This is a genomic window from Haloarcula sp. DT43 (genome assembly GCF_037078405.1).
Lineage (GTDB): Archaea > Halobacteriota > Halobacteria > Halobacteriales > Haloarculaceae > Haloarcula > Haloarcula brevis.
In genome coordinates, this window is sequence record NZ_JAYMGZ010000008.1 from 1 (window position 1) to 50,689 (window position 50,689).

Sequence of the window (50,689 nt, forward strand, 5' to 3'; positions counted from 1 at the left end):
CGGTAGCCGCCGCATTCAAGAAGTCGTCTACCGAAGCTACGTCTTGCAGGGCGTTGGTACTGCTGGACACAGTTTCCAAACCCTGCGGCCTCCCTTGGGAGGCTTTCTATGACACGCTCAACGGAAAAAAAGTAATCGTAATGCGAATTGAATCGACCGCTGGAAACGAACACAAAGTCTGGCTCACGGACAGTGAGATCGAGGACCTCCGCCGAGCCACCAACAGCCAACGCGACGACATCATCATTCAACTCGGGGCGTTCGTCGGCCTGCGGGCATTCGAGATCCCACAGGTCCGCCCTGCCGATGTGAAAGAAACCGAGAGCGGCCAGTACCGGCTGCGTGTGCAGGCCGGGAAGGACACCAGCGGGAACGGTGGGAAGCCTCGCGACGCCTACCTCCCAGACAACGTCGAGCGCGATCTCCAGCGCTTCCAGAACGAACACAACATCGCACCCAAGGACCCCTACATCGACCTGTCGCAACCGGGCGTCCGGGCCGTGGTTCGGCGGACAGCTACGCGGGCAGCTGAGGCGACTGGCGACGAAGACTTCGAGAAGGTGAGTACGCACGACCTTCGCCGCCGCTTCGCCCAGCGGCTGCTGGTCGACGAACAGATGAACCCACGCGTAGTCATGGCCGTTGGCGGGTGGGATAGCTTCGCCGCGATAGAACCCTACCTGAACGCGCCCAGCGAAGACGTGATTGACGAGGCGTTTGCGGGAGCTGACCTCTGACTCAAGGAAGATTACGGTGCAACAGCGCCGGTATTCTCGTTCGATCCAGGAAATGGAATATCGATTTCGAGACCATCATACGCTAGCAGTGGCTTCTTCGCCTGGCCCGACCCGCCGGGTTCAAACTCAATAACGCCGATATCTTCCAGTTCGGAGAGGTTCCGGTGGACCTGCTTGTAATCACGGTCGACCAGGTCAGCAGCCTCGCGGATGCTCGCTGGTTCATGCTCGGATATCGCCTCCAACAACTCCAGATTCTTCGGACTGAGCAGTCGGCTAAGTTCTGTGTACGAGTCGAAGTTCAGCACCGGCTGTGCCTCATCAAGATCTGCACCGTCCTGGGCGGCCTTGATTCGGTTACGAGTGCGCTGCTTGAGATGCTCGCTATTTCCGACGGTGACTTTGAGTGTGGCCATGGTGTATCCCTCCTGGTTGCGTCCTACGATGACCAGTTCCACGAGACAGGCGATAGCTCGTTGGCCTCCGCCTTGAAGCGGTCGTAGAGCGTGAGCATCCCTGGAAACTCGATGTATTCAACATCGTCATTGATGTGGCGCTCGTGCCCTTGTGTCCGTTCGTGAGCGTTGTCGTATCGGAGGATCGTGTCTCCGCCGACCTCTCCAAGATGGAGACTGTAATCCCATCCACACGGGTATTGCTCATCGTCCGTCTGTCGGATGGTCACAGCAACGACGTAACCGTCTTTGACATCCCTCCAGTCTTCGATGGTAGTGTAGGACGCCATCCGCTACCCTATGTTATTGCCTCCATAGCCATAAGCCTATGGACCATACCACACAGTACTCATGTCTTGTCTGGAATTCCGCGCGCGCGAAAAATTATGGCCAGACGCCGCGAAATCGGCGCGAGGACCTGTTTCCGTCGGTCCGACCCCCTGGGTTCGTCTTCAAGGTTTGATAGGTTTCAGCGAAGCACTGACTCGGGTTGGACTAGTCCCACAGCGCTGGAGTCGGCAGGGTCGGACGTTGGTATGAAGCCGACGGAGGTGCCGGCCGTCAGATCATCTCCGATTACCACCGGTCCACTACTGGCTTCCAGAATGGGGCACGAAATCCCAGTTCCTGTGGGTCGTGTACCTCTGGTATGATCACATCATTCGCGGGGGGTTGACTCGAGACGCCTCGACAGCACCCATCAACTCATCTGCTGACTCTTTCACTGGCATGATCCCTATTGGATATCGTGTCTGCAGTCTCTAGGTTCGTCCGTCAATCGTAGTATTGAGACATGAGTTAGTCACCGCTATCACAAGCACGCCCCGACCAGACTGGAGCCACTCAATTGGGGTAACAGGGGGTCCCCCCTTCCGTTCCTGTTCCAGATACGCGCGCGCACCGAACGGACATTTTTGTCCGTGCCAGAGTGAAAGTGGTCCAGCAGCGGCACTCACCCCCAATTGCCGTCCATAATCTCGCCGGGACTATCGGGTGTCAATCACGGGACTGCCAACGGTCAGGCGAAAAATCAGCTGGTGCCATTACTCGGCGACCAGGGCGGCAAACGCATCGTCGCAATGATCGGTCGTCGAGTCCTGTATGGTCGGCAGCTGCTCACGCATCTCCTCGAGTGTGAGGCGATCTTCGTCGGCCTTAGTGTCGGACTCTGTCTCGTGGAAGACAGCCTTGACTGGTTCGTCGACGTCAGGGCGGTGAACCAGCGGCGTCCCGTCTCGATCTGCGTCGACGGCGGCGCCGTTCGCAATAGCGCCCTGCGTCGAACAGTTCCGACAGGCATGGACTTCGGTTTCTTCGTTTCCGAACACACGGGCGTACTGTGCGTCGACGTGGGCTCCGCAGTTCTGGCAGGTCACGGCCGATACCATGGGTCAGCGTGAGATGGGATCGCTAGTAAAACACGAGCCCATTGTGACACCTGTCAGTGTAGTGGTGTCAAAATGGGCTATGTTTTTACGCTGGATTCCACCGAACGGCAAGAGTGTAGCCATCAACTGACGATGGCGGTGACAGACACATGCCAAATATCAACAAGCTCTCCGTCCGCGGCGGTTCTGGTATGGTGACGATTCCGAAAGACGAACTCGAGATGTGTGGCCTGCTGGCTGAGGATGGGACCCCAGATACCGACGTTCAGTTGCTCGTGAAGATGGAACGCCCTGGTGAGTGGCGGATTTCTGTCCTCGACGAGTCCTGTGTCGACGATTCGTGGTACACTGGCGACACCCCCGAGACCGGTGTCCAGGTCGGCGCTGGTGGCGGGAAACAGTAGTAGTGAAGGACAGTCAAGAACGCACCACCCATCGGGAATCACCACCGAAGGAGCATCAAGCGTCTATACAGCAGAACACCTATCCACGGCCCTGGTGTGATATCTTCGAGTTTGCGATGAGATCTCAAAGTGTCCATACGCCAACAACCCTATAGTACAATCTCGGCTTGGTCGTACAGGTGGTTTTCTACCCGTTCAAGCACTATCGGTAATCACTCTCCAGTTGTGGTTACACGGGACGACAGAGGCAGTTCTACAGTCAGACAGTATGTAGCGATGACCAGTCCCGTCAGTGATTGCCTGCTCACTTCATAGATTCCTGCCCATGGATCAAGAACGAATCCGTTGGCTCGCAACACGAGGCCGAACCAAGCCAGCAGCGGCGTTGCAATTACGAGGAAAGAGAAAACAGCGGTACGAGTCGAGCGTTTCAACACATTTCCGGGGAAGATACCTATTTTGTCATTCCACAGTCTTACGATTGACATCGATATTTTCTCTCCGACCGCATCGACTTTCTTAGAGTACGGTACCCACGTTGATTTGACGATAATGGGCCATTCGTAGGAATCTCAGGTCGAAACCACCCTTCCAGTTCCGCGCTGTATCAGCTATGAGCCTGAATTTTGATCCGTGGAAATTTCGAAACCTGACACACTGCTCCCGTCTCCTACAATGACATGGTTACCGGTCGCAGCGATATTCTCTATGCTATTCTCTGCGAGTAGCTGTTCAGACAGGATGCTACCGTCCTCGATATCTACCGCAATTAGTGTTCCATCATCTAGTGGTATCCAAGCACTCCCACGGTGAACGGCAAACCTGCCTGCTGGCTCTGTTGAGAGACTAAGGCTCCACTCTGACTCTTCAGTATCCGTATTAATCCGAACAAAGTCGAGGTCGGTAAGCACATACACTGAGTTGTCTCCATCGTAGATGCTGCTCTCCACTGTGGATAGTCGGTCAAGCGACCAGTCGCTCCCACCTGACGAAAGCGACATCGCCTCAAACCCGGCGAAGATAGTATAATACAACCAATCACCATCGGCGGATATGTGGATATCCGTAGGTGGATAATTCGAGATCTGTTCAAACCCTTCACCAGTGTCTGTATCAACAGTATACAGGTTGCTCGTTGTTCCGATATAGGCGACTTCCTCAACAGATTCAACGTCAATAATCGGATCTGTAATCGACTCAGAGATGGTCCACTCAACAGACCCATCCTCTGCATTCACACCTCGAAGAACAGTGGCATGATAATCAGATGTGCATACCACAATCCCGCCCGATGTGACTGTCTGGGGGATGAGTAAGGCATCATCAACAGTCTGTGAAAATTCCACGTCTCCGGTTGCCCGACTGAGTTTGTGCAGGGCTTGGCCCGTATTGGCAAACACATACTCTGAATCAAACGCTATCCCCGGTATGTAATCTTCATTCGCCTCTTCGTCGCTCGTGTAGCTCCACTCCGAATCTCCTGTTGCAGGGTTTATCTGGTCAATCGATGTGGGATTACTAACGTACACTTCTCCTTCAGCAGTGGTTATTCGACTCTCAATAGCAGCAATTTCGTCTCGAGACCATTGCAAGGATAGGTCGGTCGCCCCCGAGGTATCTCCTTCCTCTTCTGTCTCGGTTTCACTCTCTGGCGTGGAAGTGTCCGTCTCTGTTTCTACAGATTGGCCAGTTCCGGTCGGTCTGTTTTCATTCGATGCCGCAAGTCGAAGACACCCGCTACTCAGAAGAACAGTACCTATAGTTACAAGGGCAGACCGTCTAGTAGCCATATTGTAGCTTTCAAATTCCCATTATTATATACTTTTGACTATACCGGCCTTGTTGAAACCTTCAAACGGTGATCGGTTTCAGGCAGCATGCTGCATACACAGCGCGAATCTTGCAAGGTCGCTGATCGCGGATGGAGCGGTAGATAGACCCGCATCTTTACCTCTCGTGGTGGCAAAACCGAGATCATCGTCCCACACCGACGGTGGATGCGTCTTTTTGGAAATTCGTGCAGTATCGTGTCGAGTTCGCTTTCGAGCTAGACGTCCCCTGAATTACGGGGACTCGGGCACGATTCCACAACTCCTCGACCCACTACGATCACTACGGAACGACGAACGCTTCCTCGAGCTCCATGTACGGGTGCCCGTACCCGCAGTATTCGAGGCAACTGACCGTGTAGTCACCCCGCTGGGACGCCCGTATGCCGGTGACTGTTGGTTGGGTGGCGAATCGTGGGAGTGGGATTGGGTGAAGCATCATCCCGCCGCCCATAGGCCCTCGCATGTGATTCCATCCCGAGGGCATCACCGCGAGGCTGTGATTCGGATATTGCTCGTTGGCTTCCTCGAGTGCGTCGTGCATCGAACCCGAGGGTGGCGATGGGATGCGGGCTTCGTTCCGCTCTTCGAGTTCCTCGTGGTCTGGCACCGCGTCCTCTACCGCTTGAGGCAGCTGTGAGATCGCGTCTCCGGCGCTGGTATTGAAGCCGACCAGTCGAACGCTCGTGTCCGGATCGAGGACCAGTTGTTCGTGTTCGGTTCCGTCCTCGTCAAGGAGGACGAACCCCCAATGGTAAGCGCCGAGGTAGACCGACCGGTCCGGGGCGCCACCTCCCCCCGGGAAGCCCGTCCCGACACAGCCAGCTGTGCCGATTAGGCCGGCGCTTGCTGCGAGAATCGACAGGAACTGTCGGCGTGGCACCTGAGTCATCACGTCCGCCTGTCACTCCCCGTCGAGTTTCGATCGGCGCTGTTCGTACTCCTCTTCGGATATGTCGCCCCGAGCGTACGCGATTCGGAGTTCCTCGAGGGCGGGGTCAGCGGTTAGTCCACCGCCTCCCGACAACCACCGGTAGACGAGGTAGCCGCCGCCGATGAGGATGACCAGCCAGAATAGCATCATGCCGAAGCCCCAGGTCCAGGAGCCACCGTACATACCATATCCCCCCATCATCCCGCCGCCCCACATCCCCATGAGCGGGAACGCCAACACCATCATCAGCATCGGCCCGAGGACGAGGATGGCGAGGACGACGAGTATGAGCTTGACCGTGCCGTCAGTCGTGCGTAGATTAGACATTATTATTATTGAATCGTTTGTATTTCTGCGTCTATAAGCCTATGCAATGGGGAAGCGACCTCAATCACGGGTCGATCGGTTCTGGCGTCGTCAAACTTCGCTGTGGGTCTCTTCTTCGTGGTGGCCCTCTTCAGTGCTGGTACTCTACTCGTGGTGGCCGTCTTCTTCGGTGTGGGTCTCTTCTTCGTGGTGGCCTTCCTCAGTGGTGGTCCCTTCTTCGTGATGGCCCTCTTCTTCCTCGTGATGCCCCGCTTCAGTAGTGGTGCCTTCCTCGTGATGACTCTCTTCCTCTGCGTGGTGGCCCTCTTCCGTACTGCCGCCGTCTTCGTGGTTGCCCCCGCTCAGTATCTCTCGGCACATCCCGTTGAGTTCTTCGAGCTTCGCGTGGACTTCTTCGGGCTTGTCTTCCGGCATCGTCTGGAGCGCCGGCTGGTCCTCGAGGTGTGGCTCCCCGACGATGACGGTAGCGATCATCCCGAACGACTCGTGGGGCGTACAGAGGTAGTGGTAGACGCCCTCGGTCTCGAACGTGTGCTCGAACGTCTCGCCTTCTTCGGACAGCGTCCCGCTGTCCCAGGCTTCGGTCCCCTCTGGCACGAGTCGCGGCTGGTCGTTGCCCGGGTGATACGCGGTCGCGGTGTGCGTCCCGCTCTCGAGCACCCACGTGACCGTTCCGCCGGGCTCGACCCACGTGACGTGCGGGTTGAAGTGGTACTCGGTCGAGTCTCCGGTTCGGGCCGTGTTGACCGCCACTTCGCGGGCGGCCTTGGGTTCGCTCACCGTGTCGTGGCCGTGGGCCTCGTCCCCGTGGCCGGCGTGGCTGTCCCCGCCAGACTCACCGCTCTCTGCGGAAGAGGAGCCGCCGATTTGCTGTTGGTTCGAGCTGCCAGGAGCGGCGGTACACCCGGCCAGTCCAGCAGCGGCCAGACCGGCGGTTCCTGCGATCAGTTTCCGTCGAGTGAGTCGTGGTTCGGTCATAGTTCAGGTCACCGTACAGTTCGAGATACGAGAGGCAGGGAAATAGGGGGGAAGCCTGTTTTGCACGCCACGCAAAACGGTCCTTGTTTTAAGTAGGTTCGAAGAAGTACACGTAGTGCGGGGAACAGCCGTGTCAACCGACGACCACGCCGACGACCTCCTGGAACTGCTGGGCCAAGAGCGCGTCCGGCAGATCCTGGCCGCGACGAGCCGCGACCCCAAGTCGGCCAAGGAACTCGCCGAGGCGTGTGACGTCGCCCTCTCGACGATCTATCGCCGGGTCGAGACCATGATCGAGAGCGACCTGCTGGTCGAACGGACACGGATCGAGTCGGACGGCAGTCATCACAGCGTCTACGAGGCGAACGTCGACCACCTCGACGTCGACATCGACGACGGAACCATCGACGTCAGCGTCCACGTCCGCGAGGACGCAGCCCAGCGCTTCTCGCGCATCTGGAGCGACATCCGGGAGAGTTGAATCAACCATGCACATCGAACTCGTCATCGCGAAGCTCGTTACGGTCGGACTGGGACTGTTGATAACCTACCAGGCGTACAAGGGGTATCGAACGTACGGTAGCGAGCCGATGCTCTACGTCGCCATCGGCTTCTTTTTCATCAGCGTCGGCTCGGTCATCGAAGGGGTCCTCTTCGACGTCGTCGGCCTCTCGATCTTCCTGGCCGGGACCATCCAGACGGCTATCGTCGCCATCGGGATGCTCGTCATCCTCTACTCGCTGTACGGGCAGATGCCACAGCGATCGACGGGTGAGGAGGATCCATGACCGGCCACTGGGACCTCGCGCTGGTCGGCGTTCGCGTCCTCCTGCTCCTCATGGGGCTGGCGACGACCGCGATTAGTTTCCGCGCCTATCGGCGGCAGGGAACCCGGTATCTCCGTGATGCGACGGTCGGCTTCGGTTGTATCACGCTCGGCGTCCTTCTCGAAGGGTTCCTCTTCCAGTTCACCGGACTGACGCTCACGCAGGTCCACATCGCCGAATCTGTCGCACTCGTCGTCGGACTAGGTGTTCTGCTTCGCTCCTTCCTCCAGTAGCCCGGCAGTCGGCGTGTTAGTGCGCGTGGTTCTCCTGCAGGTCGTCGCTCGGATAGATCCGGTAGGTTCGCCCCTGGAGCTCGCTGTACAGCAGGCCGTGCTTCTGGAGGTCGCTCGCGGTCTGGCTCACCTGGCTCTTCGAGAACTCCGAGCGCTCCCGGAGTTCGATTTGCGTTACTAACGTATCTTGCACCCTCGGCTTCGTTTCCAAGGTTTTGGATGGCAATCACCCACATATTCGAAGGGGAAATCCGAATAAGACGAGGGAGCGTAGGTATGCGTATATGTCAACGACTATCACCGTCGAGGGTATGAGCTGCGACCACTGTGAACAGACAGTCGAGGAAGCACTTCGAGAGGTAAGCGGCGTGACGGGCGTGACCGCCGATCGAGATACGAAACAGGTGACCGTCGATGGCGACCCTGACGTACCGGCGCTCGTTCGAGCTGTCGAGAACGCCGGATACAACGCTCACGCCTGATACCTCCCACGGAACGTACACCGACGAACGTACTGCCGTTCTCGTTCGATTCCGACCCCCCGACTTTATCGCTCAGAGTCGGGGCCTGGACACGATACTGGGGGACGGCACCAATACCCACACAATGAGAAACCATCCAGACCACGGGCAAGCCGAAACCGAACGCACTCACCACGAAGAAGCCGAGCACGACAACGGTGCAGACGTTCACGAAGGGGCACCACACGAGAACCACCGCACACATACAGACCACACGGGCCACGAAAGGATGTTCCGCCGGCGGTTTTTAGTGTCGCTGGTCCTCTCGGTACCGGTCGTCTTCTTCAGCGAGTTTGTCCAGGACGTCTTCGGCTATACTGCGCCGACGTTTCCTGGGAGCCTCTGGATCACGCCCGGCCTCTCGGTGATCGTCTTCGCGTACGGTGGGGTACCGTTCCTTTCGATGGCACGGACGGAACTCGAGAACCGCGAACCGGGGATGATGATGCTCATCTCGCTTGCGATCTCCGTCGCGTTCGTCTATTCCATCGCGAGTCTGTTCATAGAGGGCACGACCCCGTTCTTCTGGGAACTGGTCACGCTGATCGACATCATGCTGCTTGGCCACTGGATGGAGATGCGCTCGGTCCGGCAGGCCTCAGGCGCACTCGACGAACTGGCGAAGCTCATGCCCGATACCGCCGAACGGCTCACCGAGGGTGGGGAGACGGAAGAGATTCCCGTCTCCGAACTCGGCGAGGGTGATGTCGTCCTCGTTCGCCCGGGGGCGAGCGTCCCTGCGGATGGAGAAGTCGTAGCGGGCGAGTCGTCGGTCGACGAATCGATGATCACTGGCGAGTCCCGACCTGTGGACAAGGAACCCGAGTCCGACGTCGTCGCTGGCACGGTCAACCAGGACGGCAGCCTCCGCGTCCGCGTGACGAAGACCGGCGACGAGACGACGCTAGCGGGCATCATGCGACTCGTCGACGAGGCCCAGCAGTCCAAATCTCGAACGCAACTCCTGGCCGACCGGGCAGCCGGCTGGCTGTTCTACGTGGCACTCGGCGTCGCGGCGATTACGGCCATCGCGTGGGTCGTCGCGGTCGGGTTCAACGTCGGCGTGCTCGAACGCGTCGTCACCGTCCTCGTCATCGCCTGCCCGCACGCACTCGGCCTGGCCGTCCCACTCGTGGTCGCGATCAACACCTCCACGGCTGCCCGGAATGGGATGCTCATTCGCGACCGCATCGCCATGGAAGAGGCCCGGAACCTCGATACGGTGATGTTCGACAAGACTGGGACACTCACGAAGGGTGAACAGGGCGTCGTGGGCGTCGAGACAGCAGACGACTGGGACGAAAAGCAGGCGTTCGAGGTCGCCGCGGGCGTCGAGGGCGACTCCGAGCACATGATCGCTCGTGCCATCCGGAACGCCGCCCAGGAGCGGGACATCCAGCGAGCGAGTGTCTCGAATTTCGAGAATCTCCGCGGGCTCGGCGTTAGAGCCACCATCGACGGTGAATCAATGCACCTGGGTGGTCCAAACCTGATCGAGAAACTCGGCATCGACCGACCTGACGACATCGCCGACTTCGCTGAGGAAGCCGGCGTGAACGCACAGACGGTTATTTACCTGATTCACGACGAATCCGACGTCGTCGCGGCGTTCGCACTTGCCGACGTCATTCGAGACGAAAGCAGGCAGGCCATCGAGGCACTGCACCAGATGGGCATCGAGGTGGCGATGCTGACCGGTGACTCCGAGGACGTCGCGAAGGCCGTCGCCGCGGAACTCGGTATCGACCAGTACTTCGCGGAAGTTCTGCCTGAAGAGAAAGATACGAAGGTCGCACAACTCCAGTCCGAGGGAAACCTCGTCGCGATGGTTGGCGACGGCGTCAACGACGCGCCAGCGCTAACGAGAGCAGACGTCGGCATCGCTATCGGGTCCGGGACAGACGTCGCCATCGAGTCGGGCGACATCATCCTCGTCGACAACAACCCGCTGGACGTCGTCCGCCTCGTAAAGCTCTCGAAGGCGAGCTACCGGAAAATGCAGGAGAACCTCGTCTGGGCGACTGGCTACAACGTGTTCGCGTTGCCACTCGCAGCGGGTATCCTCGCTCCAATCGGTATCCTGTTGTCGCCGGCAATCGGTGCCGTGTTCATGTCCCTGTCGACGATCATCGTCGCCATCAACGCCCGCCGACTCCGGGGGGTCGACCTCTCGGCGTGACTGGTACATCCCAGATCACCGTGACCAATTGGTCACTCCACCTGTACTAAATTTCTGCGTAAACCTCACCGGTCTTCTCGTCGCCAAGTGTGTACACGATGTACGTGGTGACGAGTGCTGCTAAGTGTCTGTTTCGCTAACAGAGACTACTGAATTACCCTCTGTATCTTGCACGGCAGTCCTGACAGAGCCCGGTGAGGTTTTCGTGGCCGTGCTGCATGCAGAACGTTTATTCAGATTGGTAATCCCGAACCTCCCTGATCAGGAGGAGGGCGGACAGGATACTACCAGCGAGAAGCGCGACCCATAGCCCAGAAAGCGGTTTCTGCGCGTCAGCCGCTCTGAATAGTCCTCCCGTCAGAAGTGCGGCAGCGATGAGGCGCACCCGCGGAGAGACCATACCAACCCCTCTCGCTGAATCCACAAGAGGATGCTCCCTCTGAACTAACCGAAGCACGCTGCTGCATACACCCTCTGTATTCAGCACGCTTCTCTTATCAGGTTGTGTGGATTTCAACAGAGCTCAGGATGTCTATTCAAGAGTGGAGCGAGATCACTGCCAGCGCTTGTCGTTTCCTATTAAGACTCAATCAGCCAAGCTAACCAACACCACAGCGTATTCACCGTCCCGTTGGTTAGCATCGCTGTCAATCAAACGTACGACATCAGCCGGGCCTGCTGGGCCTCGTCGGGATCAGGGACGAGGTCGTAGCGCTCCAGCGTCGATTCAGACCCGTCCTGATCCTGTTTGAGCCCCTCAAAAACGAGTTCCGGTGAGACTTCCAGCGTGTGGATGTACGAGCGGCCGCCGGCACGACCAAGGTTACGCTCATCGCGTTCCAGCAAGCCATAGAGGCGAATCGAGTCAAGAAAGTCGTTGACACGCCGCTTCGAGCGCGGTTCGTAGCCACAGACATCACAGATGTTCTCGTAGACCTGGTAGATGTTTTTCGCCCGGGGGGAGGCCTCGTCGTCGATATTGAGGAACGCGGTGGCGAGCAGTGCGAGTTTCATCTGGGAGGTGAGCTGTTCGCGAACGATTGTGAGGACACGCTGTTCCTCAACGCGGCTGCCAGCCTCTTCGACGTGGGCTTTGGTGACCTGGTCAGCGTCATGTTTGCGCGCGATATTTCCGGCCGTTTCGAGCAGATCGAGTGCCTCACGAGCGTCGCCCTGTTCCTGGGCGGCCCGGGCAGCACACAGTTGGATGACGCCCTCGTCAATCGTCCCGTCCCGGAATACAAGGTCAGCGTAGTGCTGGAGGATATCGGTGAGTTCGGTGGCATCGTATGGTGAAAAGAAAATTTCGTACTCACAGAGGGTGCTTTTGACCCGTGGGTCGAGCGAGTCTTTGAACATGTGGTTGTTCGAAATTCCGATGACGCCAACACGGGTGTCCTCCAGTGTGTTGAGCTGACTAGACGGTGCTGTCGTTTTGTACGCTGTATTTATTTCTTTCTACTAGATAACGTTAGTAGTAGTAGTAGTAGGACGCTCACTCCTCAGATAAACACTCGAAACGGGGGGTGTGTGTGGTCCCGGATTCCCCTCAGGCTGGATCAACCGGTCCGATATACTGGCTTTTGATGCTGTCGCCGTCTCGCCACTGCAGGTAGTAGTAGTCACGGCCATCGATGGTTTTCGTCGTGAGAGTTCCTTTCGTTTGTGGAATCTCTGCCTTCTCACGAGCCTCGGCAAGCTGGTCCTCCCAGTCTTCTTCGTCCCAGTCCTCCGGTGTGTCGGGTTGCTCTGTGGCCTGATCGTCAGGTTCCGTCGCCGCTTCCAGATCGACACAGAGTGTATAGACATCCTCGAGTGCTCGGTCGTATGTCTCGGTCAGCGCTGCTGGGATCGAGTCACACTCGATGGCTCGGAGTTCTTCAAGCGCTGTCTTGGCATGTGAGCGGTCGGACATACGCTAACCAACACACTCGTGATAGTTGTCGGTTGTGTTGGTTAGCTTCGTGGAGCTATGATCACGGTTGGTTCCAAACCAGCGTCAGCTCTGTTCTGGCAGCTGGTCAAGTTCTCGAAGATACTACGGCCTCACGTGGGTCAGCTCACACTGCCGATTCGGCTTCGGAGAACTGCCGTTGAAGTCAATCAGTGAAAATCATTAAGAACTGGAGAAGTGTCGACTAACAGACAACCAATGGAACACCAGAATCAAAATAAATCGGGCGAAAAAATTCAGCGATACGGCTAAATAACGAAATCGTATTACTGACAACTGTTATACCGAATCAGTCATTACTATTTTCATTCTTTTTGAATTGCTCATGATACGTCTGTTCAAGTTCCAGTCGCGTCTCGCGACTGAGTTCGTCACCCTCTAGTCCGTACTTCTCATTTGCAATTTCCTCACGAGTCTGGATATTACTGGGTGAGATCCCATCTGCGAACGGCTGCCTGTTGTACAACTCCTCAACCTGGCCGGCAGTCTCGGTACTCAGTTCACTGAAGTTGTATCCATAGTACTTGGCTCGCGATATTTCGTCACGCGTGTATGTGGTGTTTGCGCCCGTATCACCGAACTGCGCGTCGAAATCCGACTGGATCTCGATGGTCGTTTCGCGGCTCAGGTTCCCGAAGTCCTTGCCATAGCGGTCCTCTGCAATTTCCTCACGGGTCTTCACATCTTCAGGTTGGGCACCTTTAGCGAATGGCTGCCGGAGGTACAGTTCTTCAACTTGGCGTGCCGTCTCGTTGCTCAGTTCGCTGAAATTGTACCCATACTTCGCTTTGGCGATTTCGTCCCGCGTGTACTTTTCCTCTGGAGACGCTTTCGAAATGACTGTAACCGACGTAGTTTGGTTACTGTCGGACGTGAATAGACCGCCAGTATACTGTCCGGTTGACAGGTTAGCTGGGATGGTTCGCGTGGTAGTAACGGTTGTGTTCTCACCACTAGCAAGCGTGACAGACTCCGTCTGAATCACCTCTTGTGTCTCATCATTGTTGGCGTCCACACGAGCTTCAACGAGTTGCGTTCCTTCAGCATCACCCGTGTTAATAATGTTCGCTGAGATGGTCAGTGAGTCTCCTTGAGTGACTTTATCCGGGACGCTCAGATTCGTCACAGCAAAGAACGCTTCACCTTCGGTGACAGGCTCTACAGTTACTGTAACGTTCTCGGTATCGGTCTCTCCTTGACCATCGCTAACCACCACTTCGAAGGTTAGATCGGTTGCCTGGTCGACCGCTGGTGAGGTGAATGAGGGAGTCGCGGTGCTTCCATCAGAGAGCGGGACATCTGGACCGCTAGTTTGCGTCCACGTGTACGCAAGTGAATCACCGTCTGGATCAGACGAACCAGTGGCGTCCAGCGTAGCAGTACTTTCTCCAGGGACGGTTTGATCCGGTCCAGCATCAGCCACCGGTGGCTGATTCTCTGCAGGCTGTTCAACTGGTTCGATTCTGACATCGACGGTATCAATGTCAGTGGCACCGTTCCCATCCGAGACCGTGACTTCGAATGAGAGGATCGTCTCTACATCAACATCTGAGGCATTGAACGAGGGCGTTGCCGTGTTTGCCTCTGAGAGTGTCACATTCGCTCTCGACACTGGCTCCCACTCGTATGAGAGCGTATCTCCCTCGGGATCAGTCGATGCACTAGCATTCAGCGTGACCGCTGTACCGCTGTCAACCGTCTGGTCTGGGCCTGCATCAGCACTCGGTGGGTCATTCACCGGGCGCACAGTGATGTTGACCGTATCCGTATCGGTTCCACCGTTCCCATCACGTGCTCTCGTCTGGAACGTGAGCGTCGTCTCTTCGGTCACTGTCGGTGCAGTAAACGTTGGTGCAGAGAAGAGCGACTCAGAGAGCGTTACCGATGGGCCCGCAGTCTGTGTCCAATTGTAAGTGAGTATGTCTCCATCTGGGTCCGTCGATCCATCTGCATATAGCTGAACCGTGGAATGCTCGTCGACGGTTTGATCTGCCCCAGCATCCGCATCCGGCGACCGATTATCCGGTTCGGGTGCGATATCGTTCTGGACAGTGATGGTCACTGCATCGGTGGCAGTCCCGCCGTTGCCGTCAGAGACGGTGACTTCGAAGACGAGGTCCGAGTCTGCGTCTACCTCCGGAGCTATGAACGATGGCGTCTCTGTACTGGGACTTGAGAGGTTAGCGGGTGGCCCAGTAGTTTGTGTCCACGTGTACGAGAGAGTATCTCCATCAGGGTCGGATGAACCGCTCGCATTGAGGGTCACAGATGCCCCTTCTTCGACAGTCTGACTCTCCATAGCATCAGCTGTCGGTGATTGATTGGCGGCTTCGATGAGGATTGTAGCGATTTCGCTGTCATCGTCGGTGACGATACCGTGGGTGTAGTTCCCTGGCGCAAGAGGGTCAGTGTCGAGACTTTCGAAGGTGACCTCAGTCGTTTCCTCAGCATTTAGTGAGACGTTTTCTGAGGCCAGAACTTCGTCAAACTCGAGCGCCCCGTTCCCATCGGTGTCAACTCGGAACTGGACAGTCTGTATGCCGGTTCGGTCGCCTTCGTTGGAGATTTCAGCGGAGACAGTAAGCGAATCGCCTTGCGTGGTTGCGGTTGGAGCATTTAGACCACTGACACTGAAGTTTGCTGGTTCTGGCGGCGATGAGATTGTGATTGTGGCAGTTTCACTGTCATTGGAGGTGATGACACCGTGAGTATAGTCTCCTGGCTCAACCGAACTGGTATCGAGATTCTCAAATGCGACTTCAGTCGTTTCCCCAGCGTCTAGCGAGACGTTTTGTGAGGCGAGAATCTCATCAGCTTCAAGCGCTTCGCTTCCATCGGTGTCTATCCGGAACTCAATGGTCTGTGTGTCGGCTTGGTCACCCTCGTTGGAAATTTCGATGGAGACCGTGAGTGAATCGCCTTGTGTTACTGCGGCTGGTGCCGTCAAGTTCTCGACGCTGAAGTTTGCTGGCTCCGGTGGCGATGAGATAGTAATCCTGGCTGTCTCACTGTGGTTTGCGGTAAACACACCGTGAGTATAGTCCCCTATTGTGAGGGGATCAGTTTCGAGGCCATCGAACGTGATCTCAGTTGTTTCTCCAGCATTCAATGAGACATTTTGTGAGGCGAGGGTCTCCTCGGTTTCGATGGTTCCGTTTCCATCGGCATCTAGCCGGAACTCGATGGTCTGCGTGTCTGCTTGCTCCCCCTCGTTGGCGATCTCAGCAGAGACTGTAATCGTCTCACCTTGGGTTACCGAACTCGGTGCGTCCAGATTCTCGACGCTGAAGTTTGCCGGCTCCGGTGGCGATGAGATGGTGATTGTAGCGGTTTCGCTGTCGTTACCGGTGACAATCTCGTGAGTATAGTCTCCTGGCTCAACCGAGTTGGTATCGATATTTTCGAACGTGACTTCAGTCGTTTCCCCACCGTCTAGCGAGATGTTTTGTGAGGCGAGAGTCTCATCAGCTTCGATGGTTCCGTTTCTATCGGTGTCTAGTCCGAAGTTGACGGTCTGCGTGCCAGCTTGTTCACCTTCATTGGAAATATCAGCCGAGACAGTAAGGGAATCGCCTTGGGTAGCTGTAGTCGGAGCGTTCAGATTGTCGACACTGAAGTTTGCTGGGTTCGGTGGCGACGAGATGGTGATTGTAGCAGTTTCGCGGTCATCAGCGGTAAACACCCCGTGTGTGTAGTCCCCAGGAGCGAGGGAGTCAGTTGTAAGATTCTCAAAAGTGACTTCGGCCGTTTCACCACCGTCTATCGACACTTCTTGTGAAGATAGAACCTCACCGTCTCCAAGCGTTCCATCTCCATTGGTATCGACTCGGAACTGGACGATTTGAGTGCCGGCTTGGTCACCGTTATTCGAGATTGCAGTTGAGACAGTAAGCGCATTGCCCTGAGTGACTGTGGTCGGGGCGGTCAGATTGTCGACGTTGAAGTTTGCTGGGTCTGGTGGCGATGAGATGGCGATTGTAGCGGTTTCGCTGTCGTTGGCGCTAAAGATGCCGTGGGTATAGTCTCCGGGCTCAAGTGAGCTGGTCTCAAGATCTTCGAAGGTGACTTCTGTTGTTTCCTCAGCACCTAACGAAACCTCTTGAGAGGCTAAAATTTCATCGGTTCCGAGTGTACCGTCGCTGTTGGTGTCAACCCGGAACTGAACAGTCTGTGTGCCGACCTCATCGCCATTATTGGAAATCGTAGCGGAGACAGTAAGGGAATCATCTCGAGTGGCCGTGTTTGGAGCATTTAGACTGTTGACACTGAAGTTTGGTTGACTAAGTGGCTGAACAGTTATATTTACAGTATCAGCGTCGATGCCTCCGTTCCCGTCCGTGGCCGCTACTCGGAATGTTAGCGTAGTTTCACTACCAGTTGCTGGTGCGGTAAATGAGGGAGTTACCGATGTAGCACCATTCAAATCCACTGATGGGCCCGCAGTTTGCGACCAATTGTATGAGAGAGGATCCCCGTCAGGGTCACTGGAACCACTTGCATTGAGTGTGACATTAGTCTCTTCATCAACAAGTTGACTATTGCCTGCGTCAGCAGTCGGTTGCTGATTAACAGAAACGGTTGTGTTCTGTGTTCGGGCCACTTCGTTCGCGCCAAATCCGTTGGCCGCCTCAACCGTCAGTGTTCGATTGCCAGAGATTGTAGCATTGGCTTGAACGGTAAACGTGACTGTCGCATTCTCTCCGGGCGATATTGTCGGAAATCCAACAGCATTTTGTTGGTCAGAAATGAAGGTTGCATCAGCACTTGAGATACTTGTTATTGTGAAGCCGTTCGGGACTTCGGTTGCCTGAAGACCGAGAGAGTTCAGAGCCGTGGACCCAGTGTTTTCTATAGTATACGTGACTGTGAACGAATTTCCTGGTGCAACCGTGGCTGGGCTCTCAGAACTGAGCGAAAACGTTTCTGAGGTAGTTTGGGCTGAAGTATTTTGAACTGGTGAACTGTTCGGAACACCAACTCCGATTCCGCTCACCACAACCAACGCGACGAGCCCGATCGCGAGTACTTTTCTGCGCGGACGTGCTGCGGTTTGGATTGTCTGTATCATTGGTTTTGATTAGTTTTAGATTCTTTAGACGGCGGCTCCTGTGTTGAACGCCTGAAGAACGCGCCGGAATTGGTCGAATGTGATGGCACCGTTGTTGAACTCACGCAAGGCGAACCGAAGCTCGTCGAAGCCAATTTGACCATCGTCATTACGGTCATATTGGGCGACGTTGAATCCGTCAGCGACGGTGATAGTTACCGATTGAGTTGATGTTACACTGGCATTGTTCGCTACCTGTATCTCGATCGTGCGGTTCTCACTTTGCTCCAAGCCGGTGAGTTGGTAACTAGCATTGTTGGCATTGATTTGAGCCTCTCCGGTGACGTCAGTTCCATCCTCAGTGATTACGACCGAATCAGGATCGATGCCCGACTCTGTATCATTGTAGCTGAATGTGACTTCCGTGCTGTTCACATCCGAATCTACAGTGGTATTCGCCGTTTCCACGCTCACGGATGGAGCCGAGTTATCGATGAGCAGCCCTTGGGTCGTGACGTTTCTGACGCCGCTTTCAGAAGTCGTCACAACACCGAGTGTGTAGACCCCGTCATCCACGGACTGTCCATCGAGAGTCGTGTTCCACGTGACTTCCTGCTCACTCGTGAACGCCTCCGGCACGTCCTCTTCGAACACGATGCTACTCCCGTTAGATACCAAGACCGTGGCTTCGCCGGGGTTGGGATGATCGGCTGCGACAGATACCGAGAGTGACTGGTTCCGACTGATGACGCGGTTCTCTGTTGTCACCGTCAGACTCGGTTCTGTCAGGGCCGTCTCGGGTGGCGTCGCGTCGGTCGTCACGTTCGATTCGCTTGTTGCCAACGTCGCAGAGGCGACATACGACCGATCACCGGTGAGCGCGTAATCGAGCACGGCATCGTGGAACTCCGTAGTCCCTGGTTCGAGCCCTGCGTTCGTGGCGATTTGGATGGCCTCCTCGCGCTCGCCTGCTGGCAGGTCGTCGATAGTCACTTGCTCAGAGGGATAATCAGGGTCGTAGAACCCAGCCGTGCTCTCGCCGTCGTCATAGTCGAACAGCGAAGTGTCGGCCGTCACGCGCCAGTCGTCGCGGTACTGTCCGTACAGTGCGTCAAATGACGGAGAGGTTGACAGTGTCGTGCCATCTGCGCGAGCAAGGTCGTTTTCGGCGCTACCGTCGGGGCTCCCTAGCAGACCGCTCATGGAGTCGACCGCGTTCCGATTCGGTTTGACCACCACATCCATCCGGTCATCAAATATGGTCGCCTCAAGCCGTGAGTCACCGTCATTAACCTCGTCATCTTCACCGGGATAGACCACGATGTACTTCTGCGGTGTCCGGAATATTTCACCGTCACCCACAGTCAGCGACTCACCGATCTCGAGCGTCTGCGTCGTACCGTTGACCGTCAGCATCTGCTCATCACGGGCGTCAATGGTAATCTGCTGGCCATCTAGTTCCGTTGCAACGGCCGTGGTTTGGCTCACGTCACGGTCGCTGACTGGTTGGAATCTGGCTTGGATCCGCGGACTGCCGTCGGTGTCACGTGCGAGAACGAACTCGCCAGCGGCCTGGAAGTCGTAGCCCACACCGTCGAACGTTGAGAGGTGCGGGTCGCCAGTGGACATTCCGGGTGTACTGGCACTCGGTGATAAGGGGATTTCTTGTCTAGGCTCATCAGTCATCCCCAGACGTTCCGATTCCCCCTCTAAGAATTCTTCCAGTGCTTCCAACTGACTGAGAGCTATTCGTTTACTTCCTTCTTTGTCTTCGGCCACCTCCATATCTTCGAGTTCGGCTCTCCATCTGCGGACATCGTCAAGCGCGTATCGTATTTTCCCCCGAGCTTGCTGTTCGTTCCCATCCTCAAGATCATCTGGAATCGACTTAACCGACTGGCTGAGTTGGGTTGGATTGACGTTGGCTCTGTTTGCTGACTCAGACAGTAACGCTCCAGTCTGTGCCCGATCGACTGAATTTAGTAGTGGGAGTACTCGGTTGATTCCGATTTCGATCAGCGGCTTGAGTCCAGCAGTAATTTCTCCATTGAGGGCATCCTCAATCATTCCTTTCGATGTTTCAAGACTATATCGTACTGGATCCTCAATGCCAGTTTGAGCAATTACTGGGATCATAGACTGGTCTAACCACCATCCTGGTCTGATTTTAGTACTGAGTGATTGATACGCGATCGTCCGCGCACCGTCCTTGGAATTTGAAACAACTTCCACACTATCTCCACTTTCTCGGACAATATCCCCGGACTTAGTGTGGCCTCTAATCTTAAATGTATGATTCCCGGTATTCAGCTGCTCCGTTTCGATAGTCAATGTAGATATATATGCGTTCCCCCGGACTGTACCGAGAGTCAGCGGAACAGTATAGAGCAGATTCTGTGATGACTGCGAAAGACTATACTGGTCCTCTTCCAGTCCCTTTACTTCGAGAGATACCTCTGGCATATCTTTAGGAGGGTCTGACTCGAACCCGTTTGGCACGTACACGACGATGTGATATCTGGCAGGCGTCCCCTGAGTTACTGTATCGGTCGATGGGACTACTCTCACTTTGTAATCAAACGGACGAAGATTTGGATTCACCTGAATAAGATACGGATTCTCCTCCAAGGTTGTGTGGGGCTCATACATCTCGCTGCCCGCGTATTCTGCGAATACTTCCACATCGTCCGAACCACCAAACTGGCGTGGGGACCACTCTACCTCGAAGCGACCGTTTTTGTCGGTGGTCGCTTCAGTGACCTTATTAGGGTCTCCATCTAAGTCGTCTAAAGGCCCATCCTTGTCATAAATTGTCACGGTCTCGTCTGCTATCCCTTCCCCTTCATTGGAGACGAGATAGCCAGCAAAGACCACATTGCCGTTTCTCGTTTTCGTAGGCAACTCAAGATGGATTCCGGGTTCACTTGGATTAGACGGGGCAGTTGCTTCTGTTGCGTCTATGATATTATCACGATCAACCTGACATGCAGAGGCAATATAAGATGAGTCGTCAGTCAGAGCGACATCGAGCAACGCGTCTCGATATTGCGGTGTCCCAGGTGTGAGACAGCTGTCCGCAAGCGCTTCCTCCGCACGAGTTCGTTCCTCTTCAGAGAGGTCGTCAACGGTGACGGTTTCCTCGGGGAACGTATCGACGTAGTAGTCCTCTGCGAACAGGTTTTCGTCACCGGTAGCCCGCCAATCTGAACGGAACGCACCGTACAGCTTGCCAGAGTCAAGGGGTCGGTCAAGAGCAGTGCCGTTGTTGAACGCGATGTCGTCACCCGCGTCACTGTCGGTATCCCCGAGCAGTCCCTCAACCGCGTTCGCGCGGTCAGGATGTAATGAGAGTTCAAGATCTAGGCGGTCGCCAACAATGTTGGCGGTGAGATGCTCATCGCTCGTGGTGGCTTGACCGTCATCGCCGGCGTAGTAGACGGTATAGGTGTTCCCCTGTCGGGTGATTTTCCCCGCTCCGTCGGCCACGGCCACGCTTTCACCACTGTCGACTGAAACTGGTTGGCCATCAACCGAAACCGGCGTGCTGGACTCTGCACGGATAATTACTGTGGAGTCACCGACAATGGTGGCGGTTGCATTGTTGTTTGAAACCGAGTCTCCAACCGGCACTTGTCGAGCCACGACCAACAGGTCACCCTGTGGTTCACGCGCCAAGACGAAGTCACCAGCAGCCATGAACTCGTAGGAGGCACCGCCGAAGGTGGTGATGTGCGGGTCACCAGTGCTTTGACCGCTGATGAATTCTTGACCGACGACCTCAACAGTCGCCTGTTCAACATCGTCATCGGTCGACACCGCAGCACTACGTGGACCCGGCGTATCTGCCGCCGTTGTGAATGCAAGCGTTCTAGTTTCGCCAGCATCCAATGTGATCGCCCGTGATCCAACTTCTTCACCAGCGAAGTTGGCAGTAACGTTCTGTGTACCCTGTTGGTCACCGGTATTGGTGACTTCAGCAGTATACGTGATTGGGCTCCCAACGCTAGCGCTGCTGGGTGCTGTCACACCAGTCACTTGGAAGTCTGGCTCGTCGGCTGTATCCGTCCGACTCGTGGTGACGGTGAGGTTGTACTCAGTTACGCCGTTGAATGACTCTGATCTAACGTTTTCAAGCCCCTTTGCGCGAATGTAATATGTTCCCGCTTGGCTCACCCGGGCCTGTTGTTCGGGAGAAAGATATGGCGTGAGCTCAAATGTCGACTCGTTGTAATTGTAATCTGGTGCTGTAGTCGGGAGCTCTCTGCCGATCTCCCCGACTGGATTGCCAGCAGCATCATAGATTTGGAGGCCCAAATGACCAGCTGATGCCTGATTAGTGTCAGGCAACATCACTCGACTAGAAGCGTTGATGACTGCCGGGCCATCAACAGTGACAGCGTACCAATCAACTGGGTCGTTGTCTGTGAGTGTTAAGCCTGTGACTGTATCACCCGACTCTAATCGAGTCGCTGTCGATTGATTTTGATTCGGCTCAAACGACTCTGAGTCATAAATATAAGGTGTCACACGGGTAGTACCGACCCCTGTTCGAGGGCTGTTTCTTAAATTATTCACAGCAACGTAGTAGGTCCCATTTTGCTGGACAGTTGTGCCAAAGAGGTTCCCCCTTCCGGCCACAACTTCGGATTGGATTAAACTTCCATTTGAATCATAGAGGAGAACTTCACCACTTACGTCAACATTCCCAGTCCCAGCCAACCCGATAGACTGGCCCTCAGAAAGAGCAATTCTGCGGACATCGCTGTTCTGAGTGCTAAATCCATTACCGAGTGGCGGGACATCAGCAAATGTCGGTTCCACAGTCACGTTGGTTGTCCCGTTGTACTGGGATTTATATCGAGACCCGTCGTCACTCAACATAGTGACAGAGACGGTGTAGGTTCCAGATTGGACAAAAGTGTACCTAGCATTCGTGTCATTCTCCTCAGAATAGTTACCGAAATCCCAGACATATCTGTTGACTGTAACGTCATCAGGCACTCCAGCAGGTTCCGCTTCGAATTGCACCTCCTCCCCGATCTCGATTTTGCCATCTGGGCCTGCGTCAACTGATACGGTAATGTCCTGCGCTGGTTCCGAAATGGTGATTGTTTTTGTAACTGAATCAGTCACTCCATTGTTGTCGGTCACGGTCAAATTCACATCGTACTGACCGGGACTGTCGAATGACCGCGTCGTCCGTTCGCCTGTACTTTCGGGTTCTCCGTCTCTATTGAAATCCCAGTCATACGAGCGGACTGATCCATCCGATGAACCCGATGCATCAAATGTAATCTGGGTGCCTGTCGTTAGATCCTGAGTTGTGACTGAGAACGCGGCAGTTGGTGAGGACTGATCTGTGAGTGGTGCGTTTCGTTGCATCCTAATTTGCCACTCATAGGGAACGGTGGCATCCCGCCGGTCGTTAACGGTTATTATGAACGCTCCGTCCGTTTCGGCTTGGATCTCCCAGTTGGCCGGAATTCCCCCTTCGATTTGATCGATGCTCTGGAAAGTATCAGCAGTTGTTGCTCCATCAGCATTAGAGACGTTTTTTATAGAGAACTGTCCGTCGTTGACCGACTCGACAGAAATCTCGAAATCATCTTCTGCTACAGGTGCTACCGCGTCCATATTGACTCTGTCACCTTTAGAGAGTAGAATCTTGAAGCGATCCAAATCGTCAGGTGTTCCAATAACACCGTTCTGTGTACTGTTTGGAGAGACAACAGGGGCACTATCTTCAGAGTCAGGATAATCGTCAGACGGAGACGGTGTATCTTTATTCATTGATACACTCCACTCATAAGGAACGGTGGCATCCCGCCGGTCGTTAACGGTTATTATGAATGCTCCGTCTGTTTCGGCCCAAACCTCCCAGTCGGCCGGAATACCTCCTTCGATTTGATCGATGCTCTGGAAAGTATCAGCAGTTGTTGCTCCATCAGCATTAGAGACGTTTTTTATAGAGAACTGTCCGTCGTTGACCGACTCGACAGTAATCTCGAAATCGTCTTCTGCTTCAGGTGCTATCGCGTCAATCTTGACTCTGTCACCTTTAGAGAGTAGAATCTTGAAGCGATCCAAATCGTCAGGTGTTCCAATAACACCGTTCTGTGTACTGTTTGGAGAGACAACAGGGACATTATCTTCAGAGTCAGGATAATCGTCAGATGGAGGCGGTGTGTCTTTATTCATTGACACACTCCACTCATAGGGAACGGTGGCATCGCGGCGGTCGTCAACGGTAATTATGAACGTTCCGTCTGTTTCGGCCCAAACCTCCCAGTCGGCCGGAATACCTCCTTCGATTTGATCGATACTCTGGAAGGATTCAGCAGTTGCTGCTCCATCAGCATTAGAGACGTTTTTTATAGAGAACTGCCCGTCGTTAACCGACTCGACAGTAATCTCGAAATCGTCTTCCGCAACAGATGCCAACGCGTTCATATTGACTCTGTCGCCTTCTGAGAGTTGAACTTTGAAACGATCCACGTCACCAGGTGTTCCAAGAGTACCAGTTTGTGTACTGTTTGGAGAAACGACAGATGCCTCAGAATCAGAGTCGGGGTAGTTATCAGGGGTCTGACCCGGTTTAGCATCAGTAGTTATATTCCAGTTGTACGGCGTGTCTGCATCATCGTTATCTGAGATTCGAAAACAGAGTGTGGTATCCGTTTCGGCCCAAACCTCCAAGCTAGCTGTAATACCACCGTTAATTTCGTCGATTCTTTCAACAGTAGTTTCGGTTGCTCCCCCCGCAGCATTGGAGACGTTCTTTACTGAAAACCGCCCATCATTAACCACACTAATACGCATCTCGAAATCTTCCTCTTGAATGGCAGCGTTCGCGTCCAGGTCTATGTGATCGCCTTCCTCCAACGAAATTTTGAATGCATCTGTATCTTCTCCTGAATCCATAGTACCATTCTGCGCCCCCGTTGCATCCACAAGTGCGGCACTTGAACAGTCATCTGATATATCAGCCACCGATGAGGTAGTTGTGAGATCGTTGACGACTGCACGGTCATCCGTAGAGATTGTAGGTGCAGCCGAAGCGATGACCGCCGTCTGGGATACAACTAGTATAGCTATAAGTAAGGTAGCTAACCCACCTTTGATTCTATACCTATATGTCATGAGATTAATCTGATGTGTTTAATATATTGTTATTAATCCGTTATTGTATTTTGCCTAGAGTTACTCAGGTGGTGGAAATCGGTAATTTCAGCGTTCCTTATTTGGCCAAGACTTCAATGGATGATTGTGTATTAATATATCTTACTTTACTTACAGCAAATTCACGTCATAAACTCATAGTCACATAATTGTTAGCGAGACATCATTATAGCGGGACTGGCGCAGTAGATTATAATCAGTATATGGCCCTGAACAAGAGCTAATTTATTATTGACAAGTATTCGTTACTTATACGGAATATGAAAATAAAATCATTCTGACCATATATATCTGTATTGCTCATGTCGAACTTCTAAGGCTCATACTGTTGGCTGTAACTATTGTAAGATATACGCCACCCGGGGCGGCGAAATTCGTTACAGACTTACAGCCGACAGTATCATTCCTCCTATTCATTATACGCGATGTTCCTCGCGAGACTCCTGACGTCACCACTAATTTGGTGCAGTAACACAACTCTTACCTTCACGATAAGCGAACGAGATCGGGAGCGCCCCCCTCCCATGGGGGTCCGACTGAGTTAATGATTATATGCCACTTCTGCAGCTAACCCTGATTAACACTGACCTGCTCGCTAACGTCGAACTCTAACCCACGGACGGAGAACTCTTGTGCAATCTCTTGTTTCTGTGCCGGTGTCAGATCGTCACGGGCAAGGACTGTCTCGACGGCGCTTGCCAGTGTGGGTACATTGTCGCAAGCATAGGCCACGGCGTCACTCCGGTTACAATCGTAGAACTCTGCGGCCTCTTCCACGGCGTGATACCGATACTCGTTGCCTTCGCCTGTCCGAATCCGAACACTCTGGGGTATGTCGTCGTCCATGTTCGTGAACACGGCCCCCAGAAACCTAGTTATTTCGCCCAGGTCAAACCGCTATTTCGCTGGTAAAGTAGGGTGAAGTGTTTGGTAGATTATAGTACAGGCGGCTTGAGTGACGGCCCAGGTGTGAATATGAACACGAGATTTCAGCGGTCGTGTTCATATTGGTCGAAGCGATTTCGTAGACGTGCAACCCCGTGTAGTCGCGCCGAACCCCGTCGAATAACTTTCTGGCAACTACGAGACTCTCATCGAACACACTGGAACAGCGGTATCTGCCTGTTCATTGGTAGGTGAGCCAGTGCAAAATATAGAGTGGCATCCGTCAAATGGGGAACAGATATAGTCTCGAGCGCTGAATTCAACTGTGTCAAGTGGTAACAATGACTGCACAGAAGGCAATTCTTCGAAGGTGGATGGGTACCTCAGCCCGTGACGGGCAGGTCCTTCCGATCACCCGATGGGTCGCACGCTTCATTATCCCGTTTCTAGCTGCGGCGTTTCTGGTCCTCTACGGACTGCCCGATCAGACCACTACGTACTTCGCGTGGACTATCCGACCCGAGATGACGCCAATCATAATGGGCGCAGGCTACGGGGCTGGCGTGTATTTCTTTTATCGGGTTTCCGCCGTTGACGAGTGGCACACGGTCGCCCCGGTCTTCCTCGGGATCGCCACATTCACGTGGTTGATGGCTATCGCCACTGTGCTCCACTGGGAAAACTTCAACCAGAGTCACTTCACGTTCGATCTCTGGGTTTTCCTCTACGCAGTCACTCCCGTCCTCATTCCAGCTATTTGGGCACTCAATCGACGAACCGAACCTGAGGAACTAGACAGAGGCGAGCTCCTTCTTCCACAAGCGGTGCGGATGCTCGGTGGTGCTTTAGGAGTTATCGTCACTGTCAGTTCCGTCGCCCTGTTTGTTGACCCGGAACTCATGGTAGGTGTGTGGCCATGGACCGTCTCCCCCTTCACGGCGCGAATTTTAGCTGGATGGTTTGCGCTCTTTGGCGTCGTTAACGGCGTCGTCGTGCTCGACCCGCGCTGGAGCGCCGCCAGAATACTGGTCCAAAGTCAAATACTTGGCTTCACGATGGTCCTGATCGGTGTCGTCCGTGTTTGGACCAACTTCGACCCATCGAACGTACTAACGTGGGGCGTCGTCGGAGGGATGGCGCTGTATCTGATCGCTATACTTCTCCTGTATATCCGGATGGAAACTCGCTAATTTCCCCTCGGATCGAATCAATTCGTGTTGATGGACACGCGGGTTGTCTCTTGCACGTTAACGGCTGACACTATCACCTGTCCAATAGCTGTTTGACCAGATTGTGCCAGAGTTGGGTCTGGGAACGTTGCCAGACCATTCTGTTACGATTAGTCAAGTAACCGTTACCCAGACTACCGATACCGCCAGCCACACACCAGGTTTCGAGTGTAAATTGGGAGGTTTGTTACGACTTGTGCAACAAGTCGGTACACAACCAGATCTTGGTCTAACTGATGTCGCATGGGTCTCGTGCTCGCAATGATAGGCTCACTGGCACTCCGCCGCAATTCATATAATGTATGCAGAGTTAGAAGCTAGTAAGCCATGTCTCGAACCACTGCCACCATTCCGGATGATCTAACGGACCTCATGGAGGGGGCGGTCAAAGCGGGCATCTTCGAAAATAAGAGCGACGCAATCCGCCATGTACTCCGGGAATACTTCGAGGAACACGAGAATGCACGGGTTGCGGCTGCTGTCTCATTGTATGAAGAGGAGCGAATTACGCTCGGGACTGCTGCTCGGCTTGCTGGGTTTAACCGCTTCGAGATGCGAGACATCCTTCGTGAGGAGGGTGTTGAACTTCGATTTGGACCGGAGGACATGGACGCCGCACGCGATGAAATAGACGTGGCTCGGAATCTCGAATGACAGGTGCGCCTGCTAACGCGACCGTTCCCAATACAACTGTTCTATCGAACTTCGCGCAGGTGGATCATATCGAACTCATAGCGGACCTGCCACGACTCGTCACGGTTCCTGCTGTCCAGATGGAACTCACCGAAGGAGTTGAAACACATCGCTATCTCGAACACGCATTAACTGCGCTTGAAGGAGATATTCCTGTCGTTGAGCCATCAGCGGAGGCACACCAAATCGAGCAGTCTCTCTTGGAAACGCTTGACCCAGGTGAGGCTCAAGCACTGGCAGTTGCAGACGACGTTGCTGGAACGGTGATCACCGATGATGGTGATGCACGTGCGACTGCGAATCACCGGGGCATCGAACTAACTGGCTCGATTGGGTTGCTTGTCCGTTCTGTTGAGGATGATCGAATTACAGCAACGACCGCAGACACGTATCTTAAACGCTGGATCGACGAGGCTGGGTTTCACTCACCCGCTCGGGATCTCGATGTGTTCCTCGACGAATAGCGTCAGCATGAACGACTGATATCCCGATCACGCTTAGTGCAGATCTGGGCGGTGGCTAGGTTCGAGTTGCGGTAGTTATTCTCTCAATCGTCGATAATTGTCACTGTCAGCGTTCTCTTCGACCGTGAAATCTTGGCCTGCTCGTAGGGTTGATCGGTCTTCCTATCCTACCCGTCTGCGTCGTCAGCCCATTGCTCGGCCGCGTCGACGGCGATCGCGTTGTTGGCGATGCCGACTCTATTCTCAGCGAACGCAACAACGACCCAATGGCGGTTTCGGCAGCGTGCAGCGCAAGACCATCCCAGTCTACCACGAACTGGGCAAGTCGTTCACTAACTACCCCAACAAATGTGCTAACCAACAAATCGTCGGTTTCGGGGCAGACTGTTGGTTAGTCTGGAGTCGGTGTCGGGGTGAAGCCGGGGAACCCGGAAGAGAGACACACCACTCTTTCACGTGAAGCTGGTGAACGGCGGAGACCCCTGTCGAACTCCGGCAGTCAGTCAACTATCACGAATCGGTGATTGACAGAAGTACAAGACCGTTACCATCTGAACCAGTATTTTGACCTATTAGAATAGTGTCAACGCTTTAGATGAAATAGTGGACTGTTGTTCTAGTAATTACTCTACTCTAGTTCTTCACTCGAAACAGTGGTGTGTGTGAGTGCCTTCACTTGAAACAGATGCAGAGGTGGTTTTATATACACCTCTTGTGAAAGATTGCCTATGCGTCGGTTCGAGCGGAAGCAGAATATCTTCCGGAATAAAGACGCCCTGGGGGAGTCCTACCAACCGGAACGGATTGAGGAACGGGATGAAGAAATTGAGGAGTATATGAACGCTCTCCAGCCAGTAATCGACGGGTGGGAGCCAAACAACATCTTTCTTTACGGGAATACCGGTGTCGGAAAAACGGCCGTCACTGACTTCCTTCTCGACAGACTCCAAGACGACGTCGCTGCATACGATGATATCAACCTCTCCATCATCTCCCTCAATTGTAAAACGCTCAATTCCTCGTATCAGGTCGCTGTGGAACTCGTAAATGAACTCCGACCGTCCGGTGGCGAGATCAGTTCAACCGGGTATCCACAGCAAACTGTGTTTAAAAAGCTCTATCAGGAGCTTGAGGCCATTGGTGGGACCATTCTCATCGTGCTTGATGAGGTCGATTCAATCGGTGATCGGGATGAGCTACTCTATGAGCTCCCTCGAGCCAGGGCCAATGGGAATCTCGAGTCGGCAAAGGTCGGCGTTATTGGCATCAGCAATGATTTCAAATTTCGCGACCAGCTCGACCCCCGTGTTCAGGACACACTCTGTGAGCGGGAACTCCAGTTCCCCCCATACGATGCGACAGAACTGAAAAACATCCTCGAATCACGTGTCGAAGTCGCTGTCACAGATGGGTCAACCGATACTGGTGTGTTGCAGTTGTGTGCTGCCCTCGCGGCAAGAGACAGTGGCAGTGCCCGGCAGGCCCTTGATCTCCTTCGGTTAGGTGGTGAAATCGCGGAAAACCGGGAAGCTGAGATGATCAGGGAAGAGCACATCGAGGATGCCCGCTCACAACTCGAACAAGAACGGGTCGAAGAGGGAATGCGCGAGTTGACCACGCATGGCCGTCTAGCTCTTTTGGCAGTTGTGTCGAAAGCAGCCAAAGAGGAAACGCCCTGTCGGACTCGTGACCTCTATGAGGAGTATCGGTCACTCTGTGAGTCGTCTGAAACCGATGCGTTAGGCCAGCGGTCGCTTCATAACCACCTTTCAGACCTGCGAATGTTAGGCATCCTCTCAGCGCATGAAAATCGAAGCGGTTCTCGTGGGAACTACTACAATTACGAGGTTGACGTTCCGTTTACAAGTGCTGTTGAGGCGATGTCAGACGTCCTTCGATTGACAACAGAGATCGAGACAATCCGTGACATTGCCGCCATGAACAAGGTTGGATGAGGGGACACCACCGTTTCAAGTGAAAGTACGAATTAAGACTGGCAACGTTCTTCACTTGAAAGAGTGGTGTGTCTGACGGAAGACGTTTCACTTGCAACAGTGGTGTGTCCGACGGCAGGTGGTTCACTTGTAACGATGGTGTGTCCTCACCAGAACTGGCTCCTGCCACAATGAATAGCGCCGCTAAGTATCACGGTATCAGTCCGCGAGAAAAGACGGACGCCCGCAAACTCTTGCTTGGCTACGCCTGCCTCAAGGTCAAGAACAGAGATCGGTGAGATGACTCTGGGCTCTTATCGTGGCATTCACCAACACTGTCGTTTCAGACGAACCCATGTGGGATTGAAGCTATCTATACGAATAGGGCTCACGCCCTGTCCCCTGCTGAGAGCTGTGCCGGCGCCGCGGCAGGTGCTGCCCAGCGGTAGCACCAAGGCCCTTGGTTCAGCGCGTTTTCTCTCGTCTCTCGACAATACCGCTCTTGGAGACCTTGCCTTTCTGGCGATAATCAACACGTGGATTGGTTTCAGGTGTTGCGTTGGTTAGTTTGCTCATCCTAGTTTGAGTGTTCACATACACCACTGTTTCCGGAGTAACATCCCTACGCTGGGCTGACCGGCGCCACGTACTGGCTCTTAACTTTCTCTCCGTCGCGCCACTGGAGGTAGTAGTACTCCCGATCGTCGATTGTCTTCGTCGTCAGCGTCCCCTTCGAGCGTGCGATCTCTGCCTGCTCGTACGCGTCGTCTATCTTCTCCTCCCAGTCGTCCTCGTCGTCTTCGCACTCCTCGGGCGCCTCGACGGCGACCGCGTCGTCCGTCTCGCTTGCTCCGAGCGCCACAGCCAGCTCGCTGACGGCGGCGACCGCCTGTTCGTACGCGTCGCGATCGTCTTGGCCGAGGGCCTCGGCGTCGATCCGCTTCAGCGCCGACAGGGCTTGGTGGGCGTATTCTTCGTCGCTCACACGCTAACCAACACAATCCAGAATAATAGGGTTTGTGTTGGTTAGGCCGAACCCGCCACTATCGATGTGTTCGCACACCCCACTGTTTCATGTGTAACAGCCGAAAAGAACGCCGCTATTACCGTTTGGCGACTTATTAGCTTAGGCGTCGATGTCGCCCAGGACTTCCTCCAGCGTATCGCGTAGGGCTCTAGCCTCTTCGATGTCTAACTTCGCGCCCATTGTCTCGTCGTACGCGAGGGGCTTTCGAACAATAGCTTCGAGAGTGACTGTCTGTGATTCGGTTCCGACGTTGATATCGATCGGGAGTTCGGACTGCTGACTGCCGTTATCGACGTAGCCTTCAATCTCTCGCAGCGTCGTGTGGTTGTGTGCCACGCTGGCGGGGTTAGGCGTTGACACTTAAGAACGTTCGCTTACCCTGCATATTGCAACTATATTCGTACGAATATCGAATCAGTGTCTGACATACTTATTTGTATCTCGGATATGTATACAGTATCTGTATATGGTATCGGTGAAACGAGCGGCCACGTATGTCGAAAAAGGCGGCGTTGGAAAGACGACCAGCGCGGCCCATATCGCCGTTGCAGCGCACGAACAGGGCGAAAACGTCCTGTTGGTTGACCTCGCTGGAACACAGAACGACCTCGCGACGCACTTCGGCCTCGATCTCGGCGAGGACGCCGAACGGATCGACGCGCCGATCTCCGCAGTCTTCGGCGACGACTGGGAGTTCCTCAAGGACAACGTCGACGACTTACTCGACCGCATGACCTTCGACACGGACGAGGGCCCCGACCTGATCCCCGCCGACCCAGGCCTCGGCGGCGCCGACAACAACCTCGCCAACGTCCCCCTGGAGGACCGCTTCGACAAGCTCGACGACTTCGTCGACGACCTCGTCGCGCCCGAGTACGACCTCGTCATCTTCGACCTCCCCGGGAAGGAGGACAACATCGCCCTCAACGGGCTCTTCGCGGCCCGCGATGTCGTCGCGCCACTGAAGCCCGGCGCGTTCGAGCGCGACCAGCTCCGCAAGCTCGACGCGACGCTCGACGAAATCAGCGACGACCTCGACGTGGACCTCGGCCTGACGCTGGTCATCCCCACAATCATCAACCAAAGCGAGAACCTCTCCGAAGAGTTCGTCGCGTACGTGCGCGAAGAGTTCCCTGAGGTCGTCGGCCACCCTGTCACGAAAACCGCCGACATCGGCAACAACCAGGACGAGGGCCGCACGCTCTACGCCGTCCCCGATGACGAGCTGTACTCGACAGGCGAGCGTGCCCGTGAATCGTACACCGCGAACACCGAACAACTACTCGACACCCTCACCGAACGATGACTGATGATAAAGACCCCGAGGAGCTACTTGCCCAGTCCAAAGAACAGAAACGCCACACCAGTGAACCATCATCCCCGGAGGATGGTGAGGGGCCATCACTCGAACAAGAGATAGCGAACTACTACCAGGCCATCGACGACGGTGAGGTTCCGCACAACCTCACGATGAGAGACGAATCGCTCGCAGCGCTGATGCGGGCCCTGGAGTCGACCGGACAACTTGACGATCTCGGTGCTGACGTTCGCGACCGACTCGACAGGACGCCCCGAGACGATGAATCACGCGGCCCAGTCCTTGCAATGCTTGTTCGTGTTGGCCTACAAGAAGTTAGGCCGGATCTGCTTGAATCCGGGAAATCTGGATTCAAGATATACCAGCAGAATCAAGATATCGAATTTTAATCTCTAATACCCATATTGTATCTGCATCCTGTATCTGTATATTGTATACAAGACACCAAAACAAAATGAACAAGACCAAACGCCGCGTGCTGAACACGCTGCTCGCACAGGACAACGAGTACTAGGGCGAGTGGACGAGTCGCCGCTCACTGTTCACGGTGGCCGTCGCACACACTGACCGCTCGCCGGAGGAAGTCCAGGGCGCGCTGGAGGACCTCGTTGACGACGGACTGGTCGAGGATCAGGGCGAGCGCTACCGCCTCACTGACGACGCCGAACGCGTTCCGCACCCGGGCGAGATTACGTCTCGGGATTAATTGCCACTGTTATTAGTTCGCATATCTTGAATAATGGCTTGTAATGTCAGATGAGTCAATAACGCCGGACGATATTATAAAAGATAAACGAACAATAGAAACTACTGTTGAAATTGAAGCCCATCAGGAAATACCCATAACAGCAGTTGGTGAACTGGAAAACGAATTCACCCAAAAGCTACTTCAATTGGTTAGAGATTTTGATGGGTACCAAATCGAATTAGAATCTACTGATGTGGAGAATGAGGAGACTATTGCAGATGTCTCATTGAGCGCCAAGACCGAGTAGATATAACCGGAAAATCGATTTTCGACTGTCTGACCATCTCTAGAGCCTATTCCTGTCAGAAAGAATCTATGGAAAGAAGTTGAGACTACACCGAGGTTAGCGGGGCAGTGATGCGTGGTTTCGGACGAATATGTGAGTAGAAACTACTTCAGATCGTCTCTTGAGCACCCATTCTTGTTATATTAGAAACCAATCCGGGATTCCCCGGGGCTGCACCCAGCGTCGCCACTGAGAAAACGGTGGTCGGTCGGACTGAGTGGCTTTCTACCCGATTCCAGTCTCCTTCTTCAGCAGCGTCAGTGTGTTGTCCGCCGTCACCAGCGGCGAGTGTTCGTACTCACCGGTCAGCTCGACCTGTACCAGCAGATCGACTGCTCGCCAGATGGAGCACAACAGACACGCGAACGCGAAGTAGAAAAACCGAAGTACGAAATCCTTCGATGTCGTCGCGGCCATAAATCGCTTGATGGACTTGTAGCCGCTCTCGATCTCCCAGCGGTAGCCGTACTCCGTGAGGTGTCCGCTCCCCCGATTCGTCATGAACACCGAATACTGCCGGTGATCGTCATGCTCTGAGTCCTCTTTCCGACGGTAGATCAGCGTCGTCTTGTGCCACTCGTTCTTCCCGAGATGGAGCTTCCGATCGGTCTCATACCGATCCTGGTCGCGCTGGAGCAATCGCTTAGCCTGGGCTTTCTCGCTGGTCTGCATCCGCTTGGGCACAACGTAGGAGAGTCCCCGCTGGCTAATCATCTCCAAAACGTGTTGACTGTCAAATTCTCGGTCCATCAGCACGTTATCGACGTGAACCAGGTCCTCGGCAGAATCAAGCAAGTCCTCTACGATCTCTTTGCGAGTCTCGCCTTTCCGTACCGGACGGGCATCAAGGACGAGCGGGACTGCGTTCCCGACCAGCTGGACTGTCGCCCACTGATAGGCGTACTCGTCGGTGTTCTCTTTCGTTCCGATGATCTCGTCCTCGTGGCCGGTTCGGTCGCCTGTGAAGGGATCGGCTTTGGTGATGTCGATGGCGACGATTCCTGCGCGGAAGAACTCCTCTGTCTCTGCGACCTCGTCAATGAGTTGCCGGACCGCCTGTCGATACATCTCTCGAATCTGCTCGGTAGAGAGATCACGAATGTGGTCGCGATGAGCGTGCCCGAGTGGTGTCCGCTCCCGCGTCGACTCGTGGACGAAGCTGCGAGCGCCTTCGTTGGCGGCCAAGTTCTCACGAAGCCCGAGATACGTCTGTAAGCTCCAGTAGGCGTTCTCGTGGATCTCACAGCCACCGCCACGATTGAGCGAGAACGCGGGGAAGACGACGTGGCTGACATGGTCAGTGATCTCCTCAGCCTGTTTTAGGACTAATTGGTCGTCGGGGTCTGAGTCCTCTCGATCGTCATCGTGGTGCCGAAGCTTTCGCTCCGGGTCACGTGGAACCGCGACACCTGCATTCTGGGCTTTGATGAGGATTGTTCGAGCCGCCGTCTCGACTGTCTCTCGGAGGTCAGCGGTGAAACGCTCGTGCCAGCTGCGCCACAGCGTCGACTGGTCTGGAATCGTCTCGAAAGCCAGTTGCTCGTAGAGGTCAGAGCGATGATCGAGGTAGTCGACGAGTGCTGTTTCGTGCTCCCACCCGTGGAGTTCCTTCAGAACAAACACCCGAAAGAGGGATTTCATCTTGTATCGTGTCGCGCCCCCATAACGGTCGTGAGCGGCGAACCGGAAGTAGGCCAGTGGGTATTGACATACAAAGTTTTCCACCGACCCGTGATGGTCGTGTTTGAACCACCGCTGCCCAACCGCTCGGATATCCTCCTGAAGCGCATCGAGTGAACCCCGATTGTAGAGTGGCGTCGAGTCGTAGGCAGGCCACTCAGTATACGGAGCCTGTGCAATATCCCGAAAGACGGCACGTCGAGAGTCAGACATTAGAACCATCAGTACTGGCTATGTGAAACCTCGAAGTGTGATACAAACGGTGTGCTGAATATAGTGGATGAGTTCAGCAGAGAGACTTCGTTTCTTTCGGATACTTCCTGCTGAATTACCAGAGGGGGTGCGAACTGGTCAATTTCGTCTCCGGTCCATTGTCCACCGTCGGTGACGAGTCGACACTCGGGCTGAAGTGCGACATGGTTATCCCTGTCTGGAGAGAAGGTAAGGGAATGGCGCCCTCTATTTCCACAACTGAGCGACAGCCGATCGGCAAGGTGTTGCTCTATTGCCCTGGGTGTAGTCACGAAAGTCGCATTAATGACGACTGGCTCATCCGCGTCCTCGCTGATTCTCAGACCTACGAGTGTCCGAATTGTGGTACAATGATACCCGCTCAAATCAATAAGAATTGACCAAGCGGAGAGGTGAATCCCTTCAGAGGGAGTAGCGTAAGCCCTCTATCTGCCAAATGTGACGAAACTCGGAGGTATTGAAATCGGTGTGCAAGATTGAGCAGCTGAAACAGCCGCTCGGTATGACTGCTGTACTGACCGACTCGCCCACCCCTGAAACAGTCTACTCCACCGACCCGAGTGTGTGCCAACACGCGGGTTCGGCCCCTCAATGTGAACCTTATTCTGATGATTCGGGTGAAAAACTTCGGGGCTTTTCGTCGTGGAGCACGAATCAGACCTGTGGAGTACGAAATCGGGGCGGAGGAATCGGTCAGCACGGCCGTCGTACGCGCGGTGAGCGCTGTCGAAGGCCGTAAACCGTGTTCCCTGCGACCACTGGCGGACGTCGTCGATCCGACTGCGCTAGATTCGTTGTTCGACCCGCGGTACGACGGAACTCCTCGGACGGGCGGACGTCTCTCGTTCGTGTACAGCGATTGTTGCATCACGATCGACAATGGCGAGTATCTCACGCTCCAGTTACTCGGAGACCGTTTCCGCGACGAACGCGATTAAGAATCCGCTGACAGTCGCGTCCGCTAACGGAGTAGCCAATAGCCGCTCGTCGCGAGATTACTGCTTGGGATCACGAGCGGTCAGCAACCCCTGGGCCATGAGTCGCCGGGCGATGACGACCAGCCCATTCCCGAATCCTTCGCCGAAGATCGCTTGTTCCTCCTTGGTGCCTGGCATGAGCGAACTCACGAGAATCGTCGAGCGGTCGACCAGCAGGAGCCGGCCGATCGCCGTCTCGTTTTCAGTAGCGTCCTCACCGTGTAACCACTCCAGGCCAGAGACGAACGTCATCGCGTCCGGCACGGCCGTCTGGATCTGCTCTTGCAGCGATTCCGTCAGCGCGCCGATGAGAAGGTCGACCCCGTTACCGACGTCGTTGAGAGTGGCAACGAGATCATCGGTCAGCAGTGACTCGTCGCCGACGACAAGAACGACCTCCTCGGCCGCGTTCTCGATGAGTTGGTCCGCCCGATTTTCGATCGCGTCCCGCCCGGACATCGCCCATATCTGCTGGACGGGGGTCTCGTCTTCCTCGACGATTTCGACCATATCCAGCGCATCGTGGAGGCGCTCGACCCGGTCTTCGTACTGGTCGCGCAGGGTCTCGGTCGCCTCGTCGAGCGGAACCGCCCGGAACTGCTGCGGGCTCGAATGCTGTATCTCGACCAGCCCTTGCGCCTCCAGTACTCGAATCGCATCGTACACCCGCGTTCGGGGAACCTCCGTCATCTCACTCAATTTTTTTGCTGTTCCCGTGTGGAGGCGGGACAGGCCGACGAAGCATCGCGCCTCGTATTCTTTCAAGCCGAGTTGCTGGAGGACCTCGATCGCTTCCTCCAGACTATCATTGGTAGTCATGTGTCCCAACCTCACAGGGTATATTCCAGTGAGTCTCTAATTAGTTCGCTCCCGACACGGATATGCATTGTCACTCAGTTCATGACTTCGAACTCGGACAGTGTGCGTGATGGGTGGTAATGTCGTCCAAAACCGCTTCAGGAACGAGTTTCCAAAACCTATTGTGAGTCTCCCAGTGACTACAGGTCGATACAAATTTCACTCGACGGAGGCGCCCACGAACGGACTTTTTGAGATTCACTCGCTTAATCACAAAAAATATTTATCGGGCGAGACCGATTTCGCTCCTAGTACGCGGTCCAGTTCTGTCTCCCGACCACCACACTACTGCGTGCCGACTCGGTCACTCCCCGTGGCTGGGCTCACAGCGACCCACATTCGCCAGATCGATGACCAACAATCCAGACGAGGACCCACAGTCCGTCGCAATCGAGCAACTCGAACGGTTCGGGTTGAGTGCCTACGCCGCGCGGACGTTCGTCGCGCTCGCTAGTCTCGGCACGGGGACAGCCAGAGACGTCAGCCAGGTTTCAGCGGTACCGCGAACTCGGGTGTACGACGCGATCGACGAGCTACACGACCGGGGGCTCGTCGATATCCTCCAGTCGTCGCCCAAGCAGTTCTGGGCGATCTCCGGCGAAACCGCGAGTCGGACGTTCGAACACGAGCTACAGCACCGCACGGAACTCCTTCGGTCGGCGCTGAGGGAACTCGAACCCATCGAACAACGAGCCGAGCAGCGCGGCGTCTGGACGGTAGACGGGCAGACGTCAGTCACGGAACGAGTCCTGGAGTTCTTCGCGAATGCGGAAGAGGAGATCGTCTACATGACCGTCGAGGACCTCCTCACCGAGGACCTGATAGAGGGGTTAGGCGAGGCCGCAGAACGGGGCGTTTCGATAAAGCTCGCCGGAGTGTCGACGGATGTCCAGGAACGCATTCAGGACGATATCCCCGGCGCGACGATGTTCGAGTCGCTGTGGGTCTGGTCGGACACGTCGGCAGGACGACTCATGATGGTCGACGGTCGGAAGACACTCGTGAGTGCGCTCGTCAACGGTGCGGACGCGAGTCCGTCCGATCCGCGGTCCGAAACCGCCATCTGGGGCGAGGGTGAGGCGAACAGTCTGGTCGTGGTTCTGAAAGCGATTTTCACCTGGCGACTCGAGACGGAGGAGCGATCTTGACGGAATCCAGTGGGAGACGTTGACCTCAGGGAGTCGACAGCGACACTTCTTCAGGGAGCGAGTCGAGCACCGTTTCGAGCTGTTCGTCGGGAGTGTACCGGACGGAACCGCTTCTGTGTTCGAATTCGAGGACGCCGTGCTCTGCCAACTTCGGCAGGTGGACGTGGTGTAGTTGGATGGCGAGTGCTTCTCGGTCCTGCGCTGGGCCGTCTTTTGAGTCAGAACCACTACTGTGGAACTGTTCGACGAGTTCGTCAACCGTGGTAGTCCCGGTAGCCTCGTGGCGCAAGTGGTGGATGATCCGGCGTCGGTGCCTATCGTCGACGAACTGGAGCCATGCGTCGAGACTGTGGGTCGTCATACTGCCTTACTCTCTACCCATGTACATTAACTGTAGAGATTTTTACGATTGAGAAGATTTTGATTATGTGAGTGACGCCCGAACCCTGTACATCCCTGCGTCACTGGTCACTTGGTTGCTGTACTCTCTCACTACGTCACCCGGTTAATCAGAACTCATCTGATCGGTAAGATGTCGTCACTCGAATCCTCCGTGAACCGCACATTACGGCTCTACCAGGGTGCAGATAAAGCTGTGTCAACACCAGTTCTTTTCGGCTTCGTTGAAATGCGTTGATGATTATCGGTTCCCCCAGTAGTGTGACCGAATGCAGGCCCTCCCGAAGTCGCCGTTGCTCCGACTTGGCTCGGCGAACTGTTGCTCGGTACTCTCCGAAGTCCTCGAACCGATGGTAGTACCGGATCTCGACCACGGGACTATCCGTCTGGAGACCCTATGCTAGAGGATGGCAGATAATAGGAGCGGTCGAGACAAGCAAGCGCGAGACGCTGAGAGACGCCAGCAAGAGCGTGACGTCGCCACGGAACTGGAGCGAGGAGACGAAAAAGAGCCACCGGTCGAGGCGGCGGAACTCGGCGATTTCGAGGTGGAGCTCGAAGCAATGAACTTCCCGGCGACTGGGGCCGAGATCGTCGAGACGTTCGGCGACCACACGATCGAATCGGTCACGGGGAGCTACACGATCGAGGATCTCGTCCCGGAGACGGACGAGGAGACGTTCGACTCCCCGGCTGCCGTGCGAGTGCAGGTACAGCGGCCGACAGTTGCTGCGGCGATGAAACGAGTCGTCGAATCCAGTAAGACGCTTCGAAATACGGAGTTCAGTTGGACACAGCGCAAAGCGTACGAGATGACCTTCAAGGAACTCGAATCGATCGACGCCGATGACGACGACGAAGGGATCACAGCCATCAGCGACTGGATCGTCGATCAAATCCACGAGAAGGAAAAACTCCCGGCATCCCGGGCTGTGCGCCGACAAGCGGCGAAGTTCTGTCGTGGGAACGGCTACCAGGTACGGGTCGACGAGTGGCTCGGCATCTAGAGCGACGGTCACGGGCACCCGTGGAAGCGACTGCTGGAACGCGCCAGGCGTGATCGATACGCATACCTCTCAAACGGCTGTTTCAACAGTTTCGAGGCGGAGCCCCCGGCCTCAAGACAATGGCCACAGGAAGGGGTATTCGGGATCAAGATCACCAATACCCACGCATTCTGTTGCTAGTCGTCTTCAGCTGTTGAAGACGTGCTGGCATGCAGGGGCTTGACCTTGATACTGCCAGAGCTACTTGCGGTGACTTCGCACCCCTGATACTCGAAGGTGAGGTGTACATCACCGACAGCGGCTCTACGAGGGGTGACGAGTGAATCGAGAGCGTCCGGGTCTACGCTTGCGTGCAGTGGGTCCATGTCGGCGGGTCCGTATCTGAGGCTGCTGCGACGACGCTTACGACAGCCATACTCGCGACTTCATCGGTAACGCTGAAATGGGCCTGGTAGAGTTCCTCCTCCGCGTGGTATTCTATCGACTCAAATTCACAGAGACCCCGCAAGCGAGCGAGTGTTCGGTCTGGGATTCTGTTCTTGGTGGAGTGCGGAGAGTCATCATCGATCATCACCTACTATGCTCGTCCAACTTGGGTGACGTTGGCCATTTCATACACAATAGAGTATTTAAGGAGCACGCGAGGAAGTCAAGAGCGCGACTCGGTGAGTGCTTGTTCGATGAGTCGGCGATTCCCTCGTCGCAGGCGGGCACCGAGGGCTTGCTGTGACACATCGAGTTCATCAGCCATCTCTGCCAGCGTCGTGTCTCGCGGTGAATTGAAGTACCCGCGGTCATACGCCAGCGTCAGGGCTTCACGTTGGCCATCAGTCAGGTCCAGCTTCGCATCCAACGGGCGGAGTGCGTGGAGTTCCGTCAAGGTGACCCGGACGCCGTGGTCGTGACAGTAGTCTCGAAACGCCGCGATGGCCTCTCGGCTTTCGCCGCGAAGTTCGAACGTCCACTCTTCTGCTGTCCCGATCGCTGATAGGAGGACGATTTCAGGCACGTTCAGGGCGTCGAGTACGCTGTCGTACCCCGAGGTCCACTCACACCGCAACAGATACTCCGATTCGACGTGATCGATAGCGCGGATGTCTCGGACGCCCGGGTGCTCAGAGAACTGATCGACGATCGAATCGGACTCCGTACCGCGGACCCAGAAGTAGGGCACCACACCTTTTGTAACCGGAATAACCCGTTCGAGTTGCACGACCACGTCTGGTAACTCAGTGAAGACGGTACCTAAAGGGAACTCGTTAGATGGGAGTGTGAATTCGGCGTCAGTAGCCATGCACCCAGATAGGTGCTGCGTAGGTATGAGTGCGTTCTTCAATTGAGGTTGATCGTCGTAGCAACTGAATACCGGCGATTTCGAACCAGAACATCTTCGATGCTTTTCTGTAATCCAAAAGCGCGCTGTATTCAGCAGAGTCGGCGAAACCTATCACCAGCTGAGGGTTTCAACAAGGCCGAACTAGTGACGATCACGGGCCGACGCAGCACCGTTCGTGGGTGAGTCACTCGCGACCGTTCGTCGCGATTCTGAGCGCGGGTTGACCGTAGTCGGGCTGGTTCGTGACGGAACAGTCTCCACAGACGAACACGCCATAGTTGAGCCGGGGGATGAGGTGTTCGTCGCCGGCAGCGACGAGGGGATACAGCGGTTCGAGCGAACCGTGCATCCTTGAGAATCGAACCAATTCGACTGACGCACTCCGCTGCTCTCGATATGTCGGTCGTGTCTTAGTTTTGTGTTTGCTGCCCGAGGGTGACGGACTGGTGGTGACTGGTTACTGAACTCAGGATACACCTACAGTAGCAAACTGAAGAGGAGATAGGAGCCGATGACAGAGAGCGAGGGTGCCAAAATCCAGAGGATGACGATTCGGCGTGTGGCGGCCGGGTCGAACAAGCTCTCTGCGCTGAGCTCGTCGATGTGTTCCTCCCCGATCGGGGGAACCGGTCTGTCTCTGTCCCGTCGCCCCGTCCGCTCGCCAGCCGTACTGCTCGCCAGCTCGCCGATGGTCGGGCTCGTCGGTCTGTCATCCGACCCCGTAGACGCCGCGAGGGCACCCGTGGTGAGGCCCGCAGCCAACTCACGCTCGGTACGTCGGGTGGCGATCTCCGCGAGCGTGGCGGCGCGACTCGCTCGTCCCCAGCCGAGTCCGATGATACAGCAGGTCGTGCTCACCGCGAGACTCGCCGGAATACCGAGATACGAGAGGACCGTGATGATGGTCGCCCCGATGCTCGAGACGACGAGTGCGGCCAGGATGGGCAGGTCGGTGATCCCATCACTGACCGTCGCGAGCGTCCGCCGGGCGATCGTGAACCCACCGAGGCCGATAGTAGCGACGGCGAGCACGATGCCTTGCTCGATGGTGATCGACCCGTTGCCGACGAGCGGCGCGACCGCATTCGCGGCGTTCGACGCCCCTGCACTGAACCCCATGTAACACGCGATTGCAATGACCAGAAACGAGCCGACGAGGTCACGGGGGGCTGCGTTCGTATTGAGGCGGAGGCGCGGAACCCTCCCCGAGCGATCGAGCTGGACGAGGTGCCGCTCGAAGCGCGTGAACGACATATGGGCCTCTAACTGGGGGTACAGATATCGGCCGACGATGGCACCAGTCACGAATCCGAGGAGTGGCGCAACGATCCACGCGGAGACGATCGTGAACATCAACGCCTCGTTGAGCGAGTCCGTTGCCAGACCGAGCCCGACGATTGCACCCACGGCAGTCATCGACGTCGAGGCGGGAACCCCGTAGAGATTCGAGAGCAAGAGTGCCAGACCGCTGAAGAACAGAACACCGACGGTCGCTATTGGCGAGAACTGCACCGCCGGAACGATGCCGTCGCTCATGGTGACGATGACGTTCCGACCGACCGTCCACGCACCCAGAAACGCGAAGAGCGTGAACAGGGTTGCGGCAGTGGCCTTTCTGACGAGGCGACTCCCGACAGCAGGTCCGAACGCGACACCGGTCGACGACCCGCCGATGTTGAATCCGACGAAGGCAGCCACGAGCAATCCCACGACAACGAGTGTAGATACCATATTCAAGCGGTCCGTGTTCCTATAGTTCGGCGCGGAGACGTAATTCCGTGTCCCCCCTGGATCGTCGATGGACGTCGATGTATTCGACCCGGCGGCTGATACCGATACGGACCGGTCTCTCACTCAGTGGTGGGTCCCATCGGGAGCGGTGCTGTTCGCGAAGATGGCTTGACTTGGCCATCTACATCTCTCGTCATCTGCGAGCGCTTGCGAGACCGGTTTTCCCATCTCGCGGGTCATCGTTTCGGCGTACTTGCGCTTGTTCTCTCGCAGGACCTCACCGGCAGTTGCAAGCAGTTGTTCGCGTTCCCGAACCGGCCGGAGGCGCCGGTCTTCGAACGCTGGCGACGGACTCGGTCGTGAGCGCGACCGCCATCTGGTTCGCCGTGTCCAAGTCGCCGGGTCGAGGGGTACGTGTATCACCGTTGGAGTAAGTCTACAGGATGAACGTGACAATGGCAAGAACGACGAAGATGATGACCAGCCATTTGGCGATATCCATACTGATCCCAGCGACACCTCGGGCACCGAGCACCGCTGCGACGATCGCGAGAATCAAAAAGAGGACTGCAAGCTCAATGAAACCACCCCCGAACTGCAACGGCACCGCCTGGATCGAGACCGCGCTATCCAGAACTCCGTATGAGGTTACCATAGCATATCTACGGCTCTGGAGTATGTTAAACCCCCGACATATTCATTCCTATCCTGTTTTTGAATAACCGGGTGACTCTGTCCGGGTAGACTCAATTCACCCGATTAATCAGAATACATTCTTGTTCGGAAAATCGGGGCTACTATTCTGTCGTCAGCCGTATTGAGCTGTACTGTGTCCCGAGACGACTACGAAGCGGAACTGTCTGCCGGTCGAGAGGAGATCGCATCCATACTAAGCGGTGTGGCGGAGGGAATCCGCACAGGTGCCGTTCGGTTAGGCGAGAGCCCGGATGCCGTGACTGTCGATACACCAGACGAACTCACGCTGGAAATCGAACTCGAAACCGAAGAGGACGCGATGAGTCTGGAACTGGAGCTGGAGTGGACCGTATCGAGTGAAGCGTCTCCTGTTTCGTCCCTCGACGTTACTCCAGAGGGAGAGGACGAGGAGGTTGCGCTTTTGGGAGCCACTGATGGAGCACAATCACTGGCTCGATTCGAAGTCTACCGGGCTCGAGATGAGGAATGGCGCTGGCGACTCCGTCATCGAAACGGGAATATCATTGCGAGCAGTGGCGAGGGGTACACTCACAAACACAATGCCCTGAAAGGCCTCCGGAGTGTGATAGCGAATTCGGCAGACGCAGCAATAACTGAAGAGATATGGTAGAGATAGGTAATCTCATACTTGATCGACTGAATACGAGGTCCGCCGATGGGTCGCTGGCGCCTGGCCACTTGGCCGAACGTTGGTCAGCGAGGATGGCGGGACGGAGGACGAAACCACCACGGACGGTTCTGACACCGTCTCACCACCGCACATGTATGAGTGCCGAACGTGTGATCGAGTCTATGTTGCCACCGACAAACGCACGTGTTCTACGTGCGACAGTGCCGTCGAATGCCGACGAACAGACGATCTTCCCTACGCTGAGTGGATAGGTGCTCGTCACATGAGCGCACTGGAAACCTCGACCCGCGAAGAAGTGGTCGCGGCGATCACACTCAGCGAAGAAGACGGACGAGTTACCGTTTTTACTGACGGCACATTCGACGATTCCCTAGCGACGTCCCTGGTGATTGATTGACCAACGGGGGGTAAAGACACGCATGGTTGTTGAGTCGGATTTGCTACTTCCGTTTCTTGCCGGGCTAACACTCGTTTTGGCCGTTGCACATACGCTTGGAATCGTCGCTGATCGACTCGGGTTTGCACCGGTCGTCGGTGAACTCCTCACCGGGTTGGTGCTTGGCCCCTCGGTTCTCGGGGTCGTTGCTCCTGCGGTCACGGCTATCGTCGTCCCTGTCCCCGATCGACTGGCAGCCATCGCGTCGCTCGGGCTCATTCTCCTCCTCGTACTGGCCGGAACGGAAGTTGACGTTCAGACGGTGAGTCGCTATGCCCGACCGACGATAGCGCTCGCTACCGGAGCCTCCGTCGTGCCGTTCCTTCTGGGGTTCGCGTTGGGATGGGCGCTCCCCCCGAGGTTTCTCGTCACCCCCGGGCAGCGACTGCCGTTCGCACTGTTCTTGGCGACGGCGCTGAGCATCTCGGCGGTCCCCGTCGCCGTCCGTGTGCTGATCGACCTCGACGCGATGGACCGAACAGTGGGCCAACTCACCCTCACCGTCGCTGTCGTTATCGATGCAGCTGGGTGGGTTGCGCTCACGATAGTTTCTGACATCGCTCGTGAGGGACAGATAGAGCCGTTTGCGGTCGGCCGAACACTCGTCGTCCTCGGTGTATTCGTCGGAGGTGCCGTTGTTCTCGGGCCGCGAATCGTCGATACGCTCTTCGATGTCACCACATACGTTCGATCGCCGGTGTTGACCGGATTTTCGATCGTCATCGTCGTCGGGCTTGCGATGGCCGGGGGGTCGCTCGCAGTTGGATTGGAAGCCGTTCTCGGCGCGTTCCTCGCAGGCGTTCTCGTGAGACATCGACTCGACGCGGAGACCGAACGAGTATTTCAGATGGTGGCGCTCGGACTGTTCGCACCCATCTTCTTTGCGACGGCAGGGTTACGGGTTGACCTGAGCGGACTGTTCACGCTGGATACGCTTCTGGTCGCAGGCGTCACACTCGCCGTTGCAGTGCTGGGAAAGGCACTTGGCGTGGTACTCGGAGCGAGATTTACTGACCTCTCCCGAGCAGAAACCGTCTGCCTTGCCATCGGACTCAACGCTCGCGGCGCAATGGAACTCGTCGTGGCAGCCCTGGGCTTGGCAATCGGAATCCTCACGCCCACCATCTATGCCGTCATCGTGCTCGTCGCCATCGTCACGTCCGTCATGACGCCGCCACTGCTCCGGCGTGCGCTCGTGAACCTTCCAGACGACGTACCCTCTGGGACGGTGTGATTTCTCTTATCAGATTGCTCAGTGACCGGCGGCGACGCCGAGGACCACGACGTGGTAGACGACGACGGCGATGAACACGACGTAGAGAAGCCCGGCGAGGAGGAACGGGGCTGGACGCATTCGATTCGTGGCTGTGAACTGCGTTCGCAGTAGGACCGCCCCACCACCGATGAGCGCGAGAACCGCTGACAGCGTGTTCAGGAATCCAATCGTCCCCCACGAGACACCGAGGTCCCAAGAGGTAAACAGGATACCGAGCGTGGCAGGAAGCGTCCCCTGGAACACCATCGCGCCCGTGATATTTCCGATCGCGAGGGTATCCTTCCCCTCACCGATCCAGATGACGGAATTGAATTTCTCGGGGAGTTCGGTGGCCAGCGGTGCTAACAGGAGGGCAATCAGCGCTGCGGGAACGTCCAGCACCTCCGTCGAGAAGAACTCGACCTCGGTCACGAACAGATGGGCACCAGCGATGATCACGAGCAGCGCACAGACGGTCTGCGTGACCACCATCCACAGGGGAGGTTCGTCGATGGGGACGATGGCCGATCCGAACGCCGGGAACGGTCGCTGGCCCTCGGTTAGCAATCCCCTGAGGTGCAGCCGATCGAGTTCTTCCCCGACGATCAGCTGGCCGGCTGCGAGTGTTTGCTTGACGTACAGGGCATACAGGGCGACGAGCCCGAGGGCAATACCGATACGGAACCCGCGGGTTGGAACGAACGCGGCCACCACCGCGACCGTGTATCCGACGAGGAAAAACGAGAGGTCACGTCGGAGGGCCGGCACGTCGGCCTCGAAAATCGGGCCGGCGTCGCGACGGCTGCCGAAATAGAGCACGCTCGCGCCGACTAAGGTCATCGCAATAGTCGCAAGCATAAACGGCGCACCGAGGATAGCCCCCACACCGATCGCGTCGGCAGCGGCCTGGTCCCCCCGACCGAGGAGGACCGAAACGATGGCAATCACGGGGATCATCGTCTCGGGTAACGCCGTCCCGACTGCGGCCAGGATGCTTCCGGTCGCGCTCTCGCTCACACCGAGGTGATATCCGAACCACTCGACCGAATTCGTGAAGATCTCCGCGCCACCGAGGAGTAATGCAAACGCGCCAAGGAGGAGCCCGAGGTTCAGCAGCGGAATCGAGAAAACGTCTACCGTTTGGAACATGGAGGTGTGTTCAATTCAACTGTCGTCCTGTTCGTAGGCATCGAACCAGCTAGTGACGGCCTGCTTGAGTGCCCCGGTCGTGCTCCCGAGGTTCAGCATCTGGTAGCCGTTCGTCGCTTTTTCGTTGACATCGTCCATTCCGAACCCGAGACCCGCAGCGGGGACACCCGCATCGATAGCTTTCGATCGAACCGTCTCGACGGCTTCCTGCACCATCGGATGATCGATCTCACCGGGGTGACCGAGCGACACTGAGAGGTCGAACGGGCCGATGAAGACGAATCCCAGGTCCGGGACGGCCAGGATGTCGTCCAGGTTCTCGATGGACGCCTCGGTCTCGATGGTCACACCGACGAGGGTTTCTCTGTCTTCGGTCGCAATGTAATCGTCAGCGAGACCCCAACGAGACGCCCGTGGCGAGGCCAGTCCTCGATCACCGGGACCATCGTCGTAACGGAACCGTGCGGATCGAACCGCATCGCGGACTTCGTCGGCGGTTTCCACGCGGGGGAGGAACACGTTTCTCACACCGAGGTCCAGCGCTTTCCGGACGAGCGTTGGATTCGTATCGGGAAGGCGGAGAAGTACTTCCACCCCAGTCCGTTCGGCTGCGCGGAGCAGGTCTTCCAACTGACGTGCATCCCACGGGTCCGGTCCACCGTGTTCGAGATCCACCCAGACGAAATCGACGCCGAGTTCACCGTAGAACTCCACGAGCGTCGGGCTGTACGTATTGTCGAGGACACCGAGAGCGATACCGCCGTCGTTCAGGGTCGCGGCGAGGTCGTTGGCTGGCTGTGAAGCTCTCTTTTCGTTACTCATCGCAAGCGGAGCATTCGGGACACTCGTATAAAACAACCAACAGTTTTCACCGCACACGCGATTGTGATTAATCGAGAGAAAGGTGGTAGTCGGACGACCGCTGAGTGGGTACGCCTCACGTCCACCGAGGGTCCGTCGTGGAATCGGAATCGGTACAACCCATCGTCGTCGTCGGATTTGTTGTCGGTAAATGCAGAGCCCTCAACGGCTATGGAATACTGGTTTGACAATCCGACGCTGAGTCACCTACCGTTCGACATCGCACCCGACCGGCACGGCCGTCTGACTCAGTTGCTGATGGACTCGATTGATCGTCCGGTTCGTCGGTGAGGGTGAGCCCACCCCCAGACGAGCCGTGATGAACACGTGCAGAGGCTTCTGACGTAGTCGGTCAACAGGCACTCACTCTCTGCGGCTACGACGCATTCTTCAGAACGACACGTCGGCTTCGTCCGTGGGCCCCACCGCTGCCGGGGAGGGGTTCGTACCACGATCGTCGTAGTATTTACGGCCAATATACTCATCGCTCACGTTCCCGATGATGGTCGTGAACAGCTCGTCGGCCGTGGTGTACCTCTCTTGACCGACGTGACCGATGATCGTCGAGATCGTTTCGGTCTCCTGGGTGTCCGGGGCCTCGATTTCGGTCGCTCCGAGTTGCTCGATGACCGAGTGTTGATCGATCGGAAAGCTGAGTTCGTCTTCGAGGAATGCGAGTACGGTACGTATCTTCATCAGATACCCGGATACCCGTTCCCCACCCACATAAAGTGACAATAACTTACAAATAAGTCGTTTTTTGATTAACTGAGATACTGTACTTGACACACCGTTGGCAGTGACACGTTCGCCCTTGGTTTGCTCAACACGGTGTACCCGGTGAACTTCGGTGAGAGTATCTCAGAGATATCCATGGATAACTCTCTAGGGTGGGGGGTCGGGAACGGTTATGCCTGTCCCTGCCCTGATATTCGAGGGAGGGACGCGAGAAGTGATGTTTGAGTGGGGGATCTAACTGTATCGGCCATATGCATTGAGAGAGCCAGTCTCAACTACAGTCTATGGACATTCCATACAGCGACATCCAGTTTAAAGCAACATTTGCCAAACTACCGTAGAGCCATAAGTCTGGCGTGGGTCTGCTGTCCCAACAAAATTATCAAGTAGTAGTGAGATTGGTTCAGTATGCCGAAATCGGCTGATTCAGATTCAGAACCCGGAAAGCACGACGGTTCCCCCGGGATTGAGCGGACGAAGCCCTGGCACTCCGCCGACGACGTGCCTTGGACACTCCTCACCGAGTCCCAGCTCGCCGACGCCTACGAGGCCGTCGTCGTTCCGGCGCTGCGCGCGGACGGCCAAAACCCCGAAACCGACCGGCCATCGTACGAGTGGCTTTCGAACAACGGCTTCCGCGGGCTGACGTACGCGCTGAAAGAGTACCACGACACGACGTTCGCCACGTTCTGGTCGGAGACCCTGGGCTACGACACCGAATCCAGTGGCTACGACTGGGATATCGAACACGACGAGACACGCGAGTCCTTTCAGGAGTATCTCGAGGCCAAGCAATCGGCCGCGGACGACTGGACGGACAGTACTCGTGAAACGATTCGATACCGGCTTGCTCGCTATGCTCGATCCTACCGAGAACGCCACGGCACCGACGATCTCCTCTCACCCGTGGATGCCGACAGCGACATCACGGAAACCGAAGCCGTCGACCGCTGCCGGGAGACCTTCGCCTACATGTCGAATGAGTACGCTGAGTCCACCATCGCACGTGTGCACGATGCAATCCGCACGTGGTATGGCTGGCTCGTGGAACGCCGTGTGGCGACTGTCAACCCGACTAACGGCGCTGAGGATTGGTTCTCGTGGACTCGCTCGTCGGACAGTGACCCGGTCGCCCTTGAGCCCGAGCACGTCCGGGCGATGTTCGACGCCGCCATCACCAGCCGCGATCGGATGCTCATCATCGCACTCGCGGGCTGGGGCCTACGGGCCGGCGAGGTCGCGGCGCTGCACCAGGACCAGCTCCATCTGGATGCCGACGAACCGTATATCCAGTTCGACGAGCGAAAGAACGGGCCGGGGACCGTCGCCATCGTCTTCGGCAAAAAAGTCGCCCAGCGGCACGTCTCTCGGGTGGATAGCTATCTGTTCCCCTCGGACCGCTCGAAAACCGGCCACGTCGACGGAACCACAATCGCCGGGTGGTTCCACGACCTCGCCGACACGGCTGGGGTTCCCGAGGAGATCGACGGTGTCGCTCGGAAGCCACATATGGGCCGCCGGTTCTGGTACGACGCCTATTCAGGCACGACGCAGGACCTGCTAGAACATGTTCAGGATATCGCGGACGAACAGGGCAGTGCAAGTGCGAAAGTCGTGTTCGAGGACTATCTGACTGACGAGCGAAAGCGAGAACTCCGACGGGAGTTCATGCGAGAAAAACTAAGTGTGGCCTTCGACACGAGTAATCAGAGGATGTAGTGGAGCATTCCATAACTTTCCAGTAAATCCACTCAAAATTGCCAGAACGCTCTTCGGAAGCAGGTTATTGGTCAGGTAGAGCGGTTGCTCTAGAGTAGCGGAGCGTGTCATAGAAAGCCTCCCAAGGGAGGCCGCAGGGTTTGGAAACTGTGTCCAGCAGTACCAACGCCCTGCAAGACGTAGCTTCGGTAGACGACTTCTTGAATGCGGCGGCTACCG

General features: G+C 55.9%; 47 protein-coding genes and 2 pseudogenes. 23 read left to right on the top strand and 26 right to left on the bottom strand.

Going from position 1 to position 50,689, the window contains the following annotated elements; all coding sequences use genetic code 11:
• Nucleotides 1–140 precede the first annotated feature (140 nt).
• A complete protein-coding gene (locus VI123_RS18935; protein ID WP_336339674.1) occupies nucleotides 141–737 on the top strand; it encodes a site-specific integrase in 597 nt (198 codons plus the stop codon).
• An 11-nt stretch (nucleotides 738–748) separates the two neighbouring features.
• On the opposite strand, the gene VI123_RS18940 is transcribed toward VI123_RS18935, so the two are convergent.
• The 3 genes from VI123_RS18940 to VI123_RS18950 form a co-directional block, all read right to left on the bottom strand.
• Entirely contained in the window at nucleotides 749–1,153 is a 405-nt protein-coding gene (locus tag VI123_RS18940; RefSeq protein WP_336339675.1) for an HVO_A0114 family putative DNA-binding protein, read from the bottom strand.
• A gap of 23 nt (nucleotides 1,154–1,176) precedes the next feature.
• Nucleotides 1,177–1,482, bottom strand: a complete 306-nt coding sequence (locus VI123_RS18945; protein WP_336339633.1) for a toxin-antitoxin system TumE family protein — start codon at nucleotides 1,480–1,482, stop codon at nucleotides 1,177–1,179.
• 753 nt (nucleotides 1,483–2,235) lie between these two features.
• Nucleotides 2,236–2,580, bottom strand: a complete 345-nt coding sequence (locus VI123_RS18950; RefSeq protein WP_336339634.1) for a DUF7563 family protein — start codon at nucleotides 2,578–2,580, stop codon at nucleotides 2,236–2,238.
• Nucleotides 2,581–2,729: 149 nt separating this feature from the next.
• Between VI123_RS18950 and VI123_RS18955 the strand changes: the two genes are divergently transcribed.
• On the top strand, nucleotides 2,730–2,984 hold the full coding sequence (locus VI123_RS18955; RefSeq protein ID WP_336339635.1) for a hypothetical protein: 255 nt from the start codon (nucleotides 2,730–2,732) through the stop codon (nucleotides 2,982–2,984).
• Nucleotides 2,985–3,595: 611 nt separating this feature from the next.
• On the opposite strand, the gene VI123_RS18960 is transcribed toward VI123_RS18955, so the two are convergent.
• From VI123_RS18960 to VI123_RS18975, 4 genes are all read right to left on the bottom strand, one after another.
• Entirely contained in the window at nucleotides 3,596–4,774 is a 1,179-nt protein-coding gene (locus VI123_RS18960; protein WP_336339636.1) for an outer membrane protein assembly factor BamB family protein, read from the bottom strand.
• Nucleotides 4,775–5,096: 322 nt separating this feature from the next.
• A complete protein-coding gene (locus VI123_RS18965) occupies nucleotides 5,097–5,705 on the bottom strand; it encodes a cupredoxin domain-containing protein (RefSeq protein WP_336339637.1) in 609 nt (202 codons plus the stop codon).
• A 12-nt stretch (nucleotides 5,706–5,717) separates the two neighbouring features.
• Entirely contained in the window at nucleotides 5,718–6,074 is a 357-nt protein-coding gene (locus tag VI123_RS18970; protein ID WP_336339638.1) for an SHOCT domain-containing protein, read from the bottom strand.
• Between the two features lie 144 nt (nucleotides 6,075–6,218).
• Nucleotides 6,219–7,052 carry a cupredoxin domain-containing protein gene (locus VI123_RS18975; protein ID WP_336339639.1) on the bottom strand — a complete coding sequence of 278 codons (834 nt, stop codon included), beginning with the start codon at nucleotides 7,050–7,052 and terminating at the stop codon, nucleotides 6,219–6,221.
• A gap of 130 nt (nucleotides 7,053–7,182) precedes the next feature.
• Here VI123_RS18975 and VI123_RS18980 point away from each other — a divergent pair, with 130 nt between their 5' ends.
• From VI123_RS18980 to VI123_RS18990, 3 genes are read left to right on the top strand one after another with little or no spacing between them, the layout of a single operon-like run.
• Nucleotides 7,183–7,533 carry an ArsR/SmtB family transcription factor gene (locus tag VI123_RS18980; protein WP_336339640.1) on the top strand — a complete coding sequence of 117 codons (351 nt, stop codon included), beginning with the start codon at nucleotides 7,183–7,185 and terminating at the stop codon, nucleotides 7,531–7,533.
• A 7-nt stretch (nucleotides 7,534–7,540) separates the two neighbouring features.
• Nucleotides 7,541–7,840, top strand: a complete 300-nt coding sequence (locus VI123_RS18985) for a DUF7521 family protein (RefSeq protein WP_336339641.1) — start codon at nucleotides 7,541–7,543, stop codon at nucleotides 7,838–7,840.
• Complete coding sequence (locus tag VI123_RS18990; protein ID WP_336339642.1) at nucleotides 7,837–8,112, top strand: DUF7521 family protein; 276 nt, start codon at nucleotides 7,837–7,839, stop codon at nucleotides 8,110–8,112. Before VI123_RS18985 ends, VI123_RS18990 begins: the two co-directional genes overlap by 4 nt.
• Before the next feature lie 16 nt (nucleotides 8,113–8,128).
• On the opposite strand, the pseudogene VI123_RS18995 reads toward VI123_RS18990, so the two are convergent.
• Nucleotides 8,129–8,290: pseudogene (locus VI123_RS18995) on the bottom strand (helix-turn-helix transcriptional regulator); the annotation flags it as partial.
• A 106-nt stretch (nucleotides 8,291–8,396) separates the two neighbouring features.
• Between VI123_RS18995 and VI123_RS19000 the strand changes: the two are divergent.
• Nucleotides 8,397–8,594: a heavy-metal-associated domain-containing protein gene (locus VI123_RS19000; protein ID WP_336339644.1), complete on the top strand. Its 198-nt coding sequence runs from the start codon at nucleotides 8,397–8,399 to the stop codon at nucleotides 8,592–8,594.
• A gap of 268 nt (nucleotides 8,595–8,862) precedes the next feature.
• Nucleotides 8,863–10,812, top strand: a complete 1,950-nt coding sequence (locus tag VI123_RS19005) for a copper-translocating P-type ATPase (RefSeq protein WP_336339645.1) — start codon at nucleotides 8,863–8,865, stop codon at nucleotides 10,810–10,812.
• A gap of 651 nt (nucleotides 10,813–11,463) precedes the next feature.
• On the opposite strand, the gene VI123_RS19010 is transcribed toward VI123_RS19005, so the two are convergent.
• From VI123_RS19010 to VI123_RS19030, 5 genes are all read right to left on the bottom strand, one after another.
• Nucleotides 11,464–12,264 (bottom strand): Cdc6/Cdc18 family protein, encoded by an 801-nt coding sequence (locus VI123_RS19010; RefSeq protein WP_336339676.1) that lies wholly within the window; start codon nucleotides 12,262–12,264, stop codon nucleotides 11,464–11,466.
• 97 nt (nucleotides 12,265–12,361) lie between these two features.
• Nucleotides 12,362–12,727 (bottom strand): hypothetical protein, encoded by a 366-nt coding sequence (locus VI123_RS19015; RefSeq protein WP_336339646.1) that lies wholly within the window; start codon nucleotides 12,725–12,727, stop codon nucleotides 12,362–12,364.
• Between the two features lie 328 nt (nucleotides 12,728–13,055).
• Nucleotides 13,056–17,834 carry a PKD domain-containing protein gene (locus tag VI123_RS19020; protein ID WP_336339647.1) on the bottom strand — a complete coding sequence of 1,593 codons (4,779 nt, stop codon included), beginning with the start codon at nucleotides 17,832–17,834 and terminating at the stop codon, nucleotides 13,056–13,058.
• A gap of 24 nt (nucleotides 17,835–17,858) precedes the next feature.
• Nucleotides 17,859–24,953, bottom strand: a complete 7,095-nt coding sequence (locus VI123_RS19025; RefSeq protein ID WP_336339648.1) for a VWD domain-containing protein — start codon at nucleotides 24,951–24,953, stop codon at nucleotides 17,859–17,861.
• A 606-nt stretch (nucleotides 24,954–25,559) separates the two neighbouring features.
• Nucleotides 25,560–25,838: a DUF7692 domain-containing protein gene (locus tag VI123_RS19030; RefSeq protein ID WP_336339649.1), complete on the bottom strand. Its 279-nt coding sequence runs from the start codon at nucleotides 25,836–25,838 to the stop codon at nucleotides 25,560–25,562.
• Between the two features lie 380 nt (nucleotides 25,839–26,218).
• Here VI123_RS19030 and VI123_RS19035 point away from each other — a divergent pair, with 380 nt between their 5' ends.
• The 4 genes from VI123_RS19035 (at nucleotide 26,219) to VI123_RS19050 (ending at nucleotide 30,218) form a co-directional block, all read left to right on the top strand.
• Entirely contained in the window at nucleotides 26,219–27,067 is an 849-nt protein-coding gene (locus VI123_RS19035) for a hypothetical protein (RefSeq protein ID WP_336339650.1), read from the top strand.
• Between the two features lie 366 nt (nucleotides 27,068–27,433).
• Nucleotides 27,434–27,760 carry a UPF0175 family protein gene (locus tag VI123_RS19040; protein WP_014030574.1) on the top strand — a complete coding sequence of 109 codons (327 nt, stop codon included), beginning with the start codon at nucleotides 27,434–27,436 and terminating at the stop codon, nucleotides 27,758–27,760.
• Entirely contained in the window at nucleotides 27,757–28,263 is a 507-nt protein-coding gene (locus VI123_RS19045) for a twitching motility protein PilT (protein ID WP_336339651.1), read from the top strand. Before VI123_RS19040 ends, VI123_RS19045 begins: the two co-directional genes overlap by 4 nt.
• A gap of 728 nt (nucleotides 28,264–28,991) precedes the next feature.
• Nucleotides 28,992–30,218, top strand: coding sequence for an orc1/cdc6 family replication initiation protein (locus VI123_RS19050; protein WP_336339652.1), 1,227 nt, complete (start codon nucleotides 28,992–28,994; stop codon nucleotides 30,216–30,218).
• Nucleotides 30,219–30,819: 601 nt separating this feature from the next.
• On the opposite strand, the gene VI123_RS19055 is transcribed toward VI123_RS19050, so the two are convergent.
• Entirely contained in the window at nucleotides 30,820–31,182 is a 363-nt protein-coding gene (locus VI123_RS19055) for a hypothetical protein (RefSeq protein WP_336339653.1), read from the bottom strand.
• Nucleotides 31,183–31,323: 141 nt separating this feature from the next.
• On the bottom strand, nucleotides 31,324–31,560 hold the full coding sequence (locus VI123_RS19060) for a hypothetical protein (RefSeq protein ID WP_336339654.1): 237 nt from the start codon (nucleotides 31,558–31,560) through the stop codon (nucleotides 31,324–31,326).
• A gap of 130 nt (nucleotides 31,561–31,690) precedes the next feature.
• On the opposite strand from VI123_RS19060, the gene VI123_RS19065 reads away from it, so the two are divergent.
• From VI123_RS19065 to VI123_RS19080, 4 genes are all read left to right on the top strand, one after another.
• On the top strand, nucleotides 31,691–32,530 hold the full coding sequence (locus VI123_RS19065; protein WP_336339655.1) for a ParA family protein: 840 nt from the start codon (nucleotides 31,691–31,693) through the stop codon (nucleotides 32,528–32,530).
• Nucleotides 32,527–32,931 carry a hypothetical protein gene (locus VI123_RS19070; protein WP_336339656.1) on the top strand — a complete coding sequence of 135 codons (405 nt, stop codon included), beginning with the start codon at nucleotides 32,527–32,529 and terminating at the stop codon, nucleotides 32,929–32,931. Before VI123_RS19065 ends, VI123_RS19070 begins: the two co-directional genes overlap by 4 nt.
• Before the next feature lie 158 nt (nucleotides 32,932–33,089).
• On the top strand, nucleotides 33,090–33,248 hold the full coding sequence (locus VI123_RS19075) for a hypothetical protein (protein WP_336339657.1): 159 nt from the start codon (nucleotides 33,090–33,092) through the stop codon (nucleotides 33,246–33,248).
• A 43-nt stretch (nucleotides 33,249–33,291) separates the two neighbouring features.
• On the top strand, nucleotides 33,292–33,537 hold the full coding sequence (locus VI123_RS19080; RefSeq protein WP_336339658.1) for a hypothetical protein: 246 nt from the start codon (nucleotides 33,292–33,294) through the stop codon (nucleotides 33,535–33,537).
• A 264-nt stretch (nucleotides 33,538–33,801) separates the two neighbouring features.
• On the opposite strand, the gene VI123_RS19085 is transcribed toward VI123_RS19080, so the two are convergent.
• The gene (locus VI123_RS19085) at nucleotides 33,802–35,478 is read right to left on the bottom strand and encodes a transposase (RefSeq protein ID WP_336339659.1); all 1,677 of its coding nucleotides are present in this window, start codon (nucleotides 35,476–35,478) and stop codon (nucleotides 33,802–33,804) included.
• A gap of 638 nt (nucleotides 35,479–36,116) precedes the next feature.
• Here VI123_RS19085 and VI123_RS19090 point away from each other — a divergent pair.
• Nucleotides 36,117–36,446: a HalOD1 output domain-containing protein gene (locus VI123_RS19090; RefSeq protein WP_336339677.1), complete on the top strand. Its 330-nt coding sequence runs from the start codon at nucleotides 36,117–36,119 to the stop codon at nucleotides 36,444–36,446.
• Nucleotides 36,447–36,503: 57 nt separating this feature from the next.
• On the opposite strand, the gene VI123_RS19095 is transcribed toward VI123_RS19090, so the two are convergent.
• Entirely contained in the window at nucleotides 36,504–37,304 is an 801-nt protein-coding gene (locus tag VI123_RS19095; protein ID WP_336339660.1) for a TrmB family transcriptional regulator, read from the bottom strand.
• A 389-nt stretch (nucleotides 37,305–37,693) separates the two neighbouring features.
• On the opposite strand from VI123_RS19095, the gene VI123_RS19100 reads away from it, so the two are divergent.
• Nucleotides 37,694–38,491 carry a TrmB family transcriptional regulator gene (locus tag VI123_RS19100; RefSeq protein ID WP_336339661.1) on the top strand — a complete coding sequence of 266 codons (798 nt, stop codon included), beginning with the start codon at nucleotides 37,694–37,696 and terminating at the stop codon, nucleotides 38,489–38,491.
• Nucleotides 38,492–38,516: 25 nt separating this feature from the next.
• Here the strand turns inward: VI123_RS19100 and VI123_RS19105 are convergent, their stop codons facing one another.
• Entirely contained in the window at nucleotides 38,517–38,852 is a 336-nt protein-coding gene (locus VI123_RS19105; protein WP_336339662.1) for a DUF7344 domain-containing protein, read from the bottom strand.
• 445 nt (nucleotides 38,853–39,297) lie between these two features.
• Here VI123_RS19105 and VI123_RS19110 point away from each other — a divergent pair, with 445 nt between their 5' ends.
• Nucleotides 39,298–39,897 (top strand): DUF5789 family protein, encoded by a 600-nt coding sequence (locus VI123_RS19110; RefSeq protein WP_336339663.1) that lies wholly within the window; start codon nucleotides 39,298–39,300, stop codon nucleotides 39,895–39,897.
• A 176-nt stretch (nucleotides 39,898–40,073) separates the two neighbouring features.
• Here VI123_RS19110 and VI123_RS19355 read toward each other — a convergent pair whose 3' ends face one another.
• The gene (locus VI123_RS19355; RefSeq protein WP_407067026.1) at nucleotides 40,074–40,262 is read right to left on the bottom strand and encodes a HalOD1 output domain-containing protein; all 189 of its coding nucleotides are present in this window, start codon (nucleotides 40,260–40,262) and stop codon (nucleotides 40,074–40,076) included.
• A 284-nt stretch (nucleotides 40,263–40,546) separates the two neighbouring features.
• Nucleotides 40,547–41,191, bottom strand: coding sequence for a helix-turn-helix domain-containing protein (locus VI123_RS19115; RefSeq protein ID WP_336339664.1), 645 nt, complete (start codon nucleotides 41,189–41,191; stop codon nucleotides 40,547–40,549).
• Between the two features lie 217 nt (nucleotides 41,192–41,408).
• On the opposite strand from VI123_RS19115, the gene VI123_RS19120 reads away from it, so the two are divergent.
• Entirely contained in the window at nucleotides 41,409–41,588 is a 180-nt protein-coding gene (locus VI123_RS19120) for a TrkA C-terminal domain-containing protein (RefSeq protein ID WP_336339665.1), read from the top strand.
• Nucleotides 41,589–41,710: 122 nt separating this feature from the next.
• On the opposite strand, the gene VI123_RS19125 is transcribed toward VI123_RS19120, so the two are convergent.
• The 3 genes and pseudogenes from VI123_RS19125 to VI123_RS19135 form a co-directional block, all read right to left on the bottom strand.
• Entirely contained in the window at nucleotides 41,711–42,964 is a 1,254-nt protein-coding gene (locus tag VI123_RS19125; protein WP_336339666.1) for an inorganic phosphate transporter, read from the bottom strand.
• A 177-nt stretch (nucleotides 42,965–43,141) separates the two neighbouring features.
• Nucleotides 43,142–43,306, bottom strand: a pseudogene (locus VI123_RS19130) (aldehyde dehydrogenase family protein); the annotation flags it as partial.
• Nucleotides 43,307–43,400: 94 nt separating this feature from the next.
• Nucleotides 43,401–43,619 carry a DUF1328 domain-containing protein gene (locus tag VI123_RS19135; protein WP_336339667.1) on the bottom strand — a complete coding sequence of 73 codons (219 nt, stop codon included), beginning with the start codon at nucleotides 43,617–43,619 and terminating at the stop codon, nucleotides 43,401–43,403.
• Nucleotides 43,620–43,793: 174 nt separating this feature from the next.
• On the opposite strand from VI123_RS19135, the gene VI123_RS19140 reads away from it, so the two are divergent.
• The 3 genes from VI123_RS19140 (at nucleotide 43,794) to VI123_RS19150 (ending at nucleotide 45,982) form a co-directional block, all read left to right on the top strand.
• Nucleotides 43,794–44,291, top strand: coding sequence for an amphi-Trp domain-containing protein (locus VI123_RS19140; protein WP_336339668.1), 498 nt, complete (start codon nucleotides 43,794–43,796; stop codon nucleotides 44,289–44,291).
• 283 nt (nucleotides 44,292–44,574) lie between these two features.
• Nucleotides 44,575–44,709, top strand: coding sequence for a hypothetical protein (locus VI123_RS19145; protein WP_336339678.1), 135 nt, complete (start codon nucleotides 44,575–44,577; stop codon nucleotides 44,707–44,709).
• 22 nt (nucleotides 44,710–44,731) lie between these two features.
• Nucleotides 44,732–45,982, top strand: a complete 1,251-nt coding sequence (locus tag VI123_RS19150) for a cation:proton antiporter (protein ID WP_336339669.1) — start codon at nucleotides 44,732–44,734, stop codon at nucleotides 45,980–45,982.
• An 18-nt stretch (nucleotides 45,983–46,000) separates the two neighbouring features.
• Here the strand turns inward: VI123_RS19150 and VI123_RS19155 are convergent, their stop codons facing one another.
• The 3 genes from VI123_RS19155 to VI123_RS19165 form a co-directional block, all read right to left on the bottom strand.
• Nucleotides 46,001–47,152, bottom strand: a complete 1,152-nt coding sequence (locus tag VI123_RS19155) for a sodium:calcium antiporter (RefSeq protein ID WP_336339670.1) — start codon at nucleotides 47,150–47,152, stop codon at nucleotides 46,001–46,003.
• A gap of 15 nt (nucleotides 47,153–47,167) precedes the next feature.
• Nucleotides 47,168–47,974, bottom strand: a complete 807-nt coding sequence (locus VI123_RS19160; RefSeq protein WP_336339671.1) for an HpcH/HpaI aldolase family protein — start codon at nucleotides 47,972–47,974, stop codon at nucleotides 47,168–47,170.
• A 429-nt stretch (nucleotides 47,975–48,403) separates the two neighbouring features.
• Nucleotides 48,404–48,709: a DUF5789 family protein gene (locus VI123_RS19165; RefSeq protein ID WP_336339672.1), complete on the bottom strand. Its 306-nt coding sequence runs from the start codon at nucleotides 48,707–48,709 to the stop codon at nucleotides 48,404–48,406.
• Nucleotides 48,710–49,159: 450 nt separating this feature from the next.
• Here VI123_RS19165 and VI123_RS19170 point away from each other — a divergent pair, with 450 nt between their 5' ends.
• Entirely contained in the window at nucleotides 49,160–50,470 is a 1,311-nt protein-coding gene (locus tag VI123_RS19170) for a tyrosine-type recombinase/integrase (protein WP_336339673.1), read from the top strand.
• Nucleotides 50,471–50,689: the final 219 nt, after the last annotated feature.

Excerpts from the sequence above, each read along its gene's own strand:
- VI123_RS19035 (WP_336339650.1), top strand. The coding sequence starts at position 26,219 with ATGACTGCACAGAAGGCAATTCTTCGAAGGTGGATGGGTACCTCAGCC.
- VI123_RS19015 (WP_336339646.1), bottom strand. The coding sequence starts at position 12,727 with ATGTCCGACCGCTCACATGCCAAGACAGCGCTTGAAGAACTCCGAGCC.
- VI123_RS19145 (WP_336339678.1), top strand. The coding sequence starts at position 44,575 with ATGAGCGCACTGGAAACCTCGACCCGCGAAGAAGTGGTCGCGGCGATC.
- VI123_RS19150 (WP_336339669.1), top strand. The coding sequence starts at position 44,732 with ATGGTTGTTGAGTCGGATTTGCTACTTCCGTTTCTTGCCGGGCTAACA.
- VI123_RS18965 (WP_336339637.1), bottom strand. The coding sequence starts at position 5,705 with ATGACTCAGGTGCCACGCCGACAGTTCCTGTCGATTCTCGCAGCAAGC.
- VI123_RS18975 (WP_336339639.1), bottom strand. The coding sequence starts at position 7,052 with ATGACCGAACCACGACTCACTCGACGGAAACTGATCGCAGGAACCGCC.
- VI123_RS19170 (WP_336339673.1), top strand. The coding sequence starts at position 49,160 with ATGCCGAAATCGGCTGATTCAGATTCAGAACCCGGAAAGCACGACGGT.
- VI123_RS19080 (WP_336339658.1), top strand. The coding sequence starts at position 33,292 with ATGTCAGATGAGTCAATAACGCCGGACGATATTATAAAAGATAAACGA.
- VI123_RS19155 (WP_336339670.1), bottom strand. The coding sequence starts at position 47,152 with ATGTTCCAAACGGTAGACGTTTTCTCGATTCCGCTGCTGAACCTCGGG.
- VI123_RS19040 (WP_014030574.1), top strand. The coding sequence starts at position 27,434 with ATGTCTCGAACCACTGCCACCATTCCGGATGATCTAACGGACCTCATG.
- VI123_RS18960 (WP_336339636.1), bottom strand. The coding sequence starts at position 4,774 with ATGGCTACTAGACGGTCTGCCCTTGTAACTATAGGTACTGTTCTTCTG.
- VI123_RS19355 (WP_407067026.1), bottom strand. The coding sequence starts at position 40,262 with ATGGACCCACTGCACGCAAGCGTAGACCCGGACGCTCTCGATTCACTC.
- VI123_RS19025 (WP_336339648.1), bottom strand. The coding sequence starts at position 24,953 with ATGACATATAGGTATAGAATCAAAGGTGGGTTAGCTACCTTACTTATA.
- VI123_RS19085 (WP_336339659.1), bottom strand. The coding sequence starts at position 35,478 with ATGGTTCTAATGTCTGACTCTCGACGTGCCGTCTTTCGGGATATTGCA.
- VI123_RS19095 (WP_336339660.1), bottom strand. The coding sequence starts at position 37,304 with ATGACTACCAATGATAGTCTGGAGGAAGCGATCGAGGTCCTCCAGCAA.
- VI123_RS19050 (WP_336339652.1), top strand. The coding sequence starts at position 28,992 with ATGCGTCGGTTCGAGCGGAAGCAGAATATCTTCCGGAATAAAGACGCC.
- VI123_RS19125 (WP_336339666.1), bottom strand. The coding sequence starts at position 42,964 with ATGGTATCTACACTCGTTGTCGTGGGATTGCTCGTGGCTGCCTTCGTC.
- VI123_RS19030 (WP_336339649.1), bottom strand. The coding sequence starts at position 25,838 with ATGGACGACGACATACCCCAGAGTGTTCGGATTCGGACAGGCGAAGGC.
- VI123_RS19090 (WP_336339677.1), top strand. The coding sequence starts at position 36,117 with ATGATTCGGGTGAAAAACTTCGGGGCTTTTCGTCGTGGAGCACGAATC.
- VI123_RS18970 (WP_336339638.1), bottom strand. The coding sequence starts at position 6,074 with ATGTCTAATCTACGCACGACTGACGGCACGGTCAAGCTCATACTCGTC.
- VI123_RS19105 (WP_336339662.1), bottom strand. The coding sequence starts at position 38,852 with ATGACGACCCACAGTCTCGACGCATGGCTCCAGTTCGTCGACGATAGG.
- VI123_RS19045 (WP_336339651.1), top strand. The coding sequence starts at position 27,757 with ATGACAGGTGCGCCTGCTAACGCGACCGTTCCCAATACAACTGTTCTA.
- VI123_RS19005 (WP_336339645.1), top strand. The coding sequence starts at position 8,863 with ATGTTCCGCCGGCGGTTTTTAGTGTCGCTGGTCCTCTCGGTACCGGTC.
- VI123_RS19110 (WP_336339663.1), top strand. The coding sequence starts at position 39,298 with ATGGCAGATAATAGGAGCGGTCGAGACAAGCAAGCGCGAGACGCTGAG.
- VI123_RS18985 (WP_336339641.1), top strand. The coding sequence starts at position 7,541 with ATGCACATCGAACTCGTCATCGCGAAGCTCGTTACGGTCGGACTGGGA.
- VI123_RS18935 (WP_336339674.1), top strand. The coding sequence starts at position 141 with ATGCGAATTGAATCGACCGCTGGAAACGAACACAAAGTCTGGCTCACG.
- VI123_RS19070 (WP_336339656.1), top strand. The coding sequence starts at position 32,527 with ATGACTGATGATAAAGACCCCGAGGAGCTACTTGCCCAGTCCAAAGAA.
- VI123_RS18955 (WP_336339635.1), top strand. The coding sequence starts at position 2,730 with ATGCCAAATATCAACAAGCTCTCCGTCCGCGGCGGTTCTGGTATGGTG.
- VI123_RS18950 (WP_336339634.1), bottom strand. The coding sequence starts at position 2,580 with ATGGTATCGGCCGTGACCTGCCAGAACTGCGGAGCCCACGTCGACGCA.
- VI123_RS19065 (WP_336339655.1), top strand. The coding sequence starts at position 31,691 with ATGGTATCGGTGAAACGAGCGGCCACGTATGTCGAAAAAGGCGGCGTT.
- VI123_RS19020 (WP_336339647.1), bottom strand. The coding sequence starts at position 17,834 with ATGATACAGACAATCCAAACCGCAGCACGTCCGCGCAGAAAAGTACTC.
- VI123_RS19135 (WP_336339667.1), bottom strand. The coding sequence starts at position 43,619 with ATGGTAACCTCATACGGAGTTCTGGATAGCGCGGTCTCGATCCAGGCG.
- VI123_RS19160 (WP_336339671.1), bottom strand. The coding sequence starts at position 47,974 with ATGAGTAACGAAAAGAGAGCTTCACAGCCAGCCAACGACCTCGCCGCG.
- VI123_RS18940 (WP_336339675.1), bottom strand. The coding sequence starts at position 1,153 with ATGGCCACACTCAAAGTCACCGTCGGAAATAGCGAGCATCTCAAGCAG.
- VI123_RS19115 (WP_336339664.1), bottom strand. The coding sequence starts at position 41,191 with ATGGCTACTGACGCCGAATTCACACTCCCATCTAACGAGTTCCCTTTA.
- VI123_RS18990 (WP_336339642.1), top strand. The coding sequence starts at position 7,837 with ATGACCGGCCACTGGGACCTCGCGCTGGTCGGCGTTCGCGTCCTCCTG.
- VI123_RS19100 (WP_336339661.1), top strand. The coding sequence starts at position 37,694 with ATGACCAACAATCCAGACGAGGACCCACAGTCCGTCGCAATCGAGCAA.
- VI123_RS18945 (WP_336339633.1), bottom strand. The coding sequence starts at position 1,482 with ATGGCGTCCTACACTACCATCGAAGACTGGAGGGATGTCAAAGACGGT.
- VI123_RS19000 (WP_336339644.1), top strand. The coding sequence starts at position 8,397 with ATGTCAACGACTATCACCGTCGAGGGTATGAGCTGCGACCACTGTGAA.
- VI123_RS19165 (WP_336339672.1), bottom strand. The coding sequence starts at position 48,709 with ATGAAGATACGTACCGTACTCGCATTCCTCGAAGACGAACTCAGCTTT.